Origin of the sequence: Chromobacterium haemolyticum (assembly GCF_002081825.1) — a bacterium.
Classification (GTDB): Bacteria; Pseudomonadota; Gammaproteobacteria; order Burkholderiales; family Chromobacteriaceae; genus Chromobacterium; species Chromobacterium fluminis.
In genome coordinates this window covers 1-40,945 of the sequence record NZ_MUKU01000042.1, presented here as the reverse complement: position 1 = coordinate 40,945, position 40,945 = coordinate 1, and the positions used below count along the sequence as shown (strand labels likewise).

General features: G+C 62.0%; 31 protein-coding genes and 1 pseudogene. 23 read left to right on the top strand and 9 right to left on the bottom strand.

Features of this window, described 5'->3' with window-relative positions:
• Together B0T39_RS25975 and B0T39_RS21550 are read left to right on the top strand one after the other, a co-directional pair.
• Positions 1–271 (top strand): hypothetical protein (locus B0T39_RS25975; protein WP_217806310.1); only part of this gene is annotated, 271 nt, incomplete at its 5' end.
• Positions 272–534: 263 nt separating this feature from the next.
• Positions 535–1,857: an MFS transporter gene (locus B0T39_RS21550; protein WP_081550318.1), complete on the top strand. Its 1,323-nt coding sequence runs from the start codon at positions 535–537 to the stop codon at positions 1,855–1,857.
• Positions 1,858–1,918: 61 nt separating this feature from the next.
• Here B0T39_RS21550 and hslU read toward each other — a convergent pair whose 3' ends face one another.
• Both hslU and hslV read right to left on the bottom strand, forming a co-directional pair.
• Entirely contained in the window at positions 1,919–3,262 is a 1,344-nt protein-coding gene (gene hslU, locus B0T39_RS21545; RefSeq protein WP_081550316.1) for an ATP-dependent protease ATPase subunit HslU, read from the bottom strand.
• 53 nt (positions 3,263–3,315) lie between these two features.
• Positions 3,316–3,891 (bottom strand): ATP-dependent protease subunit HslV, encoded by a 576-nt coding sequence (gene hslV, locus B0T39_RS21540; RefSeq protein ID WP_081550314.1) that lies wholly within the window; start codon positions 3,889–3,891, stop codon positions 3,316–3,318.
• 225 nt (positions 3,892–4,116) lie between these two features.
• On the opposite strand from hslV, the gene B0T39_RS21535 reads away from it, so the two are divergent.
• The 8 genes and pseudogenes from B0T39_RS21535 to B0T39_RS26575 form a co-directional block, all read left to right on the top strand.
• Positions 4,117–4,824: an energy transducer TonB gene (locus tag B0T39_RS21535; protein ID WP_081550312.1), complete on the top strand. Its 708-nt coding sequence runs from the start codon at positions 4,117–4,119 to the stop codon at positions 4,822–4,824.
• Positions 4,821–5,498, top strand: coding sequence for a MotA/TolQ/ExbB proton channel family protein (locus tag B0T39_RS21530; RefSeq protein WP_081550310.1), 678 nt, complete (start codon positions 4,821–4,823; stop codon positions 5,496–5,498). The genes B0T39_RS21535 and B0T39_RS21530 overlap by 4 nt, the downstream gene beginning before the upstream one ends.
• Positions 5,485–5,895 (top strand): ExbD/TolR family protein, encoded by a 411-nt coding sequence (locus tag B0T39_RS21525; RefSeq protein ID WP_081550308.1) that lies wholly within the window; start codon positions 5,485–5,487, stop codon positions 5,893–5,895. The genes B0T39_RS21530 and B0T39_RS21525 overlap by 14 nt, the downstream gene beginning before the upstream one ends.
• 340 nt (positions 5,896–6,235) lie before the next feature.
• Positions 6,236–8,428, top strand: coding sequence for a TonB-dependent receptor (locus B0T39_RS21520; protein WP_081550306.1), 2,193 nt, complete (start codon positions 6,236–6,238; stop codon positions 8,426–8,428).
• 199 nt (positions 8,429–8,627) lie between these two features.
• Positions 8,628–9,308 carry a Fe2+-dependent dioxygenase gene (locus B0T39_RS21515; RefSeq protein ID WP_081550304.1) on the top strand — a complete coding sequence of 227 codons (681 nt, stop codon included), beginning with the start codon at positions 8,628–8,630 and terminating at the stop codon, positions 9,306–9,308.
• A 212-nt stretch (positions 9,309–9,520) separates the two neighbouring features.
• Positions 9,521–11,362 carry a DUF3857 domain-containing transglutaminase family protein gene (locus B0T39_RS21510; protein ID WP_176219625.1) on the top strand — a complete coding sequence of 614 codons (1,842 nt, stop codon included), beginning with the start codon at positions 9,521–9,523 and terminating at the stop codon, positions 11,360–11,362.
• Between the two features lie 360 nt (positions 11,363–11,722).
• Positions 11,723–12,280 carry a PAS domain-containing protein gene (locus B0T39_RS21500; RefSeq protein WP_081550298.1) on the top strand — a complete coding sequence of 186 codons (558 nt, stop codon included), beginning with the start codon at positions 11,723–11,725 and terminating at the stop codon, positions 12,278–12,280.
• A 767-nt stretch (positions 12,281–13,047) separates the two neighbouring features.
• A pseudogene (locus B0T39_RS26575) lies at positions 13,048–13,710 on the top strand (methyl-accepting chemotaxis protein); the annotation flags it as partial.
• 132 nt (positions 13,711–13,842) lie between these two features.
• Here B0T39_RS26575 and B0T39_RS21490 read toward each other — a convergent pair.
• The 3 genes from B0T39_RS21490 to B0T39_RS21480 form a co-directional block, all read right to left on the bottom strand.
• The gene (locus tag B0T39_RS21490; RefSeq protein ID WP_081550294.1) at positions 13,843–14,292 is read right to left on the bottom strand and encodes a hypothetical protein; all 450 of its coding nucleotides are present in this window, start codon (positions 14,290–14,292) and stop codon (positions 13,843–13,845) included.
• A 1,095-nt stretch (positions 14,293–15,387) separates the two neighbouring features.
• Complete coding sequence (gene entS, locus B0T39_RS21485; RefSeq protein WP_081550292.1) at positions 15,388–16,668, bottom strand: enterobactin transporter EntS; 1,281 nt, start codon at positions 16,666–16,668, stop codon at positions 15,388–15,390.
• Positions 16,669–17,138: 470 nt separating this feature from the next.
• The gene (locus tag B0T39_RS21480; RefSeq protein ID WP_081550290.1) at positions 17,139–18,740 is read right to left on the bottom strand and encodes a phytoene desaturase family protein; all 1,602 of its coding nucleotides are present in this window, start codon (positions 18,738–18,740) and stop codon (positions 17,139–17,141) included.
• Between the two features lie 149 nt (positions 18,741–18,889).
• On the opposite strand from B0T39_RS21480, the gene B0T39_RS21475 reads away from it, so the two are divergent.
• From B0T39_RS21475 to katG, 5 genes are all read left to right on the top strand, one after another.
• On the top strand, positions 18,890–19,315 hold the full coding sequence (locus B0T39_RS21475; protein ID WP_081550288.1) for an Lrp/AsnC family transcriptional regulator: 426 nt from the start codon (positions 18,890–18,892) through the stop codon (positions 19,313–19,315).
• 598 nt (positions 19,316–19,913) lie between these two features.
• A complete protein-coding gene (locus B0T39_RS21470; RefSeq protein ID WP_141111338.1) occupies positions 19,914–20,474 on the top strand; it encodes a DUF2975 domain-containing protein in 561 nt (186 codons plus the stop codon).
• Positions 20,475–20,483: 9 nt separating this feature from the next.
• On the top strand, positions 20,484–20,717 hold the full coding sequence (locus B0T39_RS21465) for a helix-turn-helix domain-containing protein (RefSeq protein WP_019100941.1): 234 nt from the start codon (positions 20,484–20,486) through the stop codon (positions 20,715–20,717).
• A 12-nt stretch (positions 20,718–20,729) separates the two neighbouring features.
• Complete coding sequence (locus B0T39_RS21460) at positions 20,730–21,278, top strand: methylated-DNA--[protein]-cysteine S-methyltransferase (protein ID WP_081550284.1); 549 nt, start codon at positions 20,730–20,732, stop codon at positions 21,276–21,278.
• A gap of 254 nt (positions 21,279–21,532) precedes the next feature.
• On the top strand, positions 21,533–23,743 hold the full coding sequence (gene katG, locus B0T39_RS21455) for a catalase/peroxidase HPI (protein WP_081550282.1): 2,211 nt from the start codon (positions 21,533–21,535) through the stop codon (positions 23,741–23,743).
• A gap of 146 nt (positions 23,744–23,889) precedes the next feature.
• Here the strand turns inward: katG and B0T39_RS21450 are convergent, their stop codons facing one another.
• Both B0T39_RS21450 and B0T39_RS21445 read right to left on the bottom strand, forming a co-directional pair.
• Positions 23,890–24,324: an outer membrane protein assembly factor BamE gene (locus B0T39_RS21450; RefSeq protein ID WP_166453376.1), complete on the bottom strand. Its 435-nt coding sequence runs from the start codon at positions 24,322–24,324 to the stop codon at positions 23,890–23,892.
• A 43-nt stretch (positions 24,325–24,367) separates the two neighbouring features.
• A complete protein-coding gene (locus B0T39_RS21445; RefSeq protein ID WP_081550278.1) occupies positions 24,368–26,032 on the bottom strand; it encodes a YadA family autotransporter adhesin in 1,665 nt (554 codons plus the stop codon).
• Between the two features lie 633 nt (positions 26,033–26,665).
• Between B0T39_RS21445 and B0T39_RS21435 the strand changes: the two genes are divergently transcribed.
• The 4 genes from B0T39_RS21435 (at position 26,666) to B0T39_RS21420 (ending at position 30,344) form a co-directional block, all read left to right on the top strand.
• Positions 26,666–27,235, top strand: a complete 570-nt coding sequence (locus tag B0T39_RS21435; protein WP_081550274.1) for a GNAT family N-acetyltransferase — start codon at positions 26,666–26,668, stop codon at positions 27,233–27,235.
• Positions 27,236–27,437: 202 nt separating this feature from the next.
• Positions 27,438–27,695 carry a YjhX family toxin gene (locus B0T39_RS21430; RefSeq protein WP_019099904.1) on the top strand — a complete coding sequence of 86 codons (258 nt, stop codon included), beginning with the start codon at positions 27,438–27,440 and terminating at the stop codon, positions 27,693–27,695.
• A 68-nt stretch (positions 27,696–27,763) separates the two neighbouring features.
• A complete protein-coding gene (locus B0T39_RS21425; RefSeq protein ID WP_081550322.1) occupies positions 27,764–28,270 on the top strand; it encodes a GNAT family N-acetyltransferase in 507 nt (168 codons plus the stop codon).
• A 400-nt stretch (positions 28,271–28,670) separates the two neighbouring features.
• The gene (locus B0T39_RS21420) at positions 28,671–30,344 is read left to right on the top strand and encodes a GMC oxidoreductase (protein ID WP_176219624.1); all 1,674 of its coding nucleotides are present in this window, start codon (positions 28,671–28,673) and stop codon (positions 30,342–30,344) included.
• Positions 30,345–30,380: 36 nt separating this feature from the next.
• Here the strand turns inward: B0T39_RS21420 and B0T39_RS21415 are convergent, their stop codons facing one another.
• Entirely contained in the window at positions 30,381–31,583 is a 1,203-nt protein-coding gene (locus B0T39_RS21415) for an FAD-dependent oxidoreductase (protein ID WP_081550272.1), read from the bottom strand.
• A gap of 136 nt (positions 31,584–31,719) precedes the next feature.
• Between B0T39_RS21415 and B0T39_RS21410 the strand changes: the two genes are divergently transcribed.
• From B0T39_RS21410 to B0T39_RS21395, 4 genes are all read left to right on the top strand, one after another.
• A complete protein-coding gene (locus B0T39_RS21410; RefSeq protein ID WP_081550270.1) occupies positions 31,720–32,544 on the top strand; it encodes an AraC family transcriptional regulator in 825 nt (274 codons plus the stop codon).
• A 624-nt stretch (positions 32,545–33,168) separates the two neighbouring features.
• Complete coding sequence (locus tag B0T39_RS21405; RefSeq protein ID WP_176219623.1) at positions 33,169–35,871, top strand: ATP-binding protein; 2,703 nt, start codon at positions 33,169–33,171, stop codon at positions 35,869–35,871.
• Between the two features lie 125 nt (positions 35,872–35,996).
• On the top strand, positions 35,997–39,224 hold the full coding sequence (locus B0T39_RS21400; RefSeq protein ID WP_081550266.1) for a hybrid sensor histidine kinase/response regulator: 3,228 nt from the start codon (positions 35,997–35,999) through the stop codon (positions 39,222–39,224).
• Positions 39,225–39,312: 88 nt separating this feature from the next.
• Positions 39,313–39,966 carry a response regulator gene (locus B0T39_RS21395; protein WP_081550264.1) on the top strand — a complete coding sequence of 218 codons (654 nt, stop codon included), beginning with the start codon at positions 39,313–39,315 and terminating at the stop codon, positions 39,964–39,966.
• 142 nt (positions 39,967–40,108) lie between these two features.
• On the opposite strand, the gene B0T39_RS21390 is transcribed toward B0T39_RS21395, so the two are convergent.
• A complete protein-coding gene (locus B0T39_RS21390) occupies positions 40,109–40,669 on the bottom strand; it encodes a hypothetical protein (protein WP_081550262.1) in 561 nt (186 codons plus the stop codon).
• Positions 40,670–40,945 lie beyond the last annotated feature (276 nt).

Below are 40,945 nucleotides of genomic sequence, written 5' to 3'. Positions count from 1 at the left end.
AAAGCATGCCGCCAGCGTTCAATCTGAGCCAGGATCAAACTCTTCAGTTCAATTCCAAGCAAATTTTCTGGCACGCAAGATCAAAGAAACATCAAGATATCTCTCGTCTTGCAGTGCAAGTGTTTGGTCATCGACCGAGCACTTACACCTATCGGTTATTCGTTTTGTTAAAGAGCGGTGCAGATCGCTGCGCTTCGTTTCCGCCGCTGCGTTGTCTGCTGAGGAGGTGAAATATACGTTACAGCCCTTGCTCCGTCAACACCTATTTTGAAAAAAGATGGGGTTTTTAAGATGTCACGACCTAAGCTCATGATTTAAATAGAAATCATTCAGAAAGGATTTTACAAGAACTTTTGGGCAAGCCGGAAAACAAGGCTTCCCAGCTTGTTGCCGCCGGCAGATAAGCTGCGAAAGCGGGCAGATTTCCCCCGGTTTTTCCGAAAAACCCGCTTTCCGGCAAATTATTCGACGCAGACTTTATGCCTAAGGCATTAATTGTTAAGCTGAGCGCATCCCATCGCTCAGGAAACGTCCATGCAGCAAACCTTGCGTCAAAGATTAGAGGGACTGCCCACGCCGTTTTACGCCTTGATGCTGAGCGATGTGTTGAGCGGGCTGGCGATGGGCGCCGGCTATGTCGCCATCAGCTGGTGGGTGGTGCAGTCCGGCGGCGCGCGCGATATGGCCTGGTTCGGCTCTATCACCGCTTTAGTGATGCTGCTGTCGCTGCCGCTGACCGCGCCCTTGGGCGATCGCCTGCCCAAGAACCGCCTGATTGGCGGCGGCATGCTGTTGGCGATGTTAAGCGCGCTGCTGCTGGCCTTGATGGCCGCGCTGGGTTGGTATCGCATCGGCTGGGTGATCGCGGTGGAATCGCTGGCCATGCTGGCCTGGTCCATCGTGCTGCCGTCCATGCTCAGCATCGCCGCCGAGATGGTGCCGGCGGCCCGGCTGGGCGACGCGCTGTCCTTGCAGAAAAGCTCGCAGTCGGCGGGCAATTTGATCGGCCCGGTCTTGGGCGGCGGCTTGATGGCGGCGACCAGCCCCACCCTGACTCTGCTGGCCTACGCCTGTCTGCTGGTGGTGGCCGCCGCGGCTTCCTTATATGTGCGCGTGCCGCCGCGCGCCGCGGACGCCGTGCGCCAGCCTTGGCTGGAGGATATCCGCAGCGGCCTGTACGCGCGCTGGCGCATTCCGCTAGAACGCTATTGGACCTTGGCGGTCTTCGTCACCCTGGTGGCCTTCATGCCGCTGGTGACGACTTTGCTGCCGGTCAAGCTGCATGCGCTGGGTTTGTCCGCCGCCTGGCTGGGCGGTTGCGAGGCGGCGATCAGCGCCGGCATGTTGCTGGGCTCGCTCTGGTTCACTCATGTCTTGCTGCGCCGCTTCAGCCGCTACCAGGCGCGCACCATCGGCATGCTGGTCTGCGGCGTATTGATGCTGGTGGTGGCGATCAGCGACAACCCTTGGGTGATTCTGGCCTGTTTCGCGGTGATGGGGCTGATGTTCGCGCTGAACCAGTTGATAGGCCAAACTCACCGCACGCTGGCGGTGCCGGAGAATTACCGCGCGCGCTTTTCCGCCATCAATGTGATGCTGGTGAAAATAGGATCGATGCTGGGGCCCGCGCTGGCCGGCGCGCTGTTGCATGTGCTGCCGCTGGAGCGGGTCTACCTGATTTTCGCGCTGCTGCATTTGGCCACCGTGGCGCCCATGCTGCTATTGCCCGGCTTGAGAGCGTTCCTGGAACTGGATCACGAGGAGGTGAAGGATTGGTATTGGAGGCGGCATCCGGAGGCGTTCCGCGATTTGGCGGCCGTGCCAGCCGCCGCCAAGCCGGCCTGTGAGACGCGCTGAGGCGGATGCAAAAACGGCGACCATCGGCCGCCGTTCACGTTTCTATATATAAAGGTGTGGATCAGAGCACGTAACGCGCCAGATCTTCGCGCTCGGCCACTTGTTCCAGCTTGCTATCGACATAGGCGGCGTCAATTTCGCAACGGCCGGCCTTGGCGTCGAAGGCCACTTCTTCCAACAGCTTTTCCATCACCGTGTAGAGGCGGCGCGCGCCGATGTTCTCGGTTTTTTCATTGACCTGCCAGGCGATCTCGGCCAGACGCTGGATGCCGCTGTCGACAAAGTCCAACTCCACGCCCTCGGTCGCCATCAGCGCCTGGTACTGACGAGTCAGACAGGCGTTGGTGCTGGTGAGAATGGCCTTGAAGTCGTCCACGGTCAGCGAGGACAGCTCGACGCGGATGGGCAGACGGCCTTGCAGCTCCGGGATCAGGTCCGACGGCTTGGACAGCTGGAAAGCGCCCGAGGCGATGAACAGGATGTGGTCGGTCTTGACCATGCCGTACTTGGTGGACACGGTAGTGCCTTCCACCAGCGGCAGCAGGTCGCGCTGCACGCCGGCGCGCGAGACGTCGGCGCCGCCCTGGCCTTCGCTGCGGCTGGTCACCTTGTCGATCTCGTCCAGAAACACGATGCCGTTCTGCTCGACGTTCTTCAGCGCTTCGGCGCGCAGTTCCTCGTCGTTGACCAGTTTGGCGGCTTCCTCGTCGATCAATTGCTTGCGCGCTTCCGTCACCTTCATCTTGGCCGCCTGCTTCTTGCCGGAACCCAGGCCCTGGAACATGCCTTGCAGCTGGCTGGCGAAATCCTCCATTCCCGGCGGGGCCATCACATTCATTTGCGCCGCCGGCGCGGCGACTTCGATTTCAATCTCTTTATCGTCCAGCGCGCCTTCGCGCAGCATCTTGCGGAATTTCTGACGCGTGGCGCCGTCTTCCGGCTTGGCTTCCGCTTCCGACTCGCCGCCGAAGAAACCGGCCTGCTGGCGCGGACGCGGCAGCAGCACGTCCAGAATGCGGTCTTCGGCCGCGTCTTCCGCGCGCGGACGGTTGCGCTTGATGGCGGCGTCGCGGGTCTCTTTGATCGCCACTTCCACCAAGTCGCGGATGATGGTGTCCACATCGCGGCCGACATAGCCGACCTCGGTGAACTTGGTGGCTTCTATCTTGATGAAGGGCGCGCCGGACAGTTTGGCCAGACGGCGGGCGATCTCGGTCTTGCCCACGCCGGTGGGGCCTATCATCAGGATATTCTTGGGGGTGATTTCGCTGCGCAGCGGCTCGGCCACTTGCTGGCGACGCCAGCGATTGCGCAGAGCCACCGCCACCGCGCGCTTGGCCGCGTTCTGGCCGATGATGTGTTGGTCCAGTTCGTGGACGATTTCCTGCGGGGTCATTTGCGTCATGACTTTCTCCAGCCGGAAGCAACGCTCCCGGCGATTTGATTCTTGAATGCGGCTTAGTTGGCTTCCGACTCTTTGTCTTCAGGCTCGTCGGCTTCGTCCAACAGCTCGATCACATGGTTGTGGTTGGTGTAGATGCAGATGTCGCCGGCGATCTCCAGCGATTTCTTCACCACCACTTCCGCCGGCAGATCGGTGTTCTCAAACAGCGCGCGCGCGGCGGACTGCGCGTAGGCGCCGCCGGAGCCGATGGCGGCGATGCCCTGTTCCGGCTCCAGCACGTCGCCGTTGCCGGTGATGATCAGGGTGCTGTTCTTGTCGGCGACGATCAGCATCGCCTCCAGCCGGCGCAGCATGCGGTCTGTGCGCCAATCCTTGGCCAGCTCCACCGCCGACACCAGCAGGTTGCCCTGATGCTTCTGCAGCTTGGCTTCAAAACGCTCAATCAGCGTGAAGGCGTCGGCGGTGCCGCCGGCAAAGCCCGCCAGCACCTTGCCGCCGTGCAGCTTGCGCACTTTGCGCGCCGAGGCCTTGATCACGATATTGCCCAGAGTGACCTGGCCATCCCCACCCAGCGCCACGCGATTGCCGCGGCGAATGGACACGATGGTGGTTCCGTCGAACTGTTGCATGTTTTGTATTCCAATAATGTCGCCACCGACACTCCGCCGTGGCCAATGCTGCAAGATATGCAGGCAAAACCATGGATTGCAAGCGTCGGAACGCTCCGGCGCGCCGGCTGGCGCGGCGCTTGGCAAAATCCTTTTCCCGTCATTTATTTACCCATATCAATGACATGGGGGTATACGCGTTTTCCAGCTTGGATAATGAGAATAGTTTGTATTATCATCACCGTCATGAACCAGCGAATTCTTCAATACTCGGCGCTCTCCAGCACCGTGGGCCTGCATGCCTTGGCCTTCGCGCTGATGGGCGGCGCAGTGGCGATGCAGGCGCCCATCACGCTGCCGCGCGTCGCCAGTATGGAAATGATCAGCCTGGCCGCGCCTAGCAAGGCCGCCGCGCCGGCTGCGCCCAAGCAGCAGCCCAAGCCTGAGAAAAAGCCGACTCCGCAGGTCAAGCCCACTCCGACACCGAAACCGGCTCCGGTCAAACCCAAGGTGATGGCCACGCCCACGCCGGCCGCGCCCAGCGCCAAGGCCATCAGCGTGCCCACGGTCGCCCCGGCGGCGGAAAGCAAGCCCAGCCCGGCTGCCAGCTCCGCCGAGGGCGGCAGTTCCCGCGGCCAGTCCGCCGACGCCAAACCCTCGATCACCGAGCCGATGTACCGGGGCGGCTATCTGAACAATCCCAAGCCGGCCTATCCGGCGCTGTCCATCGAGGAAGGCGAAACCGGCACCGTGCAGCTGAGGGTGCACGTGTCCGCCCAAGGCCAGCCGCTGGATGTGGCGCTGTCCAACAGTAGCGGCTTCCCGCGGCTGGACCGCGCCGCCGTGGCGGCGGTGAAAAAGTGGACCTTCACCCCGGCCAAGCGCGGCAATGAAGCCATCGCCTACACCTTTATCGTTCCCGTTGAATTTTCTTTGAAGTCTGCAAAATCATGAATCTAATGACTGTATTCCATCAAGGGGACGCCGTGCTGGTCACGGTGTTCATGATCCTGGTCCTGATGTCGGTGCTGACCTGGTACCTAATCCTGGTCCGCGGCGTCAGCACCTGGCATATCCGCCGCGCCAACAAGCAGGCCGAAACCACGCTGTGGGACGCCCCGGACTGGAAACAGGCAGAAACCCAGTTGCAGGATTCCCGCGCGCCCTTCGCCAACCTCACCCGTCAGGGCCTGGCCGCGCTGCGCCACTACCGCAGCCAAGCTGAACGCCCGCTGGGCCAGAGCTGCGACCTGGACGAGTTCCTGACCCGCGCCATCCGCAAGGGCCTGGCTCAGGAAAACGGCAAGCAGGAAACCGGCATGACGGTGCTGGCCTCGGTGGGCTCCACCGCGCCCTTCATCGGCCTGTTCGGCACGGTATGGGGCATTTACCACGCGCTGGTGAACATCGGCGCCGCCGGCCAAGTCACCATCGCCGCGGTGGCCGGCCCCATCGGCGAAGCGCTGGTGGCCACCGCCGCCGGCCTGGCCGCCGCCATTCCCGCGGTGCTGGCCTACAACGCCCTGACCCGCATGCAGCGCATCATGGCGCAAGACATGGACTACTTCGCCCACGATCTGCACGCCCAGCTGCTGACTCAGTCCGGAGAGATCGATGGCCTTCGGTAGTTTCGACAAGGGCGCTTCCGCCCCGATGGCCGACATCAACACCACCCCGCTGGTGGATGTGATGCTGGTGCTGCTGGTGGTGTTCATCATCACCACCCCGCTGCTGACCAATACCGTCAAGCTGGACCTGCCGCAGGCCAGCACCGCCGCGCAGCAGAGCCAGCCCAAGGAAATCCGCCTGGCCATAGACGCTGCCGGCGCGGTGTTCTGGAACGACGTCAACGTGCCGGAAGGCGAGCTGGACGCACGCTTCGCCGCCGCCGCCCGCGACAACCCGCAAGTGGAGCTGCACTTGTTCGCGGACAAGAGCGTGCGTTACGAAACCGTGGCCAAAACCCTGGCCAGCGCCCAGCAAGGGGGCATCAGCAAGATAGGCTTCGCCACCGAAGCGCCGTAGCGACCGCCGTGCGAGCATGGCCGGCACCCGCCGGCAGCTCGCGCAGAGCCGTCACGCAAGCCCACGCCATTGGTTTGCTTGAGGACTCTGCCGGCCCCTGAGCCGCAGTAGACGCGAGATCCGCGTCCCGTATCCGCCAGCGCGCAGCCGCTTATCCAGCCGCTATTTCGCGCCGGCCCCTCATTCCTCTTCTTCTATTCCATGGACTGCCGCCGCGCAGACCAGGGGGGCCTTTGTCCGCTCTTTGCCCGGACAAGGCCGGAGAGGCGTGCAGTAAGGCAAAGCTGAGCCGGCCTCAGCCGGCCGGCGATGATAACAACGACACGAAATGAGAACCCTGATGGAACATCGACCCACCCCAAGCCGCGGCAGCGGCATCGTCGCGCGCAAGCTGCCGGCGAAAATCGGCGCCGGCATGCTCGCCGCCGCCCTCTCCCCCGGTCTGGCTCTGGCCGCCGACACCCCCACCAAACTGGAAACCGTGCGCGTGGAAGGCGAAACGCCGGTACGCGGCAGCCTGAAGACCGAGTCCAGCGCCATCGGCAAGCTGAACCAGAAGCTGAAGGACATTCCACAATCGATCACGGTAGTCAGCAAGCAATTGCTGGAAGACCAAGCCGTCTCCAACTTGAAGGACGCGCTGCGCAATGTGCCCGGCATCACCTTCGCCGCCGGCGAAGGCGGCCGCACCGGCGACCAAGTAGTGATTCGCGGTTTCTCGGCCTCTACCGACACCTATCTGGACGGCATGCGCGACATCGGCCAGTACAATCGCGACACCTTCAACCTGGAAAAAGTGGAAGTGTTGAAAGGCGCCAGCTCCATGTTGTTTGGCCGCGGCTCCACCGGCGGCGTGGTCAACCAGGCCAGCAAAACTCCGTTCGCCGGTTCCCTGGTGGCGGGTGAAATCGGCGTCGGCAGCAATCGCTTCACCCGTTCCACCTTCGATATCAACCAGGCTTTCAGCGACACCGCCGCGATGCGCGTCAACCTGATGGCCACCGACGACGGCAGCGACCGCGGCCCGGCGAAAAGCCAACGCTTCGGCATCGCTCCGTCGCTGGCCTTCGGCCTGGGCGAGCCCACCACCTTGGTGCTGTCCTACTTCCATCAGAAGGAAGACAACGTTCCGGACTACGGCATCCCGTTCAACGCCAACACCCAGCAGCCCATCAACGTGCCGCGCGATCGCTTCTACGGCCTGAACAGCGATTTTGAAAAAACGCAAACCGACATCCTCACCGCCAAGCTCACCCACCGTTTCAGCGACGATCTGGTGCTGAGCAACCAATTGCGCTTCAACCGCTTCTGGCGCGATGTGTCGCCCACCGCGCCGCGCATCCCGGGCATCACCCCCAGCAACCCGGTCATGGACAGCTCCCGCATCACTCGCAGCAAGCCGATGCGCGACGGCACCGACTGGTCGTGGAACAACCAGACCGACCTGATCAGCAAGTTCGACACCGGCAGCGTGCGCCATACCCTGCTGACCGGCCTGGAGCTGAGCAAGGAAAAATCCGACACCAACCGTTACATCCTGTTCAACACTCCGCCTAGCACCACCGTGGGTGCGCCGGACCCTGGCGTGCCCACCGACCTCAGCCGCTACCGCAGCAGCAACACCCAGTTCGACGCCAGCAATATCGGCCTGTACGCGATGGACACGCTGGAGCTGACCCCGCAGTGGAAGGCCGTGGTGGGCGCACGCTTCGACCGTTTCAGCGGCGACTACAAGATCCGCGCCGGTAATCGTGACGGCTCCGTCAGCCAGGACCCCAGCCGCAGCTACGACGTCAGCCGCACCGACAATGTGTGGAGCTGGCGCAGCGGCCTGATCTGGCAGCCCAGCAGCGCCCAGTCCTACTATCTGAGCTACGGCACCTCGTTCAACCCGTCGGGCGAGGCCTACGCGCTGGACAAGGCCACCGCCAAAGTGGATCCGGAAAAAAACCGCAACATTGAACTGGGCGCCAAGTGGGATCTGTTCGACGGCGACGCCAGCCTGCGCGCGGCGCTGTTCCGCATCGAGAAGACCAACGAACGCAACACCGACCCGCTGGACCAGAACACCGTGCTGCTGTCCGGCAAGCGCCACACCGACGGCGTGGAAGTGGAAGGCGCCGGGCGGCTGACCGAGCGTTGGGACGTCTTCGCCGGCCTCACCCTGATGAAGTCCCGCATCGACAAGGCCGCGCCGCCGGCCCTGGGCGCCGCCGGCACCGAAGGCAATATGCCGCGCTACACGCCCAAGATCACCGCCAACCTGTGGACCACCTACAAGTTCACCGAAGAAGTGATAGGCGGTTTCGGCCTGACCCATGTGGGCAAGCGTTACGCGCATGAAGCCAACACCAACTACCTGCCGGCCTACACCGTGGCCAACGCGATGCTGGCTTACGAGACCCGCAAGTACAAGGTGCAGCTGAATGTGAACAACCTGGCCAATAAGACCTACTTCGACGGCGGCTACCCGGCTCACGCCACGCTGGGTACTCCGCGCGAAGCGCAGTTGACGGTCAGCTTCAAGTACTAAGAACCTGTTTACGATCTCGCGCGCCAGGACGAGACAAGGCGTTGCGGCTGAGAAAGCGAAATACGCCGATGGCGCATGAGCGCTTCGAAGCCGGCGCCCATCGCACAATGTCTCTACCGACGCGCAGCAAATCGTAAACCGCTTGCAAGACGGCTCCGGCCCCCGGTTCACCGGGGGCTGAGCCTCATACGGAGACCCCATGTTATTGCACATCCCCGCGGTGCTGAACGCCGAAGAACTGGCGCTGGGCCGCGAACTGCTGTCCCGCGCCGACTGGGCCGACGGCCGCATCACCGCCGGCCAGCAGTCCGCCCAGGTCAAACGCAATCTGCAACTGCCGCAGCAATTGCCGGAAGCCCAACAATTGCAGGCCATGGTGGAAGGCGCCTTGCAACGCAACGGCCTGTTCTTCTCCGCCGCGCTGCCGGCCAAAATCTTCCCGCCGCTGTTCAACTGCTACCAGGCCGGCATGGACTTCGGCAACCATGTGGACAACGCCGTGCGCCGCCACCCTTTCGACGGCGGCTGGGTGCGCACCGACGTATCTTGCACCCTATTCTTCAGCCGCCCGGACGAATACGAAGGCGGCGAGCTGGTGATTGAAGACACCTACGGCAGTCATAGCGTCAAGCTGGACGCCGGCGACATGGTGCTCTACCCGTCCACCAGCTTGCACCGCGTGGAACCGGTCACCGCCGGCGCGCGGCTAGCCTCCTTCTTCTGGGTGCAAAGCATGATCAGCGACGACGGCAAGCGCCGGCTGCTGTTCGACATGGACGCGGCGATCTCCAACCTGCGCCTGCAGTTGGGCGACAACGAAGCCCTGGTGGCGCTGACCGCGAACTACCATAATCTGCTGCGGATGTGGGCCGCGCCGTGAGCGTCCCTTGACCATTCGCCGTCCTGTCCCGTTCTTGTCCGCGTGGCCGTGGACAGACTCGACAGCGACACAAAAAGCACACACATTCGAAAGCGCTAATATGCGAAGATGGAACGCTTGACCCCATCCGGCGGCGCGGACGCCGGATGCGCGTTTTCACCGCCCTCGCGCCGTATAATCATCACAGCAACATCACACTTTTCGATTCCAATATGCGTACACTCACTCTCGGGCTGGCCGCCGGCCTCTACAGCAGCTTCAGCGCCGCCGCGCTGCAACCGGTCAGCGAAGCGCCGCTGGCGGTCAAAACCGCCGTCAGCTGCCAGCACAATAAAGACAACAGCCTGGACTGCGTCACCAGCAAGCAATTCACCATCCTGCACCCCTCCGGCCGCGAACAACTGTCCCGCATCGACTTCACCTACCCGGCCGAAGACCGCATGCAAGTGGAACGGGCCGAAGTGATCCAGCCCAACGGCAAAGTGATCAAGCTGGGCAAATCCCAGATTGAAACCCGCGCCGCGCCCAATCCGGAGGCCGGCGTCAGCCGCGACATGCAAACCTGGATGGCCTTCCCGGAATTGTCGGTGGGCAGCACCGTGTCCTACCGCATCAAGACCCACAGCGTGGCGCAGCCCTTGGTGCGCCAGTTGCGCTACCAGCTGGACCTGGGCCCGCAAAAAGCGCGCGAAGACAGCTTCAACTTCGACCTCAAGTCCACGCGCCCGCTGATCTGGCGCGGCATGATGCTGGACGATTACACGGTGGACGCCAGCGCGGACCGCAAGCGCATCAAGGTGTCGCTGCGCCGGCCGCGCTACCTCAACTACATCAACGAGTGGAACAACAGCGCGTTGCGCGAATGGCCGCAGCTGGTGATCGCCACCTCGGACCAGCCGCAAGACCATTTCGGCGCCCACGCCCGCCGCTACAACGAAATCCTGGCCGCGCCGCTGCCGCCGGCCGCCGCCGCCGTGGTGGCCGCCAACCAGGGCAAGCCGGCCGCGGAGCAGACGGCCGCCTTCATGCAGCACATCAACCGCAACTACCGCTACCTCAACGACACCCGCCTGGCGGAACGCGGTCTGGTGCCGTTCACGCTGGCGGAAATCGAAAAACACGGCTACGGCGACTGCAAAGACCTTTCCACCCTGCTGACCGCCATGCTGCGCCGCGCCGGCATCGCCGCCGAACCGGTGCTGATCTACCGCGGCAAGTTCGCCCCGCCGCTGCTCCTGCCCGGCGTCGGCGCGCCCAACCACATGATCGTCCGCGCCAACATCGCCGGCCAGACCTGGTGGCTGGACCCCACCAACCCCTTCTTCCAGCCCGGCCGCATCATGTCGGACCTGCAAGACCGCTGGGCCTTCATCATCGGCAAGGACGGCGTGGTCAGCCAGACCCAGGTGCCAATGGAACCGGCGCGCACCGATCTGAACATCAAGCGCGAAAACGCGCTGCAAGACGACGGCGGCGCCGATGTCAGCGCCGACATCGAACTGGCCAACTCCGCCCTGATCGACACCATTCTGCAAGACCGCTACCAGGGCGTCAGCGCCACCGACCAAAGCCTGTGCAACCGGCTGAGCAATCAGCCGGAAGGCTGCAAGGTCCAGCGCGACAAAACCTCCTTCATGGTGCCCTCGGTTTACCCGCTGCACATGAGCGTGCGCGACCCGCGCATGCTGGAGAAGATTTCCGGCCTGTTTCTCTACGACTCCCACTTCAAAGGCGTGTGGGACAGCTTCGACAACTACAAGCGCAACGGCAACCTGGCCGACGTCTACCTGGGCGACGCCAGCGCCATGCAGTCCGATGTGCTGCTCAAGGGCGCCAAGGCTATCCAGCCGGCCTTTGAATGCAAGGTGAGCTCCCCCTGGTACGAAGTGAACGCCAAGCAACAGCAAACCCCGGCCGGCATCCGCGTCCAGTACCGGATCAGCAATAAGGTACGCTGGCTCAGCCACGCCGAGATCAACAGCCCGGAATTCGCCAAGCTGATAGAAGACGCCCGCGCTTGCGTGACCCAAGTCCGCCAGATCGTCAAACTCTGAGAACCTGTTTACGATCTGCTGCGCGTCGGCGATACGGCGTTGAAACCGAGCTCAAAATGCTCATGTACCACCTGTACATTCCGCTTTTTCGCTCGTTTTCGCCTTGTCTCGCCTTAGCTCGCGAGATCGTAAACACATTCCGAGAGCCGGTTTACGATCTGAGGCCCGTCTCGGCCACACACAAGGACGCCACAGGCGTCCTTTTTTGTTTTTGTAAGAACTGGATTATTAAGAAGTAATTTAAGCAGCAGCGCGTCAAGCACGGGCAGTACAAATAAATAAACGCTTGCCCCTACTGGGCCAGTGGCCGAAAATGAACATTTGAGGTTATGCAATCGACAAATAAGAGAGAAACAGACCATGACGCACCCCGCCGCCGGCACGGCCAGCAAGGAAATCCGGCTCGCTCCTCATGAACTGATCATCACCAAGACCGACCCCACCGGCCACATCACCTACGCCAACCGCGTGTTCATGCGCATCGCCGGCTACGCCGAGCACGAACTGCTGGGCAAGCCGCACAACTTGATCCGCCACCCCGACATGCCGCGCGGCGCCTACCGCCTGATGTGGAAAACCCTGCAACAGGGCCAGGAATTCTTCGCCGTGGTAAAAAATCACAGCAAAAACGGCGATTACTACTGGGTGCTGGCCAACGTCACCCCGGACTACGACCTGCGCGGCCAACTGCAAGGCTATTACTCCGTGCGCCGCCCGCCCAGCCAGGAAGCTATCGCCGCCATAGAGCCGGTCTACGCCCAGATGCGCCAGATAGAAGCCAGCCACAACAAAGCCACCGCGCCGGACGCCTCCGTGGCCTGGCTGCAGCAAGTGCTGGCGGAAAAAGGCGTCAGCTACCAAGACTTCATCCTGTCCCTCAACGCCCAGGTACTGCAAGCGCCGGGAGTCGCCGCATGAACCACGACAACAAACCGCCCTTCCTGCGCACCCAGTTGGGCTGGTGCATCATCAGCTTCAACCTGCTGGTCGCCTTCTCGCTGCTGGACGCTTATTTATTCCCGGAAATCGTCAGCCGCATCGTGGACGCCTTGCTGCTGGCCGCCTCCATCGCCCTGTCCCTGCTGCTGTGGCGCCACAGCGGCCGCATCTTCGGCCTGCTCAACACCCTGCACGAACAACTGGGCTACGCCAGCTCCGGCGAACTGCACCACCGCGCCACCGGCACCCGCAACCTGGGCGAAGTGGGCAAGCTGGCCTGGCAACTCAATGATTTCCTGGACCTGATCGAAACCTATTTCAAGGAAATCAACACCTGCTTCAAGGCCATCAGCGCCGGCGACTACAGCCGCCGCCCGCTGAGCCAAGGCCTGCCGGGCATCCTGGCCAGCTCGCTGGGCAGCGTCAACCACGCCATCCAGACCATGGCCGACAACGACGGCTACATCCGCCGCAACCGCCTCTCCTCGCAGCTGGCCGCGCTCAACAACCCGCACCTGCGCAAGGACTTGGCCAGCAACCAGAGCGACCTGGAAGACATCAGCCAGGCCATGGCCGACGTGGCCGCCATCACCCAGGATACCGCGGACGGCGCGCGCGTCAGCCTGGAAACCGCCCAACAGCTGTCCGGCCACCTGGACACCATCGCCGACAGCGTCAGCAGCATGGACACCGCCAGCACCGCGCTGGCCCAGGAATGGCAGGGCATAGAAACCTCGCTGGCCGACATCTCCGCCATCGCCGACCAAACCAACCTGCTGGCGCTGAACGCCGCCATCGAAGCCGCCCGCGCCGGCGAAACCGGCCGCGGCTTCGCCGTGGTGGCAGACGAAGTGCGCAAGCTGGCCGAGCGCAGCAAGAGCACCGCCAACAATGTGCAGGACGTACTGGAAAACTTGTCGCTGCGCATCGGCAATATGCAGACCCAGGCCAGCGCCGCCGGCAATGTGGCCAGCCAGGTCAAAGACTCGGTGGAAACCTTCCGCCAGCGCTTCAGCAGCCAGGTGGAGCAGTCGCAGCAGGTGATGGCGCAGGTGAACCGCGTGCACGACAAATCCCAGCTCAGCCTGCAAAAAGTGGGCCACGTGATCTTCAAGCAGACCGCCTATCACTCGATAGAGGAAGCCAAGCCGCTGGAGCAGGGCAGCGAGTTGCAAGGCTGGTTGCAACTGCAAGGCCAGCAGTCCTTTGGCCAGACCCGTTCCTGGAGCGAGCTGGCGGCCACCGAGCAGCAAGCCAGCCAGCACATCGACGCCGCGCTGGCGGTGTTTGGCCAGGAAGGGCCGCTGGACGAGCAGGAGATCGTCAACCGGATGCAGAAGCTGGAGCAGGACAGCGGCCGCATCCTGCGCTATCTGGACAAGCTGGGCGAGGAGAAGCACGGCCAGTAAGCCAGGGGTCGACACCCGCCGCGCATCGGCGTTGGAACGCCGGCTGAGGCGCGGCGGGACAGGAATCAAGCGGGGCAGCTAAAAGCTGCCCCGCTTTTTGGCGTATGCGCCGTGCTCCGTTGTCAGCGGAGCTTAGCGATTGCGCAGCCGGATGCGGCGGAAACACGCTTCCAGGCTGAAGCGCTGTCCCAGCGCCAGGTAGAGCTGGTGCTGGCTATCGACATGGCGGTAGACCCGGACCCGGTCCGCGCCCAGCAGCATCATGATTTCCAGATAGTTGAAAAAGCCCATCCACTGACCGCGACCATCGCGATCGTCAAAATCGATGTCCCGCGCCACGCGGCTGAGCAGGCCTTTGCCGACGTATTCTCGGTTGTCCTTCAGCCATTGCAGCAAATGCGCCGCGCATTCGCGGCCGTAGGCGCTGTCGACGGGGTAATCCTTACGGGGCGTCGGCATTTGCCAGTAATGCCGATAGGTGCGGCCGGGGCAGAAGCGAACAAAGGGAAGCAAGGCTTCCTGCTGCTCCAGCGAGTGCAGTTTGTAGCGACGACGACGGGGGAATTTGTGAGGATGTTGCATGGTGTTTCTCCTGCTGTGACACAAGATAAACCACCTGCCGTGGAGGCTAAGGTATTAGGCAGGCGCGGAGCAGGATTGGCGTACCGGAACAAACTAACCGGCGAGTGCAGGCACTCTCCCACAACGCACCTGCCAATCAGGTACAGCCATGGTGAGATGACGAATATATGCGCGGAGGCCTATATCCGAGTTTGTTAACGAGACGCCAATCCCGTGTGCCGCATGTGGGCGGCAACGGGGGGATTGTTGCCGAGGGGACGGTTGAGGTCAAGGTGGGGCGGTTGCTTTGATTGAGCGTGGCTTATTGGTTGTGTGATCTGGTTTTGAATCCGCTGCGCGGATATTGATTTAGGTGCCGCTTTCCGCGCGGCGAACGGGGAGGGGGCGGACCGCCGCCCCCTTCCAGCCCCCCTCGTCCCCCAGGACGCGAAACCCCGAAGAAAAAGGGGCCTGCAAGGCGCGGCTGAACTCGCGATTTGCTAGCGTCAAATCGCTCAAACAAAGCAGCCGCTTAAAACCTTGCAGACCCCTTTTTCTCCGGCGCGCCCCGAGGGGACACTTGGTCGCTACACGAGGTGGTCAATTTTCTAGATAGGGGATGGTTGATTTGCCGCCTGGATTGCTCTGTGGGTAACTTGGTTCCATTGCTCTTGTCTGTGGATAAGCTTTGTTTCCTAAAAGAAAGCATGTATCCGATGCGCCCCTGGTCCCTTCAAGCCTGCCGACGGGTGGCAGGCCCGAGGTCTTAAGCGGCTGCCTGTTCGAGCAGCGCGACGTTAGCGCGCTGCGAGTTCAGCCGCGCCTCGGGCCTGACGGGGCCCGGCGGGAAGCCGTAGGCCAGGCTTGCAGGGCGACCTTTGGGGTGAAGGGGAATTTGGCCGAGCAAATTCCCCTTCCTGCCTGCCGGGCAGCCCCGGCAATCAAAACCATCATCCGCGCAGCGGATTCAAAACCCTCATTTCACCTACAAATGGCTTACCTCTCCTAACAGGTTCCGGAAGGAAGCCCCCGCCCCCACAACAAATGCAAAAAGGGCGGAAGCCCCAACGAAGGTTTCCGCCCTGCAACAAGATCCGCGCCAACAAACCCTTGGCGCTAGGACCCCGCGCCCTGTCGCGCCGGCTCCCCGGCCGCCTCCGCCTCGGCGGCCGCGCCGCCGGCCAAACGCCGCAAAGACCCAAAAGCCCCGCACATCGCCAGGCTGGCCGCAGCGGCCACAGCGCCGAACCAGCCCACCGCCGTCAATGGCGCCAAGGCCCGCGCCAGCGCGCCCAGGCCCAAAGCGCCCAGGCCATCGCCCACCACGTCCTGCGCGTTCCACAGACTGTTCACCCGGCCCAGCAAATGATCCGGCGTATTGCCCTGCACCAGCGTGAATTGCAACAAGGACGCGATGGAGCCGAAATAGCCCAACAAAGCCAAGGCCAGCAGGCCGTAAGCCAGATGATGGACCAGGCCCAGGGACGCGATGCTCAGCGACGAAGCCAGCACGCAGCTCAACATCACCGCGCCGGGACGGCTCAAACCGCCCACCCAGCCGCTGGTGAACGCGCCTATCATCGCGCCCAGCGGCACCGCCGAATACATCAGGCCCACTTCGAAAGCACCGCCGCCGTAACCGTCCTCCGCCAGCGAGGGATACAACACCCGCACCGCGCTGAGCAGGGTTTGCAGCGTGCCCACCGCCACCACCGCGCCCACCACCTTGTTCTGCCACAGGAACTGGAAGCCCTCCAGCAAGGAACGCAACGGATGCGCCGGCTCCCCGCCCTGCGGCTTCAAGGACGGCAAACGCGTCAGCGGGATCAAGGTGGCCAAGGTGCCGACGCCGGCCAACAGATAGTTCCAGTTCACCCCGGCGGCGGCGATGATCAGTCCCCCAAGCAGAGGCGACAGCACGCCGCCTATGCGCATGGTTAGCATGCTCAGCGCGCCGGCGGCCGGCAGGTTGTCACGGCCAACCAGCACCGGGATGGACGCCATCAGCGAGGTGATGCCGATACCGCTGAAAAAACCGTCCCAGGCCGACACCACGTAGAGCGCCAGCACCGAGGGATGGGTCATGAAGCCGTTGAGCGCCAGCGCCAGAAAGCCCAGACCGCACAGCGAGCGGCCCAGCAGGATCAGCCGGCGTCGGTCCATGCGGTCCGCCAACACGCCGCCGCACATCAGGCCGGCGAACATGCCGACGCCGTCCAGCGCCATCGCCGCGCCCACTTGCAGCGTAGAGCCGGTAAGCTGATGGATTTGCACCGGCACCGCCACCATCAGGATGCCGAAGGCGAACACCGAGATCATGCGGGCGATGAAGATGGAGCGGAAATGCGGGTTGAGCCTGAGCAGGCTGAAATCAACGAAGATGGGCGACTTTTTCATGACAGGTTTTTTTGATCTCGACAGGGGTGGAGGCCGCGCAGCATGCGCTGGCGCGGCCGGCAAGAGGGTGTGCCGTTATGGATGCCGCATGGTAACATCAGCAGTCTGTATTAGGAATCATTTGCATTTGATCATGTCAATCAGCCTCAGCCACGGCTGACGCTGAGCGCCGGCCAGCGACGCCGCCAACCCCGGCATCCCGGCCAATCCATTCAACTACGCGCCGCACCTGACGGTAAACCTGGGCTTCAAGCAACAGTGGGATCACGGCTTGTTTGTCGGCGGTGGCCTGAACCGGGCGGGCCGTTGCTACCCCGACATCACCAACGAGCGCAGCCGCACCGCCGGTCTGACCGTGGATGACCGCTTCTAATGAGTCCCTCTTGATAGCCCTTTTGCCCGTCGGCTCCCGTCGCGGGCTTTTTCTGCCTGGCGCGCGGGCCCGCCCCGCAAGGTTTTGAATAGGCGTCTCACACCATGCGGCGCCCCAGATCGCGCAGCACCTCGCGCGCTGCGTTGTGGCCCGGTGCGCCGGTGACGCCGCCGCCGGGGTGTGCGCCGGCGCCGCAGGTGTACAGGCCGGGAATGGGGCCGCGGTAATCGGCGTGGCCCAGCATCGGCCGCGCCGAGAACAATTGGTCCAGGCCCAGCGCGCCGTGGAAGATATCGCCGCCCACCAGGCCGAAGGTGCGCTCCAGGTCCAGCGGGCTCATGATCTGCCGCCCCAGCACCGCGGCCTTGAAATTGGGCGCGTAACGGGTGACGGTGTCAATCATCAGGTCCGCCACTTCCTCGCGGTGATCGTCCCAGCTGGCGCCGTCCGGCAATTGCGGCGCCACGTGCTGGCAAAACAGGCTGGCCACATGCTGGCCCGGCGGCGCCAGCGACGGGTCCAGCGTCGACGGAATCAGCACTTCCACGATGGGCCGGCCGGACCAGCCGCGCTCGCGCGCGTCGTGATAAGCGCGCTCCATATAAGCCAGGCTGGGCGCGATAATGATGCCGCTGCCGTGATGTTCCGCCTGCGTCTTGCCCGGCAGACAGCTGAAATCCGGCAGCTCGGATAGGGCCACGTTCATGCGGAAAGTGCCGGAGCCGCAGCGCCAGCTTTGCATCCGGCGCAGGAAGTCCGCCGGCAGCGCCGCCGGGTCCAGCAACTGGGTGTAAAGCAGCCGCGGATTGAGATTGGACACCACCACCCGCGCGTCCAGCCGCTCTCCGCGCTCCGTCACCACGCCCACCGCCCGGCCCTTGTCCAGCAGCACCTCGCGCACCGCGCTGTCGGTACGAATCTCCGCGCCGCGCTCGCGCGCCGAGCGGGCCATGGCCTGGGTGATGGCGCCCATGCCGCCCAGCGCGTGGCCCCACGCGCCTTTGCGGCCGTTGACCTCGCCGAACACATGGTGCAGCAAGACATAGGCCGAGCCGGGCGCGTACGGGCTGGCGTAGTTGCCCACCACGCTGTCGAAACCGTAGGCCGCCTTGATCGGATCGCTGTCGAACCAGCCGTCCAGATAATCGCCGGCGGACTTGGTGAACAGGTCCATCAACTCGCGCTGCTGCGCCAGTTCCAGCTTGCCCAGCCTACGCCCCAGCCGACCGGCCTTGAGCAGCTCCGGCAGCGCGCTCAGCCAGCCGCCCTCCACCGCGTTGGGCGGCGTTTGCAACACCAGCTCGCGCAGCAGTTCGGCGGCGGCGTCCAGATGCCGAGCGTAATCGTCCAGCCTGTCGGCGTCTCGGCGCGAGAAGCGCGCCACCTCGGCGGCGGTGCGGCCCGGCCCCACTTTCAGATAGCCGCCGTCGTCCAGCGGCAGAAAGTTGGACAAGGGCCGCTCCACCACTTTCAGGCCGTGGCGCGCCAGCTCCATGTCGCGGCTCACCTTGGGGTTGAGTAGCGACACGGTATAGGCGGCCACCGAATTGCGAAAACCGGGGAGAAACTCCTCGGTCACCGCCGCGCCGCCCACCACGCCGCGCCGTTCCAGCACCGTCACCTTCAGCCCGGCCCGCGCCAGGTAATGGGCGCACACCAGGCCGTTGTGGCCGCCGCCCACAATGATTGCATCCCGCATCGCTCCGCTCCTCGTCTCAGGGGAAGCCTCATTCTCGAATCAAGTTCGGCAAATTGCAGCGCGCATAGCGACGAACTGTCGGATATTATTGATCGCATTGACGAAAAGTCCGGCATAGCGCCAAATCGCCCACCCCGCACGGAGCCGCCATGGACGCCACCGATCAGCAATTGCTCGCGCTGCTGCGCGAAAACGCCCGCTCGCCCACCGCGGAACTGGCGCGCCGGCTGGGCCTGTCCCGCACCACGGTGCAAAGCCGCATAGAACGGCTGGAGCGCGGCGGCGTGATTTTGGGCTACAGCGTGCGCACCAGCGCCGCCCACGACGCCGCCCAAGTGCGCGCGCTGGTGATGATCAGCGCCGCGCCGCGCTTGAGCCCGTCGATAGAAAGCGCCCTGCGCCGGCTGCCCCAGGTCCGCACCTTGCATTCGGTCAGCGGCGTCCACGATTTCATCGCCGGCGTGGAAGCCCCCGGCGTGGCCGAGCTGGACGGGCTGGTGGACCGCATCGGCGCGCTGGACGGCGTGGAACGCACCAGCACCGCCATCCTGATGACCACGCGGATAGACCGCTGAATCGACCAGTGCGGTCAAGGCGTGAAACGGCCTCGACATTGCCGTTCTCAATCCAGCGCCGTCTCCCCTGCACGCAGCCAACCCCCACGCCAGCAAAACGCACAGCAAGCGCGCGCGCCGGCCGCGGCCCAGCGTCTTAAGCATGCGCCGGCGCCAGACATTCGGCAGCCGGTCCAGGCCGAGGCCCCAGCCCGCCGCTTACTTGATTTGCATCGCTCATCATCAGACCTCTTTCGTTCATCCGGCGCGCAAACACGCCAGGCATCGCGGAGAGCACGCGAGGGCAAGCTCGCCTTCACGTGAAAGTTGATGACTGTATTACATAAATTAATTGCTGTTAAACAATAATAAATTGTTGTTGCTCATGTATCCAATGCGCAACACATCTCCAATCCGTCTAAAAGCCGCGCCCAGCCTGGGCTGCGGCTCACGACGCCCCCACACAGCGACAAGCCCAAGGTGTGTGCTAACCGCAACCTTGCGCAAATCAAACTTGCACAGCAAAAAATTATCGTTTTACAATAACAAATAATTGTTTAGCGATACTTTTTTGACACCATTTTTCATCGTCTTTCCAACCAAACGCTAAGGAACCCTCATGAACTCCACACGATTGAGCCGCTATTGCGCCGCCATGGCCTACATCACCGTCTTGGGCATAGGCGCCATGCTGCTGTTCAATATCTTGTTCTGGCTCTTTCCCAAGTCCATTATCGACGCCGGCTTGACCATCTCCGTGGACACCGTCAGAGGGTTTTACGGCTCAAGCGAATTCGATCTCCCGAGCCTGCCGCTGTGGCAACGCGCCGGCGGCGCAGTCCTTTCTTGCGTCCCCCTGCTGATCCTGGCCCAAGGCCTGAACGCCTTGCGTCGCCTGTTCAAGCTTTATGCCCAAGCGGAATATTTCACGGAGCGCTCCGCCGCGCTGTTGTCCAAAGTGGGTTCCAGAGTCGCGCTTTGGGTGTTGGCGGACCTCGTCTCCCAGCCGCTGATCAGCGCCTGGCTGACCATGATGCGGCCGGAGGGGCAGCGGCTGATCGCCGTCAGCTTCCACGCCGAAAACCTGGAAAGCCTGTTCATCGCCGCCGTGGTCATGATCATTGCGCGCATTCAACGAGAAGGTATTACGTTGGCGTGCGAAAATAAGCAATTCATCTGAAAGCGACACATGCCCATCAAAATCCATCTGGACATGCTGCTCGTCCAGCGCAAGGTCAAATCCAAGGACCTGGCCCAGGCCATCGGCATCACCGAACAGAATCTGTCGCTGCTGAAACAAGGCAAGGTCAAGGGCTTCCGGCTCTCCACCCTGGAGGCGATCTGCCTGTATCTGGACTGCCAGCCGGGCGACTTGCTGCAACTGGTGCCGGCTGAGCCGGACGCGGTCGACGACGGCGAGTAAGCCGGCTTAACCATGTCCCAAGCCGTTCACACCGATGCCGCCCGCCAGGCCGGGCCCTTGCTCTTGCGCCGCTTCGACACCCCGCTCGGCGCCATGGTCGCCTGCGCCAGCGAGCAGGGACTGTGCCTGCTGGAATTCACCGATCGGCCTATCGTGAACGCGGAACTGGCGGCGCTGCGCCGCCTGCTGTCCGCCGAAATCGCCGAGGGCGACAGCCCGCTGCTGCGCCAGGGCGAACGCGAGATCGGCGAATACTTCGCCGGCTCGCGCCGCCGCTTCGAAGTGGCGCTGCATCTGCCCGGCACCGCCTTCCAGCAGGCGGTCTGGCAACTGCTGCTGAGCGTGCCCTACGGCCTCACCCGCAGCTACCAGGAACAAGCCGCAAGGCTAGGCCGCCCGCAATCCGTCCGCGCCGTGGCCGCCGCCAACGGCGCCAACCGCCTCTCCGTCATCGTCCCTTGCCACCGGGTGCTGGGCAAAGACGGCGCGCTCACCGGCTACGGCGGCGGGCTGGCGCGCAAGGCTTGGCTCCTGGCGCACGAGCGCGAGCGCGCCCTCTAAACCATCCGCCCGCGCCTTGCAAACCCTTAGAACCTGTTCAAGGTCCGCTGTGCTTCCGCGGGATTCGTTAAAACCGCTTCTTAATTCCCAAAGCCAGGAACTATGCGGCGCGCCTAATGAACTAACTATCGCCAAAGCATTATTGATTGACGGAAGCCATAGAGCTGATTGAAATTGCTCAATGGCTTCCAGCGGCAAGCTTCACTAAGCTGATCCCAGCAAGTCATTGAACACCTTGACCTAAGGAGTCTGTCATGAGTAGCCCGTCCAAGTGCCCATTCCACCAAACCGCCGGCAACCCGGCAGTCGTGAACGCCCAATCCAACCGCGACTGGTGGCCCAACCAGCTCAATCTCAACATCCTGCATCAACACGCGCCGGCCTCCAATCCGCTGGAGCCGGACTTCGATTACCCCGCCGCCTTCCAAGAGCTGGACTACGCCGCGCTGAAAAGCGACCTTAAAGCGCTGATGACCACCTCTCAGGACTGGTGGCCGGCGGACTGGGGCCATTACGGCGGCCTGTTCATCCGCATGGCCTGGCACGACGCCGGCACCTACCGCACCGCCGACGGCCGCGGCGGCGCGGGCACCGGCAACCAGCGCTTCGCTCCGCTCAACAGCTGGCCGGACAACGGCAACCTGGATAAAGCGCGCCGTCTGCTGTGGCCGATCAAGCAAAAGTACGGCAAGCAGATCTCCTGGGCAGACCTGATGATCCTGGCCGGCAACGTGGCGCTGGAGTCCATGGGCTTTAAAACCTTTGGTTTCGGCGGCGGCCGTCAGGACATCTGGCAGCCGGAAGAAGACGTCTACTGGGGCGCGGAAACCAAATGGCTGGCCACCAGCGCCGAAGCCAACAGCCGCTACTCCGGCGACCGCCAGCTGGACAATCCGCTGGCCGCGGTGCAGATGGGCCTGATCTACGTGAACCCGGAAGGCCCGGACGGCAATCCGGACCCGCTGGCCTCCGGCCGCGACGTGCGCGAAACCTTCGCCCGCATGGCGATGAACGATGAAGAAACCGTGGCCCTGGTGGCCGGCGGCCATACCTTCGGCAAAGCTCACGGCGCGGGCGATCCGGCGCTGGTGGGCCCGGAACCGGAAGCCGCGCCGCTGGAGGCGCAAGGCCTGGGCTGGATCAACCGCTTTGGCGACGGCAAGGGCGAATACACCACCACCAGCGGCATCGAGGGCGCGTGGAAACCCAACCCGACGCAATGGGACAACGGCTATTTCGACACGCTGTTCGGCTACGACTGGGAACTAACCAAGAGTCCGGCCGGCGCCCACCAGTGGGTGGCCAAGAACGTCAAGCCGGAACACCTGATCCCGGATGCTCACAACCCGGCGAAAAAACACCCGCCGATGATGACCACCGCCGATCTGTCTCTGCGCTTCGACCCGATCTACGAGCCCATCGCCCGCCGTTTCCATCAAAACCCGGCCGCCTTCGCCGACGCCTTCGCCCGCGCCTGGTTCAAGCTGACCCACCGCGACATGGGCCCCAAGACCCGTTACCTGGGGCCGGAAGTGCCGGCCGAGGATCTGATCTGGCAAGACCCGGTGCCGGCGGCCTGTCAACCGCAGATCAACGACGCCGACATCGCCGCGCTCAAGGCCAAAGTACTAGCCTCCGGCCTGTCCGTCAGCGAACTGGTGTCCACCGCCTGGGCCTCCGCCTCCAGCTTCCGTGGATCGGACAAGCGCGGCGGCGCCAACGGCGCCCGCATCCGTCTGGCCCCGCAAAAAGACTGGGCGGTGAACCAGCCGGCGCAACTGGCCCGCGTGCTGAAAGCGCTGGAAGCCATTCGCCAGGACTTCAACGCCGCGCAGAGCGGCGGTCAGCAAGTATCGCTGGCCGACCTGATCGTGCTGGCCGGCGGCGCGGCGGTGGAAGCCGCCGCCAAGGCCGGCGGCCACAGCGTCAGCGTGCCGTTTGCGCCGGGCCGGACCGACGCCAGCCAGGAACAGACCGATGTGGAGTCCTTCAGCGTGCTGGAGCCGCAGGCAGACGGCTTCCGCAATTACCAGAAGCAAGCCTACTCTTTGCCGGCGGAAGCGCTGCTGGTGGACAAGGCGCAGCTGCTGACGCTGAGCGCGCCGGAAATGACGGTGCTGGTGGGCGGCCTGCGCGTGCTGGGCGCCAACGTCGACAATGCGCCTCACGGCGTGTTCACCACCCGTCCAGGCGTATTGAGCAACGACTTCTTCGTCAACCTGCTGGACATGGGCGTGGCCTGGCAGCCCGCCTCCAGCGCGGGCGAGTTGTACGAAGGCCGCGACCGCAAAACCGGCCAGCTCAAGTGGACCGGCAGCCGCGTTGACTTGGTGTTCGGCTCCAACTCGCAGCTGCGGGCGCTGGCCGAGGTCTACGCTCAAAACGATGCGCAGCCGAAGTTTGTCCGCGACTTCGTCGCCGCCTGGAACAAGGTGATGAACCTGGACCGTTTCGATCTGAAATAAGCGCGGTTCGCATTCGGCAAGCAAAGCGCGGTCCATCTGGACCGCGCTTTTTTGGGGCCCACCGCCGCCGCTGCGCGCATGAAAAAACGAACCGCCGGTCAAGGCGGTTCGTTTCATTTCGCTCGGCTCCAGGCCTCGCGCTGGATTCAGACCGCGGCGGCGATATCGGCGCAGGACTCCTGTCGCCAGATCACGGATGCCACCTTCATCCGCTTGTCGAACAACAGCTTGTACTGGCAAACCCGGGCTTGCTCGCCGCCCTTGGGGCTCAGGTTCAATACGTAATCCCACTCACGCACGCCAACCATGCCCTCCGCGAAGTGCGGGCGGCCGATCAGGCCGTAAACCTGCTCCTTGCTCAGGCCCGGCTGAACCTTGGCCAAATTTTCGAGATTGGGCACGCTGCCTTCCGGCTGCCAGCCATTGTGTTCAATGCTGGGCCATGTCGGGCTAGCCTGCTCGGCCAGATGGCCGTCGTCTGTGATCTTGCTCAGGCGGCTAGTGCCGCAGCCCATCAAGGCCGCGCCGGCGGCCGCCAGCAACAGGTAGCGGAGAGAGCCGCCGAATACCGGTTTTTTCATCATCTATCTCATTCAATATCAGCTGATTGATCTTGTTTGCCGCTTACCACTGGAAGCCCGCGCCCAGGCTGGCGCCGCCTTGACCACGGGTATTGGTGGAACCGGAGAACTTCACCACCCAGCGGCCGTTGTCGGACAGCGAGGACAGCCCCACCGCGATGGCGGACTCGCCGCCGGTGGTTGCCGTGGCCACGGCCAACATGCTCTTGCCGGGCAGGAAAGCCTGCGGCAGGCCGCCCATGGCCATCGCGCCGGCCGCGGCACCGAACGCGTCGCGACGCATATCGGACAGATCGGACCGGAGCTGCTTGAATTGCTGCTGATTGTTGAAGTTGGCCGCATTCAGCTGATCCACGTTCACCGCGTCCGTGCCCTGCGCGCCCGCCGCCACATTGTGGATAGTCACCGGCCTGCCGCCGTCCCCTCCCACCAGGGTGACGTCGTTGCCGGCGGCCGTCGTCGTCGTCCGGCCAGTGGGGTCCGAATACTGCACCGGCCCGCTTTTCTGCAGACGATCAATCGCATCGCCGACATTGTTCACGGTATTGCCGTAAACGGTGTAGTTCGGGCCGCTCGCCGCGCCGGTTTGAGCGTTGTAGGACGCGCCGCCGCCCAAGGCCGCCGCGGTGCCGGCGCCGACATTGTCCACCTTGGCGCTCACGCGCTGCACCGCCTGATTGGTCGCGTTCAGCTGGCTGCCGTTCACCGCGTCCGTGCTGGTCCCGCTCACCCGGCCGGCGGCGACATTGCTGATTTGGCGCTCATTGCCCGCGCTGCCCACGCTCACCACGCTGGAAGGGGCCGCACCGGCATAGTTGTAGGTCACGCCGTTCACCACGCCGCTGGCGGTGGGGTTGGCCGCCGCGGTCCGGCTATTGGCGCCCAAGGCGACGTCGTTGGCGTTGCTGGCCTGAGCGTTGCTGCCTATCGCCAACGCATTGTTGGCTGTGGCCGCGGCGTTGTTGCCCACCGCCACCGCATTGCTGGCGTTGATGTTGGCGCCCGCATTATTGCCGATGGCCACGTTATTGCTGCCGGACACGTTCTGGCCGGCCTGGCTGCCGGCGGCGAAGTTGCCGTTGCCGGTCACGCCGCGGCCGGCGTAGGCGCCCACCGCGGTATTGTTGTCGCCCGTGACATTTCTGCCGGCGTTCGCACCGTTGGCGGTATTGTTGCTGCCCTTGATGTCCCAGCCGGAGAAGGTGCCGCTGCTGGTGTTGTAGCTGCCGGTCACATTGCGATTGGAGTTGTTGCCCAAGCCGGAGTTGAAATCACCCTGGATGTCCTGAGCCGAGTTGGCCCCGCTGCCGGTGTTGCCGGTGCCGGTGACGTTGCGGATGGTGTTGATGCCGGCGCCGACGTTGGCGTCCCCGGTAACGTTATAGCCGGAGTCGTTGCCCATGAAGGCGTTATTGTTGCCCTGCACATTGGTGCCCGCGTTCTGGCCGATCGAGGTGTTGTAGCCGCCGTTCACATTCACGCCGGCGGCGGCGCCGAACGCCGAGTTGTTGGTGCCGGTCATATTGCTACCGGCGCCCACGCCATAGATCGAGTTATTGCTATTGGTCGCCACCCCCGGATCCACCGAGCCCGCGCCGTAGACATTATTGCTGCCGACGCCGGAGATCGTGTCGGCGCTCGCCAAGGCGGACCAGGAACAGGCCACGGCCAAGCTGATTGCGCTCAAGGCCAGGGAGGGCAAGGACAAACGCTTTGCTGCAGATACTTTATGACTCATTTCACAGACCACATTCTTCAAGATTGATGGAATTCACCTAAGGCAAGTCTTTGCAGGCAAGCGCGCCGCCAGCTCCAGGTTTCCGGCGGGATAGACGCAAATACGCACATCCCGGCCTGAAACCCATGGCCGACCGCGGTTCGGTCCAGGGGCGCGGCGAGGTTCCGCCGGCGGCGCTGGCTTGTCCCTGCATCCAGGCACTCCGTTCACAACAAACCGCGCTCGAGAAGGACGAGTACTTGAAACTCCCTCTTCGGCGCGGCCGGGATCACGCTATGCCTTTGATTTTTATGAATCCTAACATTCTATTAATATCTGTGAAAATTGAAATAATTGAATCGATTAATTCGTTTTAACTATCAATCTGCTTAGTCGATAATAAAATTCAAACAGAATATCCGACGGCCGCGCGCCGTTCCGGGAACGTGTTTACGATCTCGCGAGCAAGAGCGAGACAAGGCGAAAACGGCTGAGAAAGCGAAATGTACGAGTGGTGCATGAGCATTTCGAAGCCGGCACTCATCGCACAATCTCTCTACCGACGCGCAGCAGATCGTAATCAGGTTCTGAGATAATGTCGTTTTTGCTTCCGTCATCCACACCATGCCCCGCCGCCCATCCCCCTTGCCCATCCGCCGGCTGTGCCCGAGCGACATCCCCGCCCATTGGCTGGACGCCTTCCAGCGCCGTCAGGATGTCCGCCTGGTCTACCGCGCCAGCCCCGCTGGCCGGCAGTGCGTGGCCGAGCCCTTCATTGACGACTGGTCGCCGGCGGAGCGGCGCGAACTGGCGCGGGAGATGGCGCGCATCGCCGCCGACGGCGCGGTGTTGGCGCTGGAAATCGAAGGCGGCCTCGCTGGTTTCGCCGCCGTAGACCCGCAGGCCTTGGGCCCGGACGGCGGCTACCGGCAACTGAAAGAGCTGCAAGTGGACCGCCGCTGGCGCGGCCGGGGCCTGGGGCGCGCGCTGCTGGCCGCCAGCGCCGCAGCCGGCCGCGAACTGGGCGCGGACGCGCTCTACATCTCCTCGCACTCCGCCGTTGAAACTGTCGCCTTCTACGAGGCCTGCGGCTGCGCGCCAGCCCGCTGGCTGCACGCGCCGCAACTGGCGCTGGAGCCTTTCGACTGCCAGCTGGAACTGGCGCTGTCCGCCCAGGCTGTTGATTTTATTTAGCTATCCGCATAGAATTTTGGCCTGCTCATTTGATTGAGCGCCCTTCTTTTTCTCGCACAAGGCTTTGCATGTTGGAGATTGCAGCAATCCGATAACGCCGCCCGCTTTGCCGCTGGCCGTTATCAAAATGCCCCTTAGCTGGTAGCGCCCGCATCGCGGCGGCTGCCCGTTTTCGCATTTGATTGCCGAACGATCATCCAATATGAATATCTCCAAGCCGGAGCAAAGGACTTTGCACGTCCTGGCCAAAGGCGGCCGCATCGCGCACCTGCGCGACGACGCGGGCCGTATCTCCACTGTTGAATGCTATACCCGCGAAGGGTATCTGCTGTCCGATTGCAGCCTGCTCGTGTTCCAGAAGCTCAGGGCCAAGCGCTTGATCAGCTCCAAGAACGGCCAGCCTTACCAAATCAACAAGGCCGGTCTGCGCGCCGTGCGCGGCCAACTCGACAACCAATGACCTCCGCCGCCACGCTGCCGAATGCGCAAGGCGGCGGCGCTGGCGCGCTCCAATCCAAGGAAAACGCGATGACACTCACTCTGAGAAACGAACAAGCCCGCGACATCGACGCCATCTTCGAACTGACCCGGGCCGCCTTCCTCGCCGAAGAACACTCCAGCCATACCGAGCAGTTCATCGTCAACGCGCTGCGTCGCAGCGGCCAGCTCACGCTTTCCCTCGTAGCGCTGGACGGCGAACAGCTGTTGGGCCACATCGCCGCCTCTCCGGTGCTCATCTCCACCGGCGCCGCCGGCTGGCACGGCATCGGTCCGGTATCCGTGCATCCGGCACGGCAGGGCCAAGGCATAGGCAGCCTGTTGATGAGAAAAGCGCTCACCACGCTGCGCGAGCTGGGCGCGCAAGGCTGCGTGGTGCTGGGCGATCCCGGCTATTACGCGCGCTTTGGCTTCCAGCCTCGGCCGGGCCTGATTTTGCCGGGCGTACCGGCTGAATACTTCATGGCGCAAAGCTTCGGCGCGCCGCCGCCGGCGGGCAGCGTCAGCTACCACCCGGCGTTCGAAGCCATCGCCTAAACGGTTTGGCGAGCCGGCCCGTGCCGCTGCGGCGGCCAGGCTGGCTGGGGCAAGGCCCCGCGGGGTTCTGAAGCCGGCCCGACACCACGGCTTTCTTTATTATAAAATTAATAAATTAATTGTTTTGAAAATGATTTAATGTCAATTAAATATATGTCACAAATGACAGTATCGCCCCTCCGCCTAGCCAGACAAAAATCTTAGCGCTTACTTAACAAGCAAACTGTTTGGCCGCAATGGCCTCCTTGAGCCTGTCCAAAACTTCGCGCGAAGGGAGAGGCAAGGCGAAAACCAGTGAGAAAGCGGAATGGCCAAGTGCTCCATGAGCATTTCGAAAAGGTACTCACCGTGTACGCGCAGCAGATAGTGAACAGGTTCTTAAACATGAAAGGGCGATCCCATGGCTTACACCCCGGACAATGAACAATCTTCTCCGCTCGCCGCGCAATTGAACCGACGCCAGCTCTTGCTGGGCGCGGGCGCAGGCGCCGCCGGCCTGATGCTGCCGGCGTCCTCCTCGGCTTTCATCGGCACGGACGCGCTCCAGCTGGCCAGGTACCAGCGGCTGATTCCCGAACTATTCCAAGCCGTGCCGCGTCCGCCCGCCTACACCCCCAATCTGGTGATAGGCTCCGGCTTTGGCGGCGCCGTCTCCGCGCTGCGCCTGGCACAGGCCGGCCAGCAGGTCACGGTGCTGGAACGCGGCCATCGCTGGCCCAATGCGCCGCGACGCGACATCTTCTCCAACGACACCCTGCCGGACGGACGCGCGTTCTGGCACCGGCGCCAGGCCAAGATGCTGATAGGCGTGACCACCCACTTCGACTCCTTCGGCGGCGTGCTGGACTCAACCGACTACCCAAATATGAATGTCTGGCGCGGCGCCTGCGTCGGCGGCGGCTCGGTGGTGTTCACCGGGGTGATGATTCAGCCGGAACAACGCTATTTCGAAGCCCTGTTCGGCAACTGGGTCGGTTATGAGGAAATGAACAAGACCTACTACCCCAGGGTCCGGCAAATGCTGCGCTTGGACTCCATGCCGGCGGATATCTACAACAGCAAGCCCTTCCACCATTCCCGCATCTGGGACGCCCAGGTACGCAAGGCCGGCTACGCCACCACGGCCAACGATTCCATTTTCAACTGGGACGTGATCCGCCAGGAACTGCGCTGGCAATCCACGCCCTCCGCCACCGCGGGCTTGTCCAACCACGGCAACTCCAACGGCGCCAAGTTCGACCTCAACCAAAACTACCTGGCCCAGGCGCAAGCCACCGGCCGCGCCGCCATCTATCCCGGCCATGAGGTGCTCAGCATCGCCTGGGACGGCAGCCGCTACGAGGTTGACGTCGTCAAGCGCGCACCCGACGGCCGGCAACTGGACCGCTACCGCCTCAACTGCGACCGGCTCTTTCTCGCCGCCGGCTCCATCGGCAGCTCGGAACTACTGGTCAAGGCCCGGGCGCAAGGCACTTTGCGCAATCTCAACGAACACATAGGCCAAGGCTGGGGCAGCAACGGCGACACCATCGTCACGCGCAGCTTCAGCACGCTGTCGCTGGCCACCCAGGGCACCCCCAGCGCCTCCCGCATCCACGACTCGAACAGCGGGCAGCCGCTCACCCTGGAAAACTGGTACGTGCCGGGCTTGCCGCTGGACCTGAGCACGGTGATCGGCTCGCTGGGCATGGCCTTCGATCAAAGCAATCGCGGGCATTTCAGCTATGACCCGGCCACGGACCGAGTGGCGCTGAACTGGCCGCAGAACGGCAACCGCGACAGCGTGGCCGCCGCCAAGACGGTGAACGACAAAATCGCCGCGGCCACCGGCACCGTTCCGGGCTTCCCGGGGATCATAGCCGGCGTCACCGGACTAAACTGGACCGCGCATCCGCTGGGCGGCGCGGTGATAGGCAAGGCCACCGACGCCTGGGGCCGCGTCATCGGCCATCCCGGCCTGTACGTGATGGACGGCGCCTTGCTCCCCGGCAGCGCCGGCGCGGCCAACCCCTCGTTGACCATCACCGCGCTGGCCGAGCGCAACATCGAGCACATCATCAAAAACGGCAAGTAAGGCCCGCCGCCGCCAAGCCATGGCGGCGGCCGAGCCTCACTCTAAACCAGACCGTTGCAGCAAGCGCGCGCTGCCCTCCCGCGACATCCGCAAGGCGCGCTCGGCGCGCCGCCGCATGTCCCGCTCCCAGACGCGCAGCGCCGCCGCCGCCTCGGCCGCCGTGCTCGCCGGCGCCAAAGCGTCCGCCAACTCCGCGCCGTCGCAAAGAGCGGTATTGGCCCCTAAGCCTCCGGCCGGACTCATCGCGTGCGCCGCATCGCCCAATAAGGCCACCCGCTCGCAGCGCCATACCGGCACCTCGGCGGTCATCCGGATAGGACGCGCGCCCAGACACTGCGGGTCGCCATTCGCGAAAACGGCCTGCAAACGCGGATGCCAGCCGCGCGTCGCCTGTTGGACCCGCGCTCGCAACGCCGCGCCGCTCAGACGCTCATCCGACAAGGCCCCGCCCAAGTCCTCGGCCCTCGCCACGCAGGCCCAATACCAGTAATCCGGCATCGGGCTCAGTCTGACTTCCGGCGCCATCCGCCGCGCCAGTTCCGGCAAGGGCGCGCGGAAGCGCATCGCCTCGATCACCGCCGTCAGGCCGTCGCCGAACACCACGCAGACGCCCTGGCCCAGCTCCGGCGTCGACGCCTCGGCCGGCAAGGCGTCCCGAGGCGTGACGCCGTAGAGCACCACCGCGCCCTCGTCCTCCGGTTCCCCGCCCGGAGCCAATTGCCGGCGCACCGTGGAGGCCGTCCCGTCCGCGGCAATCAGCACATCCACCTCGAACTCGGGCTTATCCTCGAAGTCCAGCAACAAACCGTTGCGCGTTTCCCTAAAGCCACGCAATGCATGGCCCCAATGGATTTGTTCTTCCAGGCCACTGGCGAGGATTTCCCGCAGCGTCTGGCGGTTGGCGCTGAGATCGCGCTCCGCCGCGTCGCCGTCCAGCGCCGACGGCCGCCAATGCGCCGGCTTCCGCTCCGACCAGACGCGTAGCTGCGGGTCGATGAAACAATCGTCGCCGCCCAGCGAGCAGCTTAGCCGGAACAGCTCGAATTGCGGCGGCGTCAAAACCCGCCGCAGCGCCTGCTGGCCGTCGCCGTCGATGCGCAGCCGATAACCTTGCCAGCGGCTGTTCGCCGCGTGATCGCGTTCAAACAGCGTGGCGGCGACGCCGGCCCGCGCCAGGCCCTGGGCCAGGCACAAGCCGCCCAAACCGGCGCCGACGATGCCAATGCGTAGGGATTGCATAGCTTCTCCTTTACTCCTCATGTGGACCCCCGGCCTGAACCGCCGCCGCGCCGGCGGCCGTCCAGGCCCTTGCCGACGATTGTGCGCGCCGCCGACAAAGCTGCTATAACGCTGTTTTGCCAATAAATGGTGAAAAATGGCCAAGATCGACGTCACTCCGCCGGAAGGCGGAACGGACCTCAGCGAATGGATCGGCGGGCCGCCGCTGATCGCCGTGCCCGGCAACGATAAAGAAGACAGCGACTACCGGCTGGGCAGCCGCGAATACGCTTGGCACCGCCATGCCCGCGGGCAGCTGCTGTGCGTGGAAACCGGCCTGATCCAAATCCGCACCCCGTGCGGCGCCTGGGTTCTGCCGCCGCACCGCGCCGGCTGGATTCCGCCCGGCGTGCCGCACCGGGTGCGCGTCAGCGGCGCGCTGACCGGCTGGAGCCTGCTGTTGAACCCGGACTGGAGCCGGACGCTGAGTCCGCAAGCGCAGGTGGTGGCGATCACCGAACTGATGCGCGCCGCAGTGCGCCGCGCGGTGACGTGGACGGATTATTCGTCATGGCGGCCGGAGCAGGAGCGCATCGCCGCAGTGCTGCTGGACGAATTGCGGCAAGCGCCGCAGCAGGCGCTCTGCTTGCCGATACCGGAGCATCCGCGCATCGCGGAGCTGGCCCGCCGCCTGCTAACCGAGCCGGGCGGCAAATACGCGCTGGCCGACTGCGCGGACGCGGCGGCGATGTCGCCGCGCACCCTGCGCCGCCACATCCTGGCGCATACCGGCATGAGCTTTGGACAGTGGCGGCAACAAGCGCTACTGATACGCGGCATGGAAATGTTGGCGCGCGGCGTCGCCGTGGCCACGGTGTCGGACGAGCTGGGTTACGCCTCTCCCAGCAACTTCATCGCAATGTTCCGGCGCGCCTTCGGCGATTCTCCAGCGCGTTTTTTCGCGCGGCAAGAACCAAACTAACGGGATATTGCTTGGGATCGACAAGCCGAGGCCCCGCGAGCACCCGTTCAATCTCCAGCCCGCTTCAGCGCCATGGCGATCCTGTCGCCGCTTGCCGCATTGATTTATAGTTTAAATTTATTCAAACGCCTTGGCGCCTTCCCAAACGCATGCCCGGCCGGCCTTGACCCGTTTCTATCGAGACTCTCTATTTACTTTGACTCCGATAGAGATAGCGCGCCAACCTCTTAAAACAAGCTCTCAACGTCGACAGGCGAACCCATAAGCAACCAAAACCTTGGTTCTATATGACAGTCCGGACATAGCGACCAGGCCAACCCAACTGGACAGCAATTTTCTACTAGGGGTCAACCAATGAGCCCAGCTGGCACGGCAATATAAATTTCATCATGAAACCATGCATAAAAATGACATACGCCTTGCAGGCCAGACTATTGATGCTTCGTACTTGAAAAATATTATTGCTTTCAGAAATTACTTATATTTCCCAGCAGCATACGCACTTACGCTATTCCGATGGATATCAAGTGCTTAGTGCTTAGACCCTGGCCATTGCGGCTGTCTGCGGCCGCCAGTATTGTGTGGCTATTGGCTGGGGCGTTGCTTTTATGCACTATATGCATTTTGGCTATTTTCCTGAATATCCAACTGAATAGCCATGTCGCGGCCCAACGTCTATCCATGAATGAAGCGGCTTACGCCGCAAAGGCTTTTTTCAATCGCCGCGTGGAATTCCTAAAAAACCTGGACAAGCCCGCCGCATCCGGTTTAGACCGGCCCCCAAGTTCATTGGACCACCCCAACCGAATAGGCGAGCCTCCGTCTCCGCCCGGCTTGATCTTGTCCTTAAACGATCAGCTCCAAGCGGCTAACTTGGGCGTCAACCTCTTGTTGTTGTTGCAAGACAAGGATCAATTGGCCGTGCGCAGGCTGGAAAGCGGCTTCCCAATCGCGGGGGAGACGCCGGACGCCGTACTTCGGCAGTTAAGCGATAATCCGACGCCGCTGTACCAAAGCACGACGGTGTGGCTGTTCGATCCCAAAGATCCTCAGCGCCGCATTTACATGGCGCGGCCTTTCATCTCCCCCTCTTCGCTGGACAGCGGAGAACAAGCCTGGCTTGCTTTGGAATTCCTGGGACGAGACGTTCTGGCCAGCCAGCAGCCCTTTGCCGGCTATGAGTTCACCATGCTGGATGCCAATGAGCACGAGGTGGCCGCTTCGGCCGCCACCTCTTCAGGGCGGGCGCAGGACATGTGGCAACGGCTGTCCAACGCCTTGCCTATTGTGCCCAGCGTTCAAACCCGATTCCCGCTTGGGCCTGACTGGATGCTGTCCTATCGCTATCCGGAATCGGCTCTCCTCAACGATATGCGCCATGCCTTGATAAAGTGTCTGGCCATCTTAAGCTGCGTTATCACCGGACTCGCCTTGGGCAGCCTATGCGTGCTGAACAGGTTTGTGCGACCCGCTCTGCAGCGGCTGCAGCAGCATGCGGAAGCGGAGGCTTTTCTGCGCTCGGTATTCAACGCGGCTCCTGTGGCGCTTTGCGCGCTGCGAAGGCGCAATGGCCAGGCCGTCCTGGAAAACCAGTTAGCTCGCGACTGGCTTCCCGCGATTAATCCGGATTGGAGGTCGACGGAGTGGGTGGAGCGCGTCTTTCTGCGGGCGCGCCTGCAACAAGTCGGCGTTGTCAGCGAAGAGCTGGCCACCCTCGACGGCCGCCATTTATTCGCCAGCCTCGTGCCCACTCGCTACCGAGGAGAGGAAGTGCTGCTGTGCGCGCTGAGCGATATCAGCTTGCGCAAGCAGGCCGAACTGGCGCTGGAGCACGCCAAACAATTAGCCGATGCCGCCAATGCCGCCAAGACCGCGTTCATCGCCACGATGAGTCACGAAATCCGCACCCCTCTATACGGCGTGTTCGGCAATCTGGAGCTCTTCAAACACACCCGCCTGGATCCGCAACAGCAAGGCTATGTGCAGGCGATCCAAAGCTCCTCCACCACGCTGTTGGGACTCATCAATGACGTTCTGGACCTTTCCAGGATAGAAGCGGGTCAATTGCGGCTGGAGATGGAAGCTTTCAATCTGTTTGAGCTGGCGCATGAGGTAGTGCACGGCTACGCCGCCTCCGCTCTGAACAAGGGCGTATTGATCTACGCTTGTGTCGACCCGCGCTTGAGCCTGCCTTTACGGGGCGACCCGCGCAAAGTACGACAGATTCTGAGCAATCTCCTCAGCAATGCGGTGAAGTTCACCGACAACGGCCGTATCGTCATGCGCTGCGGCTTGGTCAATGGAGACAACGGCAGTATCCGGGCCTCCATCCAGATCGCGGATACCGGCATCGGCATTGCCGCCGAGGATCAAGCTTCTTTGTTCAAGTTGTTTTTCCAGGTAGGCGAGGGTCGCCGCAGGGCGAGCGGCACCGGCCTGGGCCTGCCGATCTGTCAGCAACTCGCCACTCTGATGGGGGGCGACATCACCGTGGTGAGCGAACCGGGCCTGGGCAGCAGTTTCACTCTGTGGTTGCCGCTGAAACCGCTAGCGGACAGCCCTTCACGACAACGGCCTCTGACTCAGCAAGCCATCTACGTCAGCGCGCCAGTGCGAGAACTGGCCGATAGCCTGTGCGACTGGTTGAACTTCCTCGGCGGCAGAGCGCTGGCCCGCGCAAGGGAAGACTTGCCGCGAGACAAGCTATGCTTGGAAGTGCGCTTGGACATCGATCCGCATCGGCGAGCCAACTGGCCCGGCGTGCGGATATCGCATGGCGACGAATCGTCGCGCTCTAGCGCCGAATGGGTCTCCTTATACGCTCCGACAGTGATCTTGGATACCATGCTTTCCACGCTGGGGCTCGCCCCGGCCTCTGCGACAGGGGCCGGTGCCTCCACACTGGGCAGCTTGAATCTCAGAGTCTTGGCGGTGGAAGACAACGACATTAATCGTATGGTTTTAAAGGAACAACTGGAAACCTTGGGCTGCCGCGTGCAGTTGGCCGCCAATGGCCAGGAAGCGCTGCAGCAATGGAATCTCCACGAATTTGATCTGGTGCTGACGGACATCAGCATGCCGCGGATGGACGGCCGGGAGCTGGCGCGCAGAATCCACCTACAAGCGCCTGGCTTTTTGGTCGTGGGAACGACGGCCAGCACTTTAAAAGAAGAAGCTCAACTTGCGCGCGAGGCTGGAATGGCCGCGGTGATCATCAAGCCCGTCAGTCTGTCCAACCTGTTCCGATGCTTAAGCTCATTGAAGCAGAGGAGGAAGTATGACGAACTTTCCTCCCCAGGCTATATCTCTTCCAGTGGCGTTGTCTGAGCGTCGACCCAGCCTGCACAATGATGCTTCAAGCCATAAATCAAACCGGGCAGCCACAGGCTGTTTCATGAAACAATGCCGATCCAAGCATAGACCCGCGCAAGATGTGTCAATGAAACGGAGTCATGGAAAATAATACGCAATCCATCGGTAAATTGATCAGAACATCCTTACGACTCAATGTCAGTCTGATCTTGGTCCTGTCCTTGGTTCTGCTCGCCTTAACCGCCAGCTACTGGGCCGCGACCTTACTGCTGGATGAAAAACAGAATATGGCTCAGGTGCACTTCGCATGCGTCACCAACGGCATTCGAGAGCATGAAGCCTTTCTTAGCCGCGGCGCGCGGCGCAACTCCGACATCATGGGCAAACGGCTGGGTAAACTGTTGGAAACGACACACACCCCTATTGCGCAGACTGGCGATTACCTGATGGTGGAGGGGCGTAGCTCTCCGTATTCAATGCCGTTTACTCTGGGCTACCGCGTAGATCAGTGGCCAGAGCCTCCAAACAGCCTGTATGCCTTAGGAGCCTTAAGCGCGGATTACTACAGCACTTACTGGTCGCTGGCCAAAACCGACGCCCCCCAAAGCTTTCTATTGGCCTTGGATGAAGCAACCAGCCTGGCGGTGCCGACGGTAGACAATACCGCAACAGAAATGGCGCTGACGCACACCAATTTCCCAACGATCACCTCCGCCATCCGCCAGTTTTTACTGCAACAGCGGCATGACACAACCAAGGTAAAGTGGATAAGCTGGAAAAGCGCCCAAGGCCTTGATCCAAATACTCTCCTTGCCTATATCCCGGCCTATATCAGCGAAAAGTTTTGGAAAAAAGGCAGTCGTTCCCAAATTATGGCGGTTTCAACGCTGGAGATCCGAAATGTTTGCTGGGGCGGCACCAACAAGCGTCGGGTATTTGACGATATCAGTCTGATTGCGCCCGACGGACGGGTACTGCTGGGCGAAACCTACTCACTGCCGACCTTAAAAGCGGGCCTGAATTTTAGCCAAGATGGCCTGCTGCTTTATTTTCCGGCCAAAATCAAACCGAACTGGTCCGCGGTATATCGAGTGCAATACAACCGTTTGCTCGCCCTGGCAAACTGGCATGCCCAAGTCTTTATGATCAGCGTGCTATTGCTGGCTTTGAGCGGCGTACTGGCGGTACGCTGGTATCGGCTTCGAGTATTGGCGCCGGCACAAGCCTCGCACCAAGCCGTGCTGGAAAGCGAAGCCTTCAATCGCGTGGTAACACAAACCACGCCAACCGCCTTGTTTGTTCTGGAATTGCCTCTCCTCCAACCCTTGGTGGTTAATCCGCTAGCGTTGGAATGGTTCGATCGAGAACGAGATTACCCGCAACTAATCGCATTCTGGGGCGAAGTAATAGACGGAAAAGATGTCTCTAACCGCACCGCTTGTCTTCGCATTGGAGAGCGCTATCTGCAAGCCAGCTTTGCTCCTGCCCGTCACCGCGGCAAGAACGTCATATTATGCTCCTTTAGCGATATTTCTCATTACAAAGCCAGCTCAATGGCGCTGGAGGCGGCAAAGCGGGCATCGGATAGCTCGAATGAAGCCAAAACCCATTTCCTGACTACCATCAGTCATGAAATTCGCACCCCGCTTTACGGCCTGCTGGGCACGATAGAAATCCTTGACATGACCCCCCTAAGCCCGCGCCAGCGCGCTTACTTGAGCACCATGCAAGACTCGTCTTCTCTGTTGTTGCAATTGATCAGCAATGTATTGGATGTTTCCAAGATTGAGTCCGGGCAAATGGCGCTGGAGTCGCAATCATTCTCCCCGCTTGGCCTTTCCGAGGAGGTTGTGCGCGCTTTTGCCGCCATGGCTGAAAACAAAAGACTACGGTTGTATGCCAATCTTGATGAGAATACCCCGGAGCTAGCATTAGGGGATGCCACGCGCATTCGCCAGATTTTAAATAACCTGCTCAGCAACAGCATCAAATTCACCGAATCCGGCTGGATTGTATTACGCCTGAAAGCCATCCCCTTGCCAAACGGCCGCGTCAATTTAGCCTGGCAAGTGACCGACACCGGCATAGGCATCACTCAGGAACAACAAACCCGGCTGTTTGAGCCCTTCTATCAAGCTCAAGCCCTGCCTGGTTTAATTGCAGGAACAGGACTAGGCTTATCGATCTGCCGGCAACTCAGTCAATTGATGGGGGGCTCCCTTCGAGTCGTCAGCGATCTGGGGCTGGGCAGCAGCTTCACCCTGTCCTTGGAACTGGAGCAACAAGCGCCGGCCCTCACGCTTACGGACTATCCCCTGAACCAGACTACCGTGTTGCTGCGCGCTCATCTAAAAGAGCAAGGAGAAAGCCTGATACGCTGGCTGACCCGACAGGGCGCCAGCACTCGTTGGCTGGATCCGATGGAGCCTGTGCCGGAAGATTCCGGATTGATTCTATTGGATCTGGACCCCGCGGATGAATGGCCTAACAACCCACTGAGCACGCGCGTCATCGCCACTCCGGAAGGACCGCTACAGGCGCAACTGCAAAGCGATAGCTGGTTGGTGAACATTCATCATCTCAACGGCATCCTGCAAGCGGTATGGCTGGCAAAACACGGCCTACCCGGCGAGGCCCAGCCGGAATCTGTCAGCGATACTGCCGCACTAGGATTGAACGTCCTAGTCGCCGAGGACAACCCAATCAACCAACTCATCTTGAAAGAGCAGCTGGAGTTGCTGGGTTGCCGCGCCTGTGTCGTGGGCAATGGCCAGGAAGCCTTGAAGCACTGGAATATGCGTCCGTATGATCTAGTGATGACCGATGTCAACATGCCGCTGATGAATGGATACGAGCTGGCCATAGCTCTCCGGGGCCAAGGCGTGGTCATTCCCATCGTCGGCGTCACCGCGAATGCCATGCGGGTTGAGGAGGAAGCATGTCTGCGCGCGGGCATGGATGCCTGGTTGGTTAAGCCCATCAATTTACACGGCTTGCGCACCGTATTAACGCGGCTAAGCCAAAGAGCTTCAGAAAAGCCCGCCTCCCTCTCTGCGCAAACCATCCCCAGCCCAGATGGCTTGAGGGTGCCAATGGCCATGCGCGAGCTATTTTTGCGCACCATGCACACAGACCTAGGCGTGCTATACACGGCTTCAATGTCCAAAAAACCACATAAAGTAGCCAGCATATTGCATCGCATTAATGGCGCCCTGGCTGTAGTCAACGCGCAAACGCTAATGAGCGCCGGCCAGGCATTGGAAGCACAACTCGCGGAGTTGTATGAATTGAATGACGAGAACATCGCCAAGTTGGAGCAGTTTCAAAACCGTTTGAAAACTGCTTTGCAACAACTAACGGCTTCTTAAACCAGATGACAAGAAAAACTTCAATGATTTAAAGGCCCAGCTTATTTATTAAGAGATAGGCATTGGAATCAAATTTACTGGAAACACCATGAGCAAAATAAAAGTATTGATAGCCGATGATCATCCTATCGTTCTGATGGGCATTCGTGAAGAAGTAGAGCGCAATACCCTGTTGGAAGTGGTGGGAGAAGCGCACAACTCCACTGAATTAGTTGAGACACTGATTAACTTGCGACAACGGAATGAACTGCCTCATATCGTCATCGCCGATTACAGCATGCCCGGCGACACCAACTATGGCGACGGCATGAAGTTGGTAGAATACCTACTCCGACATTTCACCAATATAAGGCTTATCATTTATACAATGGTTTCCAACCACTTGATCGTTTCAAGCCTGCAAGACTTGGGCGTGACGGCGGTGGTTCTGAAAAGCCAGCCACTATCAGAACTACGCCACACGCTGGAACAAGTGGTGAATAGAGGATCGGCTCTTCCCCTTCCCAATAGGGGAAATATTGCCGAGGATACAATAGGCAGCAAGGTGGAAAAATTATCCGCCAGGGAATTTGAAGTTTTACGTCACTTCGTGACCGGCATGTCGTTAAATGAAATAGCGAGAATGCTAAGCCGGAGTGAAAAAACCATCAGCGCGCAAAAAGTTTCCGGCATGCGAAAACTGGGAGCCCGCAGTGATCAGGAGTTGATAACACTCTGCCTGGAGACCGGATTATTCCGCTGAAGTCCCTATGGTCCGCGCACCGGTTCAATGTCTCGCACCGGCTCGCGAGTCTTTGAGCCGGACTCTGCCCAATGGGCGCCGCCAAGCATACCGTCATGCACCTGCGGTTCTGGCCGCCAAACGGCGGGCGGAAGCCGACGCGTCAAACGCCGGGGACCGTGGCCTGCAACTCGAACACCCCATCCATCCGCCAGCGCTCCCGCTCCCGGGAATGTGCGGCACCGGCCGGCAATGCCGGCTGAACCTCCAATTCCAACTGCAATGCCTGGCCCGCCCCGCTGCCGCTGTCCGGGTAGACCCGCACCAGCTGGCCGGGACGCAGCGGGGTCGAGCGTCGCCGCTCGCCGTCGTTTTCCCCCTCCACGCGGAAGTAGGCGTCACGACCATCCAACGTCGCCGCGCGCAAGATCAGGCGCGCCGCGCCCTGAGGCCCGAAACGGTAGGATGCCGCATCCGCCGCCGGGCCATTGAAACGCAGAGCCAGCGACTTGGGTTGCTCGCAAACGGCTTGCAAACTCAAAATCCGCGCCTCTAGTCCGCCCCCCGGCGTTCCCTGGTTGAAACCTTCGCGCAGAGCGGCCAAGGGCACCACGCCATAGTCCAAATGGGGTGTGCTCAATGTCAATACACACGGCCGCTCCTCGGCCTTAACACCGACACTCAGCAGCGCCAACACTATAAAACTCCACTTGTTTATTTTCATATCTTTCCTCCTCATCACTCTGGATCGGTTTAAACATCTAGCGCAAAGGCCGGATCAGGAAGGAAGCTCCGAAAAACAGAATGCTCATGCGGTATATGAACATTCTGCAACCGTGCCTTCTACTGTCGCCATTTAGGGCTTACCTCAGGTGATCTGCTCCCCTTAGGCCTTACCAATCAAAAGTAGAGAGAAGTCCGTCACTGAAGGAGAATGACGGACATGAAGAAGAGCAGATTCACCGAAGAACAGATCATTGGCTTTCTCAAGCAGGCCGAA

Excerpts from the sequence above, each read along its gene's own strand:
- B0T39_RS21535 (WP_081550312.1), top strand. The coding sequence starts at position 4,117 with ATGAACCAGCGAATTCTTCAATACTCGGCGCTCTCCAGCACCGTGGGC.
- B0T39_RS21410 (WP_081550270.1), top strand. The coding sequence starts at position 31,720 with ATGGCCAAGATCGACGTCACTCCGCCGGAAGGCGGAACGGACCTCAGC.
- B0T39_RS21490 (WP_081550294.1), bottom strand. The coding sequence starts at position 14,292 with ATGCAACATCCTCACAAATTCCCCCGTCGTCGTCGCTACAAACTGCAC.
- hslU (WP_081550316.1), bottom strand. The coding sequence starts at position 3,262 with ATGACGCAAATGACCCCGCAGGAAATCGTCCACGAACTGGACCAACAC.
- B0T39_RS21480 (WP_081550290.1), bottom strand. The coding sequence starts at position 18,740 with ATGCGGGATGCAATCATTGTGGGCGGCGGCCACAACGGCCTGGTGTGC.
- B0T39_RS21520 (WP_081550306.1), top strand. The coding sequence starts at position 6,236 with ATGGAACATCGACCCACCCCAAGCCGCGGCAGCGGCATCGTCGCGCGC.
- B0T39_RS21470 (WP_141111338.1), top strand. The coding sequence starts at position 19,914 with ATGAACTCCACACGATTGAGCCGCTATTGCGCCGCCATGGCCTACATC.
- entS (WP_081550292.1), bottom strand. The coding sequence starts at position 16,668 with ATGAAAAAGTCGCCCATCTTCGTTGATTTCAGCCTGCTCAGGCTCAAC.
- B0T39_RS21510 (WP_176219625.1), top strand. The coding sequence starts at position 9,521 with ATGCGTACACTCACTCTCGGGCTGGCCGCCGGCCTCTACAGCAGCTTC.
- B0T39_RS21390 (WP_081550262.1), bottom strand. The coding sequence starts at position 40,669 with ATGAAAATAAACAAGTGGAGTTTTATAGTGTTGGCGCTGCTGAGTGTC.
- B0T39_RS21400 (WP_081550266.1), top strand. The coding sequence starts at position 35,997 with ATGGAAAATAATACGCAATCCATCGGTAAATTGATCAGAACATCCTTA.
- hslV (WP_081550314.1), bottom strand. The coding sequence starts at position 3,891 with ATGCAACAGTTCGACGGAACCACCATCGTGTCCATTCGCCGCGGCAAT.
- B0T39_RS21500 (WP_081550298.1), top strand. The coding sequence starts at position 11,723 with ATGACGCACCCCGCCGCCGGCACGGCCAGCAAGGAAATCCGGCTCGCT.
- B0T39_RS21475 (WP_081550288.1), top strand. The coding sequence starts at position 18,890 with ATGGACGCCACCGATCAGCAATTGCTCGCGCTGCTGCGCGAAAACGCC.
- B0T39_RS21550 (WP_081550318.1), top strand. The coding sequence starts at position 535 with ATGCAGCAAACCTTGCGTCAAAGATTAGAGGGACTGCCCACGCCGTTT.
- B0T39_RS21450 (WP_166453376.1), bottom strand. The coding sequence starts at position 24,324 with ATGAAAAAACCGGTATTCGGCGGCTCTCTCCGCTACCTGTTGCTGGCG.
- katG (WP_081550282.1), top strand. The coding sequence starts at position 21,533 with ATGAGTAGCCCGTCCAAGTGCCCATTCCACCAAACCGCCGGCAACCCG.
- B0T39_RS21430 (WP_019099904.1), top strand. The coding sequence starts at position 27,438 with ATGAATATCTCCAAGCCGGAGCAAAGGACTTTGCACGTCCTGGCCAAA.
- B0T39_RS21435 (WP_081550274.1), top strand. The coding sequence starts at position 26,666 with ATGCCCCGCCGCCCATCCCCCTTGCCCATCCGCCGGCTGTGCCCGAGC.
- B0T39_RS21460 (WP_081550284.1), top strand. The coding sequence starts at position 20,730 with ATGTCCCAAGCCGTTCACACCGATGCCGCCCGCCAGGCCGGGCCCTTG.
- B0T39_RS21525 (WP_081550308.1), top strand. The coding sequence starts at position 5,485 with ATGGCCTTCGGTAGTTTCGACAAGGGCGCTTCCGCCCCGATGGCCGAC.
- B0T39_RS21415 (WP_081550272.1), bottom strand. The coding sequence starts at position 31,583 with ATGCAATCCCTACGCATTGGCATCGTCGGCGCCGGTTTGGGCGGCTTG.
- B0T39_RS21530 (WP_081550310.1), top strand. The coding sequence starts at position 4,821 with ATGAATCTAATGACTGTATTCCATCAAGGGGACGCCGTGCTGGTCACG.
- B0T39_RS21395 (WP_081550264.1), top strand. The coding sequence starts at position 39,313 with ATGAGCAAAATAAAAGTATTGATAGCCGATGATCATCCTATCGTTCTG.
- B0T39_RS21465 (WP_019100941.1), top strand. The coding sequence starts at position 20,484 with ATGCCCATCAAAATCCATCTGGACATGCTGCTCGTCCAGCGCAAGGTC.
- B0T39_RS21420 (WP_176219624.1), top strand. The coding sequence starts at position 28,671 with ATGGCTTACACCCCGGACAATGAACAATCTTCTCCGCTCGCCGCGCAA.
- B0T39_RS21515 (WP_081550304.1), top strand. The coding sequence starts at position 8,628 with ATGTTATTGCACATCCCCGCGGTGCTGAACGCCGAAGAACTGGCGCTG.
- B0T39_RS21425 (WP_081550322.1), top strand. The coding sequence starts at position 27,764 with ATGACACTCACTCTGAGAAACGAACAAGCCCGCGACATCGACGCCATC.